The 57671-nt window shown below is 35.6% G+C and carries 58 protein-coding genes (2 of these 58 only partly in view); 9 read left to right on the top strand and 49 right to left on the bottom strand.

The window, feature by feature from the left end; translation table 11 throughout:
* The 6 genes from NST63_RS05315 to NST63_RS05290 all read right to left on the bottom strand — a co-directional run.
* Nucleotides 1–1051: the 5' portion of an SIS domain-containing protein gene (locus NST63_RS05315; RefSeq protein ID WP_341041492.1), read on the bottom strand. Its footprint begins 110 nt before the window's first position; 1051 of the gene's 1161 nt are visible here — the first part of the coding sequence; its start codon is at nucleotides 1049–1051; the stop codon falls past the left edge of the window.
* 58 nt (nucleotides 1052–1109) lie between these two features.
* Nucleotides 1110–1499: a PTS galactosamine/N-acetylgalactosamine transporter subunit IIA gene (gene agaF, locus NST63_RS05310; RefSeq protein ID WP_341041491.1), complete on the bottom strand. Its 390-nt coding sequence runs from the start codon at nucleotides 1497–1499 to the stop codon at nucleotides 1110–1112.
* Between the two features lie 21 nt (nucleotides 1500–1520).
* Nucleotides 1521–2246 carry a GntR family transcriptional regulator gene (locus tag NST63_RS05305; RefSeq protein ID WP_341041490.1) on the bottom strand — a complete coding sequence of 242 codons (726 nt, stop codon included), beginning with the start codon at nucleotides 2244–2246 and terminating at the stop codon, nucleotides 1521–1523.
* Nucleotides 2247–2579: 333 nt separating this feature from the next.
* Nucleotides 2580–3683 (bottom strand): AbrB family transcriptional regulator, encoded by a 1104-nt coding sequence (locus NST63_RS05300; protein ID WP_341041489.1) that lies wholly within the window; start codon nucleotides 3681–3683, stop codon nucleotides 2580–2582.
* A gap of 183 nt (nucleotides 3684–3866) precedes the next feature.
* Nucleotides 3867–5549, bottom strand: a complete 1683-nt coding sequence (locus tag NST63_RS05295; RefSeq protein WP_242598230.1) for a M14 family metallopeptidase — start codon at nucleotides 5547–5549, stop codon at nucleotides 3867–3869.
* A 286-nt stretch (nucleotides 5550–5835) separates the two neighbouring features.
* The gene (locus NST63_RS05290; protein WP_212944757.1) at nucleotides 5836–6330 is read right to left on the bottom strand and encodes a PTS sugar transporter subunit IIA; all 495 of its coding nucleotides are present in this window, start codon (nucleotides 6328–6330) and stop codon (nucleotides 5836–5838) included.
* Nucleotides 6331–6447: 117 nt separating this feature from the next.
* Between NST63_RS05290 and ptsG the strand changes: the two genes are divergently transcribed.
* From ptsG to NST63_RS05275, 3 genes are read left to right on the top strand one after another with little or no spacing between them, the layout of a single operon-like run.
* Entirely contained in the window at nucleotides 6448–7983 is a 1536-nt protein-coding gene (ptsG, locus tag NST63_RS05285; protein WP_212944758.1) for a glucose-specific PTS transporter subunit IIBC, read from the top strand.
* A 2-nt stretch (nucleotides 7984–7985) separates the two neighbouring features.
* On the top strand, nucleotides 7986–8669 hold the full coding sequence (locus NST63_RS05280) for an N-acetylmannosamine-6-phosphate 2-epimerase (RefSeq protein WP_212944759.1): 684 nt from the start codon (nucleotides 7986–7988) through the stop codon (nucleotides 8667–8669).
* 31 nt (nucleotides 8670–8700) lie between these two features.
* Nucleotides 8701–9513 carry a MurR/RpiR family transcriptional regulator gene (locus NST63_RS05275; protein ID WP_071975178.1) on the top strand — a complete coding sequence of 271 codons (813 nt, stop codon included), beginning with the start codon at nucleotides 8701–8703 and terminating at the stop codon, nucleotides 9511–9513.
* 102 nt (nucleotides 9514–9615) lie between these two features.
* Here NST63_RS05275 and NST63_RS05270 read toward each other — a convergent pair whose 3' ends face one another.
* The 15 genes from NST63_RS05270 to NST63_RS05200 form a co-directional block, all read right to left on the bottom strand.
* Nucleotides 9616–10374 (bottom strand): Cof-type HAD-IIB family hydrolase, encoded by a 759-nt coding sequence (locus NST63_RS05270; RefSeq protein ID WP_276513993.1) that lies wholly within the window; start codon nucleotides 10372–10374, stop codon nucleotides 9616–9618.
* Nucleotides 10375–10630: 256 nt separating this feature from the next.
* Nucleotides 10631–11695: a Gfo/Idh/MocA family protein gene (locus tag NST63_RS05265; protein WP_341041487.1), complete on the bottom strand. Its 1065-nt coding sequence runs from the start codon at nucleotides 11693–11695 to the stop codon at nucleotides 10631–10633.
* A gap of 13 nt (nucleotides 11696–11708) precedes the next feature.
* Nucleotides 11709–12698 carry a Gfo/Idh/MocA family protein gene (locus NST63_RS05260; RefSeq protein ID WP_341041486.1) on the bottom strand — a complete coding sequence of 330 codons (990 nt, stop codon included), beginning with the start codon at nucleotides 12696–12698 and terminating at the stop codon, nucleotides 11709–11711.
* A complete protein-coding gene (locus NST63_RS05255; RefSeq protein ID WP_341041484.1) occupies nucleotides 12695–13663 on the bottom strand; it encodes a Gfo/Idh/MocA family protein in 969 nt (322 codons plus the stop codon). Before NST63_RS05255 ends, NST63_RS05260 begins: the two co-directional genes overlap by 4 nt.
* A 213-nt stretch (nucleotides 13664–13876) precedes the next feature.
* Complete coding sequence (locus NST63_RS05250) at nucleotides 13877–15457, bottom strand: FAD-dependent oxidoreductase (RefSeq protein ID WP_341041482.1); 1581 nt, start codon at nucleotides 15455–15457, stop codon at nucleotides 13877–13879.
* Between the two features lie 39 nt (nucleotides 15458–15496).
* Nucleotides 15497–17053, bottom strand: a complete 1557-nt coding sequence (locus tag NST63_RS05245; protein WP_341041480.1) for a DUF4127 family protein — start codon at nucleotides 17051–17053, stop codon at nucleotides 15497–15499.
* 2 nt (nucleotides 17054–17055) lie between these two features.
* Entirely contained in the window at nucleotides 17056–17676 is a 621-nt protein-coding gene (locus tag NST63_RS05240; RefSeq protein ID WP_341041479.1) for a YesL family protein, read from the bottom strand.
* Between the two features lie 74 nt (nucleotides 17677–17750).
* Entirely contained in the window at nucleotides 17751–18593 is an 843-nt protein-coding gene (locus NST63_RS05235) for a sugar phosphate isomerase/epimerase family protein (RefSeq protein WP_212944766.1), read from the bottom strand.
* 96 nt (nucleotides 18594–18689) lie between these two features.
* Nucleotides 18690–19547, bottom strand: a complete 858-nt coding sequence (locus tag NST63_RS05230) for a MurR/RpiR family transcriptional regulator (RefSeq protein WP_058003459.1) — start codon at nucleotides 19545–19547, stop codon at nucleotides 18690–18692.
* A 29-nt stretch (nucleotides 19548–19576) separates the two neighbouring features.
* A complete protein-coding gene (locus NST63_RS05225; protein ID WP_212944767.1) occupies nucleotides 19577–20674 on the bottom strand; it encodes a DUF4855 domain-containing protein in 1098 nt (365 codons plus the stop codon).
* A gap of 47 nt (nucleotides 20675–20721) precedes the next feature.
* The gene (locus NST63_RS05220) at nucleotides 20722–21429 is read right to left on the bottom strand and encodes an N-acetylmannosamine-6-phosphate 2-epimerase (RefSeq protein WP_071975188.1); all 708 of its coding nucleotides are present in this window, start codon (nucleotides 21427–21429) and stop codon (nucleotides 20722–20724) included.
* 31 nt (nucleotides 21430–21460) lie between these two features.
* Entirely contained in the window at nucleotides 21461–22360 is a 900-nt protein-coding gene (locus NST63_RS05215) for a carbohydrate ABC transporter permease (RefSeq protein WP_341041478.1), read from the bottom strand.
* A 12-nt stretch (nucleotides 22361–22372) separates the two neighbouring features.
* Entirely contained in the window at nucleotides 22373–23224 is an 852-nt protein-coding gene (locus NST63_RS05210) for a carbohydrate ABC transporter permease (protein ID WP_058003455.1), read from the bottom strand.
* Nucleotides 23225–23446: 222 nt separating this feature from the next.
* Nucleotides 23447–24715, bottom strand: coding sequence for an ABC transporter substrate-binding protein (locus NST63_RS05205; protein WP_341041476.1), 1269 nt, complete (start codon nucleotides 24713–24715; stop codon nucleotides 23447–23449).
* Nucleotides 24716–24888: 173 nt separating this feature from the next.
* Nucleotides 24889–25698 (bottom strand): MBL fold metallo-hydrolase, encoded by an 810-nt coding sequence (locus tag NST63_RS05200; protein ID WP_212944769.1) that lies wholly within the window; start codon nucleotides 25696–25698, stop codon nucleotides 24889–24891.
* A gap of 490 nt (nucleotides 25699–26188) precedes the next feature.
* Here NST63_RS05200 and NST63_RS05195 point away from each other — a divergent pair, with 490 nt between their 5' ends.
* Entirely contained in the window at nucleotides 26189–26959 is a 771-nt protein-coding gene (locus NST63_RS05195; protein WP_212944884.1) for an alpha/beta hydrolase, read from the top strand.
* Between the two features lie 74 nt (nucleotides 26960–27033).
* Nucleotides 27034–27600, top strand: coding sequence for a glycerol-3-phosphate responsive antiterminator (locus NST63_RS05190; protein ID WP_212944770.1), 567 nt, complete (start codon nucleotides 27034–27036; stop codon nucleotides 27598–27600).
* Between the two features lie 72 nt (nucleotides 27601–27672).
* Here the strand turns inward: NST63_RS05190 and NST63_RS05185 are convergent, their stop codons facing one another.
* From NST63_RS05185 to NST63_RS27760, 4 genes are read right to left on the bottom strand one after another with little or no spacing between them, the layout of a single operon-like run.
* Nucleotides 27673–28374 (bottom strand): MgtC/SapB family protein, encoded by a 702-nt coding sequence (locus NST63_RS05185; protein ID WP_341041475.1) that lies wholly within the window; start codon nucleotides 28372–28374, stop codon nucleotides 27673–27675.
* 25 nt (nucleotides 28375–28399) lie between these two features.
* Nucleotides 28400–29200 carry an HAD-IIA family hydrolase gene (locus tag NST63_RS05180; RefSeq protein ID WP_341041474.1) on the bottom strand — a complete coding sequence of 267 codons (801 nt, stop codon included), beginning with the start codon at nucleotides 29198–29200 and terminating at the stop codon, nucleotides 28400–28402.
* A 42-nt stretch (nucleotides 29201–29242) separates the two neighbouring features.
* Entirely contained in the window at nucleotides 29243–29839 is a 597-nt protein-coding gene (locus tag NST63_RS05175; RefSeq protein ID WP_341041473.1) for an HAD hydrolase family protein, read from the bottom strand.
* On the bottom strand, nucleotides 29806–29949 hold the full coding sequence (locus tag NST63_RS27760; protein WP_445663893.1) for an HAD hydrolase family protein: 144 nt from the start codon (nucleotides 29947–29949) through the stop codon (nucleotides 29806–29808). The genes NST63_RS05175 and NST63_RS27760 overlap by 34 nt, the downstream gene beginning before the upstream one ends.
* A 189-nt stretch (nucleotides 29950–30138) precedes the next feature.
* Between NST63_RS27760 and NST63_RS05170 the strand changes: the two genes are divergently transcribed.
* Entirely contained in the window at nucleotides 30139–30345 is a 207-nt protein-coding gene (locus NST63_RS05170; RefSeq protein ID WP_078109377.1) for a hypothetical protein, read from the top strand.
* A gap of 316 nt (nucleotides 30346–30661) precedes the next feature.
* On the opposite strand, the gene NST63_RS05165 is transcribed toward NST63_RS05170, so the two are convergent.
* The 10 genes from NST63_RS05165 to NST63_RS05120 form a co-directional block, all read right to left on the bottom strand.
* Nucleotides 30662–31441 (bottom strand): endonuclease/exonuclease/phosphatase family protein, encoded by a 780-nt coding sequence (locus tag NST63_RS05165; protein ID WP_212944776.1) that lies wholly within the window; start codon nucleotides 31439–31441, stop codon nucleotides 30662–30664.
* 204 nt (nucleotides 31442–31645) lie between these two features.
* Complete coding sequence (locus NST63_RS05160) at nucleotides 31646–32362, bottom strand: KDGP aldolase (RefSeq protein ID WP_341041472.1); 717 nt, start codon at nucleotides 32360–32362, stop codon at nucleotides 31646–31648.
* Nucleotides 32362–33480: a DgaE family pyridoxal phosphate-dependent ammonia lyase gene (locus NST63_RS05155; protein ID WP_341041471.1), complete on the bottom strand. Its 1119-nt coding sequence runs from the start codon at nucleotides 33478–33480 to the stop codon at nucleotides 32362–32364. The genes NST63_RS05160 and NST63_RS05155 overlap by 1 nt, the downstream gene beginning before the upstream one ends.
* 6 nt (nucleotides 33481–33486) lie before the next feature.
* Nucleotides 33487–34137, bottom strand: a complete 651-nt coding sequence (locus tag NST63_RS05150) for a DUF4310 family protein (protein ID WP_373312660.1) — start codon at nucleotides 34135–34137, stop codon at nucleotides 33487–33489.
* 2 nt (nucleotides 34138–34139) lie between these two features.
* Entirely contained in the window at nucleotides 34140–34925 is a 786-nt protein-coding gene (locus NST63_RS05145; RefSeq protein WP_341041470.1) for a DUF4311 domain-containing protein, read from the bottom strand.
* A gap of 4 nt (nucleotides 34926–34929) precedes the next feature.
* A complete protein-coding gene (locus NST63_RS05140) occupies nucleotides 34930–35247 on the bottom strand; it encodes a DUF4312 family protein (RefSeq protein ID WP_341041468.1) in 318 nt (105 codons plus the stop codon).
* A complete protein-coding gene (locus NST63_RS05135; protein WP_180212021.1) occupies nucleotides 35240–35602 on the bottom strand; it encodes an SFCGS family glycine-rich protein in 363 nt (120 codons plus the stop codon). The genes NST63_RS05140 and NST63_RS05135 overlap by 8 nt, the downstream gene beginning before the upstream one ends.
* Nucleotides 35603–35620: 18 nt before the next feature.
* Entirely contained in the window at nucleotides 35621–35932 is a 312-nt protein-coding gene (locus tag NST63_RS05130; protein ID WP_341041466.1) for a PRD domain-containing protein, read from the bottom strand.
* Between the two features lie 29 nt (nucleotides 35933–35961).
* Entirely contained in the window at nucleotides 35962–37083 is a 1122-nt protein-coding gene (locus tag NST63_RS05125; protein WP_341041464.1) for an amidohydrolase/deacetylase family metallohydrolase, read from the bottom strand.
* On the bottom strand, nucleotides 37080–38972 hold the full coding sequence (locus tag NST63_RS05120) for a BglG family transcription antiterminator (protein ID WP_341041463.1): 1893 nt from the start codon (nucleotides 38970–38972) through the stop codon (nucleotides 37080–37082). The genes NST63_RS05125 and NST63_RS05120 overlap by 4 nt, the downstream gene beginning before the upstream one ends.
* A 585-nt stretch (nucleotides 38973–39557) precedes the next feature.
* On the opposite strand from NST63_RS05120, the gene NST63_RS05115 reads away from it, so the two are divergent.
* Nucleotides 39558–39923 carry a hypothetical protein gene (locus tag NST63_RS05115; RefSeq protein WP_212944785.1) on the top strand — a complete coding sequence of 122 codons (366 nt, stop codon included), beginning with the start codon at nucleotides 39558–39560 and terminating at the stop codon, nucleotides 39921–39923.
* Between the two features lie 330 nt (nucleotides 39924–40253).
* Here NST63_RS05115 and NST63_RS05110 read toward each other — a convergent pair whose 3' ends face one another.
* From NST63_RS05110 to NST63_RS05050, 13 genes are all read right to left on the bottom strand, one after another.
* On the bottom strand, nucleotides 40254–40622 hold the full coding sequence (locus tag NST63_RS05110) for a hypothetical protein (RefSeq protein ID WP_341041462.1): 369 nt from the start codon (nucleotides 40620–40622) through the stop codon (nucleotides 40254–40256).
* An 18-nt stretch (nucleotides 40623–40640) separates the two neighbouring features.
* Nucleotides 40641–40976, bottom strand: a complete 336-nt coding sequence (locus NST63_RS05105) for a rhodanese-like domain-containing protein (protein ID WP_341041461.1) — start codon at nucleotides 40974–40976, stop codon at nucleotides 40641–40643.
* Between the two features lie 55 nt (nucleotides 40977–41031).
* Complete coding sequence (locus NST63_RS05100) at nucleotides 41032–41775, bottom strand: ABC transporter ATP-binding protein (protein ID WP_242598232.1); 744 nt, start codon at nucleotides 41773–41775, stop codon at nucleotides 41032–41034.
* Nucleotides 41751–42899 (bottom strand): ABC transporter permease, encoded by a 1149-nt coding sequence (locus tag NST63_RS05095; protein ID WP_341041460.1) that lies wholly within the window; start codon nucleotides 42897–42899, stop codon nucleotides 41751–41753. The genes NST63_RS05100 and NST63_RS05095 overlap by 25 nt, the downstream gene beginning before the upstream one ends.
* Before the next feature lie 2 nt (nucleotides 42900–42901).
* Nucleotides 42902–44110, bottom strand: a complete 1209-nt coding sequence (locus tag NST63_RS05090) for an ABC transporter permease (RefSeq protein ID WP_341041458.1) — start codon at nucleotides 44108–44110, stop codon at nucleotides 42902–42904.
* Between the two features lie 83 nt (nucleotides 44111–44193).
* Nucleotides 44194–46050: a zinc-ribbon domain-containing protein gene (locus tag NST63_RS05085; RefSeq protein ID WP_341041456.1), complete on the bottom strand. Its 1857-nt coding sequence runs from the start codon at nucleotides 46048–46050 to the stop codon at nucleotides 44194–44196.
* 673 nt (nucleotides 46051–46723) lie between these two features.
* Nucleotides 46724–47914: a helix-turn-helix transcriptional regulator gene (locus NST63_RS05080; RefSeq protein WP_212944791.1), complete on the bottom strand. Its 1191-nt coding sequence runs from the start codon at nucleotides 47912–47914 to the stop codon at nucleotides 46724–46726.
* 130 nt (nucleotides 47915–48044) lie between these two features.
* A complete protein-coding gene (locus NST63_RS05075) occupies nucleotides 48045–49358 on the bottom strand; it encodes a F390 synthetase-related protein (protein ID WP_445663892.1) in 1314 nt (437 codons plus the stop codon).
* An 18-nt stretch (nucleotides 49359–49376) separates the two neighbouring features.
* Complete coding sequence (locus NST63_RS05070; RefSeq protein WP_341041454.1) at nucleotides 49377–50204, bottom strand: SDR family oxidoreductase; 828 nt, start codon at nucleotides 50202–50204, stop codon at nucleotides 49377–49379.
* Nucleotides 50183–51037: an MBL fold metallo-hydrolase gene (locus tag NST63_RS05065; protein ID WP_341041453.1), complete on the bottom strand. Its 855-nt coding sequence runs from the start codon at nucleotides 51035–51037 to the stop codon at nucleotides 50183–50185. The genes NST63_RS05070 and NST63_RS05065 overlap by 22 nt, the downstream gene beginning before the upstream one ends.
* Nucleotides 51030–52022, bottom strand: a complete 993-nt coding sequence (locus NST63_RS05060; protein WP_212944795.1) for an NAD-dependent epimerase/dehydratase family protein — start codon at nucleotides 52020–52022, stop codon at nucleotides 51030–51032. Before NST63_RS05060 ends, NST63_RS05065 begins: the two co-directional genes overlap by 8 nt.
* Nucleotides 52019–53173, bottom strand: coding sequence for an ATP-grasp domain-containing protein (locus tag NST63_RS05055; protein WP_341041452.1), 1155 nt, complete (start codon nucleotides 53171–53173; stop codon nucleotides 52019–52021). Before NST63_RS05055 ends, NST63_RS05060 begins: the two co-directional genes overlap by 4 nt.
* Nucleotides 53163–54146: a beta-ketoacyl-ACP synthase III gene (locus tag NST63_RS05050; protein ID WP_341041450.1), complete on the bottom strand. Its 984-nt coding sequence runs from the start codon at nucleotides 54144–54146 to the stop codon at nucleotides 53163–53165. Before NST63_RS05050 ends, NST63_RS05055 begins: the two co-directional genes overlap by 11 nt.
* A 528-nt stretch (nucleotides 54147–54674) precedes the next feature.
* Here NST63_RS05050 and nagZ point away from each other — a divergent pair.
* On the top strand, nucleotides 54675–55760 hold the full coding sequence (gene nagZ, locus NST63_RS05045) for a beta-N-acetylhexosaminidase (RefSeq protein WP_341041449.1): 1086 nt from the start codon (nucleotides 54675–54677) through the stop codon (nucleotides 55758–55760).
* Nucleotides 55761–55775: 15 nt separating this feature from the next.
* A complete protein-coding gene (locus tag NST63_RS05040; protein WP_341041448.1) occupies nucleotides 55776–57080 on the top strand; it encodes a serine hydrolase domain-containing protein in 1305 nt (434 codons plus the stop codon).
* 208 nt (nucleotides 57081–57288) lie between these two features.
* Here NST63_RS05040 and NST63_RS05035 read toward each other — a convergent pair whose 3' ends face one another.
* On the bottom strand, nucleotides 57289–57671 hold the 3' portion of the coding sequence (locus NST63_RS05035; protein WP_341041447.1) for a TerC family protein. It continues 322 nt past the right edge of the window; only the last 383 of its 705 coding nucleotides appear in the window; its start codon lies beyond the right edge, outside the window; it ends in the stop codon at nucleotides 57289–57291.

Below are 57671 nucleotides of genomic sequence, written 5' to 3'. Positions count from 1 at the left end.
TGGTTTGAGCGAACATTATATAAGGAAATGCTAAATAGATATCTTCCAAGTCCTTTCCATCAGAAAAAGCGAAGCATTCACCTGAGTAATTTGTTTCTTGATCAACTGAAATACTGACAATGACATCTGTAATCCCATCTCTCTTAATTTCTTCTAAAATATCTAAATCATATTTCCTTGTATATTCATTATTCGATGTGAAAACAAAAACTGCAGTATGTTCATTCACAAATGATTTAGGACCATGACGGAATCCTAGAGATGAATCAAAGTTGGTCACATATTGTCCAGCTGTTAATTCTAAAACCTTTAATTGCGCTTCTCTAGTTAATCCAGCTAAGCTGCCAGAACCTAAATAAACAATACGATTAAAGTCCCTATTTATAATGTTTTGAATTTTATCTTCATTTTTTATGACATGGTTGCCCATCTCAATCATTTGTTCAACAAAGGCTTGCTTTTGTTCTACACTGTGTCGATCAAAAATTAATAATGTGCTTAACATCATACATGTAAAGCTTCCGGTCATCGCAAAGCCTTGATCATTTGATTTAGGAGGCATTAATAATAAGAGTGAATGGTTTCCTTTTGTTTGCTGTGCTAATTTTCCTGTTTCTGCACATGTGATATTTAGTTGATAAAATTGATCAACCAATTGTTTCCCTAACTCTACTGCTGCAATACTCTCTGGACTATTTCCACTTCTCGCGAATGAGACAAGTAAGGTTGGAACATCCTTTTTATATGAATCATAAGGATTAGAGACGATATCTGTTGTTGGAATACTTTCTAGTGAAAAGTGATTTTCATCCACTTTATTTTTTAAATAGGTTAATAGAGTATCGCCTACATAAGCGGATGTGCCCGCACCAGTGAAGATCACTCTTACTCTTCCAAGTGCACGAAGCTGATCTAAAAATTGATCAATATTTTCCTTTTCCTTCAAATAAATTTCTAATGTTTCTTTCCATAACATAGGTTGCTGCTTAATTTCATTACTTGTGATTTTTGCCCCTAATCGTTCTAGTTCCTGTTCAGATAAATGAAACATATTAATCCCCTTTCTTATCGCTGGATATGACGTTACTACCAGTTAATATTAAAAAAAATTATTTTACTTTAAAAACCTTCATACCTTCTTTTCCAGATTGCATAATTTCTTCCATAAATTCATCGATTGATACATTTCTTTTGAAACAGCTATCCAGAAGAAGTGGAGCATTCGTTCCTGATAAAACCCTTACATTTCCATGTGCAACTGATAGTTTAGCAGATTCATTGAAAGGTGTTCCCCCTGCAATATCAGTAAAAACAACAATATCCTTTAAGGATGATAAGTTTTGGATCGCTCCCTCAATCTTAGTTGCTAAAGTATCTGCGGACATGCCTTCCACATAATCAATGATTTCAAAATTCTCTTGTTCACCCGCAATTAATTTGATGGATGAATATAAACCCGATGCAAAATGACCATGCCCACTTAATATGATTCCAATCATGCTGTTCAACTCCTTAATTTCTTATCTAATATGTCTAATTTTGTAAATAAATTGATCACTTCTTGCAATACTTAGTGTAAATTCAATCACTTGATTTGCAGTATTATATGTGGTGCGCACTAAACGCAAGCAAGCAGAATCTGTTGGTACTTGTAGAATCTGTGCCTCTTTAAGTGGGACAATACTTGCCGAGAATTCCTCATCAGCTGCTTTCACGACTTCTCCAAAATCCTCTTTAAAAATTTCATATAAAGGTTTTATCTTTACTAATTCTTCTGTTAAACTCGAAAACTTTTTAAAAGGAATATAACTAGTTTCAACCATCATCGGAATCTCATCTGCAAGTCTTAAACGAATGATCTTGAAAACATCCTCCCCAATCGTTAAACCGATATGCTTGGCAAGGTATTCATTGGCTTCAATTACATCATAGGAAAGTACGTCAGTCTTTGGAACCCTCCCAATTTTCCTCATATGATCGGTAAAACTATAGCTTTCCATTAGATTTTGCTTATTTTCACCAAGGGTAGCAACAAAGGTTCCTTTACCATGCTTTTTATAGATATAACCCATCTTTTCCAGCTCAGCCATTGCCAATCTAACCGTCGTTCGACTCACATTAAATTTTGTCGAAATTTCCCTCTCCGACAACATTTGATCATGTGGTTTCATACTTTCCTTAATCTGTTTCCCTAATAAATCAACTAATTGATAATATAACGGGACTTTACTTTCACTACTAAGCACTCATTTCGACTCCTTATAAGCTTTTGAACTGGTTACTACCTCTTGACTAAAATATAACTCTGATTGTTTTCAATTGTCAATGATTTTTTTGTAACCCTTTTCAAGATATTGACTATTATTAATTTTATAAACTATCAACACAGCCTTTCAATAATTAATAAATTATGACAAAATACTACAAAAAAAGATTCAGAGTCTGCTCTGAATCCTTTAATCGCTACAATAGACGATAATTACATATTTATACTTCAAATTTGATTTAGTGAATTCCTTCTTAATCTAGTAAAGGATTGATAGATTCTCATATGCAAACCGATAAGTAGTCTTAACCTATCAATCACTATTCATCTTCTTCCGATAATAATAGGTTAATAGCCATTTTAACAATGGAGGGACAGCAAAGAAAATAAATAAGATCCGGAATAATTGATAACCAGTTACAATTGACAAATCTGCATGAACTTCATGAGCAATGATCCCCATTTGATCCATTCCACCTGGTGCTGAACTTAGGAATGCAGTAATTGGAGAAATCGGATGTAGGTTTGCTAAAAAGAAGCTTAGACCGATTGAAGCTAGTATAAGAACAGATCCACTGATCAAGGAGAAAATGATGATTTTCACTTTATTTGTTAATTGTTCTGGCTTCATCAATGTCCCAATATATCCTCCCATAAAAAATTGCGATATGTCTACTATCGTTGATGGAAGACTTGGTCCATGTAACCCTCCAATATTTAGTATGGCTGTACCAATAATTGGTCCAAGCATGTAAGCGGTTGGCAATTTAATTTTCTTTCCTATAATAGCGAAAATCACGCAAACAATGGTGAAAATAATGATATTCGGAAAAAGTTCAGCCCATTGTGGTTTTATTTTCGTTATAGATCCTGTTAGATGAAAAACCTCTCCTCCAGAAAACATGGGGCTGATTACTAGAAGCGGGACAACAAAAATAATCATCATTAACCGAGTTACTTGGAGAAACGTTACTATCGTTAAATCAATTCCTTTCATTTCCTCGCCTAACGTAATCATCTGGGATAATCCACCTGGGATACTACCTGCTAAAATAGTTGGATAATCAATCTTAGTTAACTTTGAAATAAGTAAAGCAAATAACGCACTAAATGATATGAGTAAAACGGTCATTAGAAGCATGGATGGCGATTGATGAATAATTTGGATTAATGCATCCTTTGTAAATGAAAGTCCAATCGTATATCCAACAATAATTAAGCCTATATTCCGGATATGCACTGGCCAATAAGGAGTGAATTTCCCTATCCTTGATAGAAGGAAAATCACCACCATGGGACCTAGAAGCCAGGGTATCGGCATATGAATATAGTTAAATACTAACCCACCTAATGCCGCTACAACAAATGAATATAAGAGTTGAATCGATTTATTCCTATTATTTAATTGTTTTTCCATGTTAAAACCTTCTCTGGGTTGAAATTTTCTTTTTTCCATTTCACTATAACATAAAGAATGATTGAGTCCCTTATATTTGTTTATTACTAATCATACCTTTAAGCTATTTGTTTGGTACCTATAATACAAGTAAAAACACCATTCATGCATATCACTTAAAAATGCATAAATGGTGTTTGGCAACTATTTCGTTGGTAGATTTTCTTCCTTCATATAACGATATATTGGAATTTCGTCCCCCTTCTCAACAGGGATGAAGTTGAAGGTGACGTAGCTGTCGATGGATTCTGGCTCAAGGGCGATGGCAATGAGGTTTGCATTTGCTTGAGACATGTTGAAAACATAGCTTCCTTTAGGGAAGGTTTGTTCTTTTGTTATAACTTCTGTTGTTACTTGATTCGTATAGTGACCATTTTCTAGAGTTGTTGAAACTTTATTATCAGTCACTTTGAAGCCTTCAATTTGAAGTTTCGTTGGTTTTTTTAATTTTTCTACTTTCACTCCTAAAATTTCTAGCTTACGCGCGATATCATGGTAGGCTGGCGGCATGATGTAGGCTGTAGGACGCTCCCTTTCAAGGGTAGCATAAGCTTCATTGGAATCCTTCCAATCGATCGGTATAGATGTCCTTTCACCTTTCGCAAGATCGATTACTTCAAGTAATTGATCAGGTATCAATTTGTTTTCGCTTGTAATGACAATCTTGTCATTATCATCGATTCGTTTTCCTTTTGCAATGACTTCTTGTCTTGCATTACTTACCAATTTTTTAATTTGATCAGCATGTTTTGCCGTAGATTTAATAAAATTGGTTTGAGCAATAGTTTGTGCATAGACGCGCCGTTCAAAGTTCTCACGTCCAATATTGATGCCACGTGTCTCAATTAAATATGTGAGTGTGTTCTTTAATCCTAGAGCATTTCTACCAATTCTTGCTTCTGTACTTCCTTCAGTTGCAACTAATTTTCCGGAATCATTGGTACCTAATGTGTAATAGTCATGATGGGTTAGTTTTTCTTTATCAAGTACCTTTTGCACCTCAGGAAGGAGCAAGCCCTCAGATGCTTTACGTAGCTGCTCTGGAATATTAAGGTTCTTAGCAGGAGAAATGAGCAGATCATAGGAAGCAATCGAACCCTTTTCCCCATATTTCTTTAATAAAGATGAGTTCACTGTATATTCGTGGGTATCTAGTACGACTTCTGGCTGATACTCATTCACAGCTTGATTAATTAATTGAACCTCTGGATATTCCACTTTTATATAATCACGATTGGCATCAAGGTTCGTAGCAATATATCGTTTAAAATTATAAGACCCATCTGGATTTACACGCGGAACGATGGCAATATTCACCTGATCAAGCACATCTCCTAGTTTTCCTTCTGCTAACATTTGAGCCATTACAAGTGTCGATTCTCCAGCAGCAGGCTCATTACCATGAATTTGTCCTTGTATCCAGATCAATGGTTTCTTTTTATTATTCTTTATTTTTTCCGGGTTATCTTTTGTAAATAAAAGAAGCGGGATATCTCTTCCTTCTAAAGATTGACCAAGAATCTTTAAATGAACATTTTTATTTTTATTAGATAATTTTTTAATGAATGACATCATTTCTTCCTGACTTGTAAAAGCAATCTTTCCCTTTGTAAAGCCAGGAGTTGTGAATTGTGCATGGGGTGATGGAAAAAGATGGGCAATGTTTTCGGGCTGAATATAGCTTGGACCAGTTCCATAATATGGGGTGAATTCGCTTTTGTCCTGAGCGGCAAATGCGCTTTCCTGAAACAGTCCTCCAGAAAAGGGCATCACGGCTGTTATTGACAATGCAGCTACAAGGGATGTGACTCGGATGATTTTTTTCATTATATTCCTCCTCTTTTTGTTTGACTATTCAAAATTTAACATTAATATTCGATAAATGAAATGAATAGAATGACACTTTTTTGAAAACAGGAGATTCCTCCTAACATTCTTGCGATTCAAAGAATCACAAGCCAAACATAAATAAAAAGGGGAAATTATCCCCCCATTGCTATATGGAGGAAATGCTTGATATCAATATTCCATGTATATTGGCCTAGTATCTTATAGTTATTACCACGTTCCCCGTTTTAGATTACGATACTTAAAATTGCTGCTCTCATTCCGTTTATCCTTTTTTACGAAGCTCCATAATTAGATCAGAATGATTCACTGCTTCACCTTGTTGAATTCGGTGACTGATTTCATAGTGATCGCCATTAAGCAAAATGATTGGTGTAATTACTTCATAGCCTAGTTTTTTTATTTTTTCTATATCAAATATACCTAGCTGAGTTCCCTTACTTATTTTATCCCCATTTTTTACGTTTATTTCAAAACCTTCACCTTTTAGATTTACGGTCTCTAAGCCCATATGGATTAATAGCTCTGCACCTTCATTGGAGCGAAGAGAGATCGCATGCTTTGTCGGAAAAACGTCAACCACTTCACCGTCTATCGGTGATACCAATCGATTATTTTGAGGTAAAATTGCTACACCATCGCCCATCATTTTTTCAGAAAATACTTGATCTGGAACTTCCTCTAATAAAACAAAGGTTCCTTCTAGTGGCGCATTTAATATAATAGATTGATTCACTTTTTTAAATAAAGATTTAAACATCATTATCCCTCCTACGAATTCTTATAATTATGAAAGCGTTTATTATTTTGTTGATTTTTTATATTGTAATACTTTATACTGTGTATGTAAATAATTTTCATACAAGGAGGTAACATGATGAATAGTTTCTTTGAAAAGGCGCAACAATTTGGTAAATCATTTATGTTACCGATTGCTGTATTACCAGCAGCCGGCCTTTTACTAGGAATTGGAGGAGCACTATCCAATCCTAATACAATTAAAGCCTATCCATTTTTAGATATATCATGGCTTCAAGGTGTATTTACGATTATGTCTAGTGCTGGAAACATTGTATTTGCAAATCTTGCTTTACTTTTTGCTGTTGGACTTGCGGTAGGATTAGCAAAATCTGATAAAGGTACAGCAGGTTTAGCAGGAGTCCTTGCCTTTTTAGTAATGAATGCGACAATGTCTGCACTTCTTACAATTACAGGAAAAATAAATATTGAGAATCCTGCAGCAGCTGGACAAGGAATGGTCCTTGGCATCCAGTCATTAGAAACAGGTGTGTTTGGTGGAGTTGTAGTCGGTATTGTAGCTGCATGGCTTCATAATCGCTTTAATAAAACCCAGCTACCACCATTCTTAGGCTTCTTTAGTGGTTCACGATTTGTACCAATTATTTCGTCGTTTGCTGCAATTATTCTAGGTGTTGTTCTATTTATTGTATGGCCTTTTATTCAAAGCGGAATTTTTAAAATGGGTGGTTTAGTCGAAGCAACTGGCTATATAGGAACATTTATTTATGGCTTTGTCCTTCGTTTATTAGGGCCTTTTGGCTTACATCACATTTTTTATATGCCATTTTGGACAACAAGTCTTGGGGGATCCCTCGTAGTAGATGGTCACCTCATTGAAGGAACACAACGAATTTTCTTTGCTCAATTAGCAGATCCAGATACAAAAGAATTTTACATTGGAACATCCCGTTTTATGTCTGGACGTTTTATTACAATGATGTTTGGATTAGTGGGTGCAGCTTATGCGATTTATCGCACAGCAAAACCCGAAAAGAAAAAGATTGTGGCAGGTTTAATGGGTTCAGCGGCCTTGACCTCTTTCCTTACAGGAATTACCGAACCACTTGAATTTTCTTTCCTATTTATCGCACCATTTCTTTATGTATTACATGCATTTTTTGATGGATTGGCATTTATGATTGCACATATTCTTCATATTACGATTGGTCAAACTTTCTCTGGAGGCTTCATTGATTTTATTTTATTCGGAATATTACAAGGAAATGCGAAAACTAATTGGGTACTCGTACCTGTAGTTGGTGTCATTTGGTTCTTCCTTTACTTCTTTACTTTTACTTTCTTTATTAAAAAATTCAACTTTAAAACACCTGGTCGTGAAGAAGAAGGTGAAGCAGTAGTATCTATCAATAATAAAAGTGAACGTGCACAAGTGATTGTAGAAGCATTAGGCGGGAAAGAGAATTTAGAAAATGTTGATTGCTGCGCTACTCGCTTACGTGTAACGGTAAAAAATGAAACAGCTGTTGATGAAAACATGCTGAAGAAAACAGGGGCAAAAGGAGTTCTTTCAAAGGGAAAAGGAATTCAAGTTATTTATGGACCTGATGTAACTATAATTAAAAATGAAATAGAAGAAATGGTAGGCGAATAATGATGTTAGAAACCATAAAAAAAGGGCTTGTTGCTTCTTGCCAAGCACTTCCAGACGAACCACTTCATAGCTCATTTATTATGGCAAAAATGGCGTTAGCAGCACAGCAAGGCGGTGCAGTTGGGATACGTGCTAACTCGAAAGAAGATATTATTGCGATAAAACAAGAAGTAAAATTACCTGTCATCGGCATTATTAAACAGGATTATTCCGATAGCGATGTGTTTATTACTGCGACAAAACGCGAGGCAAATCTTTTACTAGAAACTGGTTGTGAGATGATTGCACTTGATGCAACTCTCCGGAAACGACCGCAGGGAGAAACATTAGAAGAATTGGTTTCATATATAAGAGAAAAGGGGCCACATGTTCAATTAATGGCTGATATTTCTACGATTGAAGATGCTGTGAATGCTGAAAAACTTGGATTCGACTGTGTCTCAACTACTCTATATGGATACACAAATGAAACAAAAGGTTGTAAACTATATGATAATGAGTTTCACTTTATAAAAAAAGTCCTTCAATCCGTTTCCATTCCTGTCATTGCAGAAGGTAATATCATCACACCAGAAATGGCTAAGCAGGTATTGGATTTAGGAGCATATTCAGTTGTTGTCGGTGGTGCCATTTCAAGACCACAGCAAATAACCGCTCGATTTATTGAAGTCATAAAAAAGGGATAACGCTGTTTTTCGAAGGAGAAAGGAGCTATAAGTGTCTTCACTATTAGAGGATATTCAATCTAGATACTCTTCCTTTTCAGATAAAGAAAGGCAAATTGCAGATTACCTCTTAGCATCACCAGATGAAGCGTCCCATAGCCATATTAAAGATATTGCTAGTAAAACAGGAGTCTCAGTTGCGTCTATTACAAGGTTTGCTAAAAAAGTATCTTGTCGTAATTTTGTAGAGCTCAAATTAAAGCTTGCTAGGCAAAATCATGCAGCAAAAAGCGATGACATTGACGAAACATTACAGAATCAATATAAAGAAATGTTTCAAGATATCCAGTCTTTATCTGGAAAAGAATCCTTTTCACGTGTTCTATCATTAATCGAAGAAGCTAATCGGATTTTCATTTATGGATTAGGTAGTTCTGGTTTAGCCTCTCAGGAATTAAACTACCGTTTAAGTCGGATGGGGTTTGCTTCCGAAGCGGTTACGGACCCTCATTTGATGGTAATTAGAAGTGGATTATTAAAGGAAGGGGATCTATTACTTACATTTTCTCGTTCTGGACAAACAAGAGACCTTTTAGTATCACTTGAAAAAGCAAGAGAAAATGGAGTAAAAATTGTCTCTTTCACCGCCTACGGCGATACACCACTCACTGCGCTTTCACACGAGGTACTATGGACAATACACCCTATAAGAAATGGTTACTTCTCTCCGGGTCTGGACTTAAGTGCATTATTTTTAATTGATCGAATTACTGCACATTTCCTTCAAGATCCTGAGCGGAATAAAACATATAGACAAACCATATCAATCATTTCTAATTTATCACACTTAAATCAATCGAAATAATAAAAACATGCTGAACAATAGATAATAGCGTCCTCATTAAAGGACGCTATTTCCTTGTTCAAACTAGCATTTATTAGTAAAGATGGATTTTATAACGTGCACTCACTTATTGAACACCCAATGCTGAATTGCTTTTGCTACACCGTGGTCCTCATTTGTAGCTGTTACCCAATTAGCCATCTCCTTCACCTTTTCTTGGGCATTTCCCATTGCCACACCTACTCCGGCTTTTGTGATCATTGAGCTATCATTCAGACTATCTCCCATAGCCATCACATTTTCCATTGTAATCCCGATCCTAGAACAAACCTTTTCTAAGCCTCTCGCTTTACTCACTCCATAAGGATTTACCTCTAGATTCGTCGGACTAGAATTGGTTACTTGAAGCTTTCGGTTTGTTAGTTCTTCTAATAGAGTGTGTCGAATGACATCATCTTCAACGTCAAAACCAAATTTTAACCATTTATGCTCTGAAATAACCAGTTCATTAGGGAATCCTTCTCGATAAATATGCTCAGGAGTTATTGCCCAAAAATAGGTTTTGTATTGTTTAGCTAATTCCCACATTCTTTGTACATCGTCTATTTGGAGAAAATTTCTTTCTATTAATTCACATGAAGGATCCCATATTTCTCCTCCATTCACTGTTACCATATAAGAATCTAGTTTCAACTCCTCTGCATATGGATGAGCGGTCGTAAAGTTTCTTCCAGTCGTTAAGACAATATGTATTCCCATTGCCTTTGCTCTTGAAATGGCTTCTTTATTTTCTTTTGATACTTCTTGTTGATTAGTAAGTAAGGTTCCGTCCATGTCGAGTGCGATTAAGCGAATATCTGGATGAATGGCTTGATTGTCCAATAATATCTTCCTTTCTATTCTTATCCTTTCTTTAATTGTAGTATAACTTTACCTATTTTGCAGGTATTTTGGTCGGCAAAAAAAGAGCCATCACCTCAAATAGACGCTAGCGTTGGACATTGCTGGACAGACTACACCTTTAGAAGTGAATGAAAACTAAAATAAAGAAGACTGTAGAAAGTTGAATCTCTTTCGTACAGCCTTGTTCTTTTTGTGGCTTTTTCTATATCACCTACTTAATTAAATGGGGTAAAAATTAATTAAAATAGATTTCTTTCCCTTTTTCACTTGATTCATATATTCCACATAATATTTTCATCATTTCTACTCCATGCTGGACTGGACTTAATGTTTCTTTTTCCCCTAAACAGACATTGACAAAATGATCAATTTCGTTTTGAAAGCCTTTGACAAAATCAAAGGATAGATTGTCAACCTGTGGAGTGATATTCAAAATTGTATTATGTTTTTCTGAAATAATGGAGAGCTCTGGTTCAATCTCAGCTCCGCCCTTTGTTCCAAAAAGCTTGACCGCGATTTCATCCTTTTTTGCATGGAGAGTGAAACTTACATCGACTAACATCGACGCTCCATTTTCAAAGCGAATCATCGCGTTTGCCATATCCTCTACATTATTTTTACTAGGATCATAGTCTGCTGCTTTGTAGAATGATAGATTTTCTATATTCGACCGGTTCCCTAACTTCGAATACGTATTTCCACTAATTGATTTAACCTTTGGACAGCCCATCAAATACCAAAGAATATCAATCACATGAACACCTATATCGATTAATGGACCGCCACCTGATCTTTCTTTATCAGCAAACCAGCCACCCGGGTTTCCTAATCTTCTAATACAAGTCGCTTTTGCAAAGTAAATTTCACCTAATTCACCATGATCAATAAAATTTTTTATGATTTTCGTATTCGATGCATATCTTCTTACAAAACCAACCTGCAGGTTTTTCCCACTCCGTTTCACTGCTTCTTCAACCTTTAATGCTTTTTCAACACTTGTCGTTAATGGTTTTTCCACTAATACATGTTTACCAGCATTCAAAGCATCAATGGCAATTTCAGCATGTGTATTATTCCATGTACAAATACTCACCGCGTCTAGTTCAGCATCTTTTAAAAGATCTAAATGATTCGTATACGTTTTTTCTGCCTGAAAAGCTGCCGCCTTTGCCTTTACTCTTTCTTCATTAAAGTCACATATAGCATAAATATCAGCATTTTCATTATTTTGATAAGAGCGAAGATGTGAATCTGAAATTGAACCTGTGCCGATCACACCTATTTTTAGTTTTTTTGACATATCCCTTCCCCTTTCAACTACATGTTGTTTCTAAACGTACGACCTGTTTTTTGCGGTTGGATTCATAAGCAGCTTTTACTACTTCTAATGTACGAAGTCCATCCAATCCAGTGATGGATGGCTCTCTTTGTTCTTGGACACAGGATATAAAATCATTGATCAGTTTTTCATCCATATCCTCTGCTAACGGTAAATGCTGTATTTTCCCATCATGATCATTAAAATAGGTAGCATGCTGCTTGAAAGCATCCACATATAGATTTCCTTTTGTTCCCATAAATCGGATTGTAACATCTCCCCAAGTCGGAAATGTTTTTGGTCTCGACCAGCTCGGATCAATGGAAACAATGACACCTGATTTAAGCTCAAGTGTGACTATGCCACAATCCTCTACGTCAATATCATAAAATCTTGTATCAAACTCAGCATATACATTCTTTACCTCGTCCTTTAAAATCCAACGAATGACATCCATTATATGAACGATATGGTCTGTTGCTGCACCACCTCCAGAAAGAGCTTTTTCGATAAACCATCCATCGGGCATTTGTCCGTGATTGGTCCCGCTGATTGCAATTACTTCCCCAATATCGCCTTGATCAATTATTTCCTTCGCCTTTACTACAGCAGGAGCAAAGCGAACTGGATAGGCCACTTGAAGGATGACACCCGCCTGTTCACAGGCTTGAATCATCTCTTCTGCATCACTAATTTCAGTTGCGAGCGGTTTCTCACATAAAATATGCTTGTTTGCCTCAGCCGCATAAACGACATGCTCTTTATGTTTGGCATTTTCCGAGCAAATAATGACCGCTTCAATATCCGTTTTTAAAAAAGAATGAATATCGCTTATGTAAACACAATGAAACATTGTAGCCATTTCTTTCCCACGTTTTTCATCCTCATCCCAAATATAAGATAATTCAGCATTTGGATGTTCCTGGACATAATTGGCATAGGTTATGGCGTGCATATGTGCAAAACTAATGATTCCTATTTTCATAGACATTCCACTCCTTTTGAAAGAAAAACAGGCTGGCCTTGTGTAACTGATTGATTCGCCGCATCTGCTAGTTGCAATGCCTTCATTACATCCTCTGCTGACATAGCTGGCTTTTCATTCCCAAGTAGACATTGCAAGTAATGACGAAATATACGGGTATCCAAGCCTTCCTTCTTATACTCTATTGAAGCGCTTGAATGATTTTGTAAAAGCAGTGGATTATTGTCCTGACTATCATATGTAATCATTCCTTTGTTTCCTGTCAATTCAAAGGAAGTATGCTGTGCATAATCAGACCAAGAACATTCCAAATAAGCGATTGTTCCATCCGTCATACGCAATGTTACAAAACCATATTCGATGGGAGTACCCTCGATATCTGAATGATTTACACGTCTTGACATCACCATTTCTGCCTCTCCAAATGTCCAACGTAGCCAATCGAAATGAGGTAAGCCCACCTCATTAAATAAATTACGATCTATATTTATTTGATCATCATTGTTTGGATACGGGATTCCACTCCTTATTCGAATAACACCTGTTTTTCCAATCAATCCCTTGTTAATTTGATGTCTTGCCTGAATAAATTCAGGTGTGTGACGGTATGTATTTCCCATTAAAAGCTGTACTTTATGTTTCTTGCAAACAGAAATCATCTTACTTACTTCATTACTACTAATTGCAGCTAATGTTCCATAAATCACATGAATATTAGCTTCCGCTGCCATTGTCACTAACTCCAAGGGGCTGCTAACCGGTGTGGCTATATCAATAACATCCACATCTGTATATTGAATGAGTGATTCTAAGCGATTATAAATCGTAATCCCATTCTCCTCTGCCTCCTGCTGTAAGGTCGAATCCTGCGTAATAATCCCTACAACTGTGACTTCTCTAAATGTTAACCATGCTCTCAAATGTTGCTGACATTGACTTCCTGTCCCGATGATTGCAAGCTTCATTTCTTATGCCTCCTATCTTTTTCGCCGCGAAATGTTCATTATCATATAACCCACGATTTTTCTTCATTTCCCTTTTCACACATTTTCAGCTGAGTAGGAATAATTTCGCTTTCAATACCAAATTCATCTTTATTCTATTCCTCTGTTGTCGAGTATTTTTTTAATGAATCACTTATTAGATTATTAAGAAAACTTATTATATACTACACCACACTATTTCACATGTGCTCCATCAATTCTTGGCCAATCTAATTCAATTCCCTGACGAACTAATAATTGTTGAAACGCAGTAAGTAATTCTTCATTGTTTCGAACGTCCCTGGGCATGATTCCTTTTTCAATCGAATAAGCTGCTAAATAGCCTGCTGATTCTCCAATATTCCACTCAACAGGATGAAGTCGGAAGCATCCATTTGTTAAATGTGTAGCTCCAATGTTTTTACAAGCCGGCAATAAATTATTCATCCGTATAGGTATAAGACTGCCTAGTGGAATTTGAAAAGGATAGCTCGGTACATAGCAGGTAGTATTCGTAACAACTGTTGGATGTAAATCAATATAATACCAGCCTACTCCAATTGAATCAGGGAATATCGTGATACCTTTATCACCACGGCTCTCCACACTAATATGTTGTTCCAATACAGTAAATTCCGCCTTAATTCTTCTTGATTCCCGAATATAGGGATGCATAGCTAAACCATCTTCCGTACCTACCATATCTTTTCTTAGTCTTAAACCAGGGTAAGCAATGCCACCATCATCCCTAGGTGCCTCCGTTTGTAACCAATACAAAAGGGAGAGGCTTAACTGTTTCGCTCCTTCTAAATGTTTGATCTTTTCCTCATGACTGACATCAATGATCGGACCTAACCAATAATCATTTTGTGGCCAATTAATAATGGAAATATCCCCTTCGTATGTATTTGGCTGAAAGTGGTTGCGATCAATGATCCTCCGATAATCCCATAATGAAATATGCTTGCCAGGAAACATGCCGAATTTTTTAGATTGACCTGTTACTCCATCGACCCCATACCAACTTAGTAATTTATGGCTCATAAAATCAGCATGATAATGTTTCCAAAAATCATATTGCTTTGGTTTTTCAATCGTAAAATTTCCACCTTCGATATAATCAACGATAAAACAATGGGTGATGGATTGCATATCTAATGGAATAGGCGCCCCATCAAGAGCATGTGGCTCACCCGTTTCTGATTTTGCTTCAGCCCCTGTTACATACTCCGTTCCAGTCATAGGAAGCATGTCACCACATTCTGTTGCATCTAAAAAGTATTTACCACTTAATATAAATATTTCCTTATTTTTCTGATGTTGTACGTGAACCGATTTAACAGTATCCCCCTCAACCTCCGCACAAGTCAAACAATAATTTAGCATAATAGTAATTTGTGCGTTGCTTATATACGGGGCCAACATATCATAAAGAACTGCAAGAGCTACTCTTGGTTCATGTGCGATCCTACTGACCCAAGCATTCCCTGGATTAAAAACTTCATCTTTTCTTGCGGTCTCTGTTAGTGGGTAATGACGATGATAATACTCCCTCACCCGATTTCGAAACTTTCTATAGGTTGTTGTACAGCCAAAGTATTCGATCCATTTATGTTCATCCGGAGGAACAGCTTGACTTGTAAGCTGTCCACCAATCCAATCTGTTTCTTCCGTCATAATAATCTTTTTCCCCATTTGTGCTGCGGCAAGTGCTGCAGCACAACCACCTATTCCACTGCCAATTATAATAATATCTGCTTCCTTTTCCTGTTCCATATATCCTCACCTCTCAGAAATACCAATTTTTCAAACTGCTTAAACAATCTTTTCCATGACAAACGATAAATGAAAGTCCACTTCAAACATTCGCTTCCAAGGAGAAGTAACATTCTCTAGTTCTATTCTACCTTCAGCCGGAGTGGACAGATTCTCCTTTATAAACTGCTCCAGCTTTTGCTTTATTATGGATTGGATCACCTCTAATTGGCTGGATATATCAAAATATGTACAGCCTAAACGCGGAATATCATTCGTTGCAACCTGCTTTCTCACAATCGTTTGATATCCCCAATCCTCGACAAGCCTTGAATAATAAAATTCTCGACTCTTTGCAATCCTCTCATAATCAATCATTTTATGATAATAGGATTCTACAATTGTATGTGCAATAACCGTACCGAGGGAATTTCCAGAGGTATTCCAACCTGCATAGGCGCTAATTTTTTCAAGTAATCCTTGTTTCTTAAGCATATACATGAGCGTTTGATCACTGCCATTACAGGTAGCCACATCCGCAATTCCTACAACCATATTCTTAGAAAGATAGAATTGCATAGCTTGAATAAATTCTCTGTAATTGATTTCGGAAAAATAGGACCGATGTCTTTCACTGAAAAGCTGATTCGGTTCTGCCATTCCTGATTGACCAACAGCTGGCGAATGGGTGAACAAAACTGCATCAGCATCTAATGAATGATCCACCATCACCGCACCACTTGCAGTTAAATGAGATTTTATGCTTTCCTGTAGACTTCGATCCTCATATTTCGGAATAATAAAGGGACCATTTGTAGATGAATATCTTACATAGATGGCCGGAGTGTACTGATGAATCTCACAAAATACTTTTGAAAATAACGTACAGCCAATTTCATCAGCACCAGGATAGATAGCGATTCGATCCATTAATTGAAGCTGTTCCACTTTAAACAATAAATTACTTTGCTCCATCGCACTAAATCCATACTCCGCATTATCATCAAGAGGAAAGATTAAAAAATCAATTAGCCCTGTTTGGACTAAATCAATGGCCACTAAATTCGTAGCAGAATTAATCCTTCGTCTATTAGTAAAATCCTTAAGAATTTCAACAGGTATCTCTCGCTTTAGAAGAGTAAAGTCCTCGCTTTCCTGTTCTAGTAGCTCCCCTCTTCCCTTCTTATCTAATAATTTTCCATAGTGAGAGATTCGTTCACCATACATCGCATAATAATCTGGTTCCTCATCACTGCTGTTATAACTTGGAACCCTCATAATTAGATTAAATGCATAAATAATGATCCTTTGGTTTAACTGCTTTATTTCCTTTATTACATCTAAGCGTGCTACACATTCCTCATCCGTTAACTGATGCAATCTCGATGGTACAATTCCACCATAAACGAGCATGTCTAAAGAGAGGATAAGATGTGTTGCTTCTTTCGTTTCATGTAATAGCCAGCTTCGAATATCCTCAAACTTGGCAGGATTCTTCTTTCTACCCAATATTTGTTTTGAAGGGGTAAAAAGTTGAATATCCGTAGCTGCCGCTAATTGCTGTGGATATTTTAGATTACATGGCCTCTCATCAAGTGGTAAATAAACTACCTTCATCATCAAACTCCTTTCCAAACTCTTATACTCGTATTATTCCTCTTCCCTATCGCTCGCTGAATAATTTGGTAATGTATGAGGCCCGTAATACTAAAGGCAAATAATATTGGTAGAACATGAATATATGTACAAATAAGAACAGCGATACTAGCAAATAACAGTACCATTGTTGGATATGCGGGTCGAGTAACCGCTAAATAAACGGATTGTTTGATCAGCTGTTTAAGTGATCGATCATCATCAACAACTAAAGGATAAAGATAGGATGAAATAAATAGAAAAAAGAGACCGATTATAATAAACAGCGGGAATAAGATGTACTTAAGAGTTCCATCCAAATTCCAAACGAACAAGAAATCACTAACTAGAATAATCATAATCAGACTTTGTAAAATACCAATGATCAAACTTTTCATAAAATACTTTTTAAAGTTTAAAAAAAATGTTTTTATTATGGCGGGATCATCATTTTTCGACCAATCCCTAATCACTCCATACATGGCTGTGGTTGATGCAAAAATTGTAATTAATGGGAGTGAGCAGATGATCCATAAAATATTTAGTAAACAAAAGTTTCCGATGAACTCCATGATTCTATATAATTTACTGTCTGGTTTAAACAATTGGGCCCCTCCCATTTCTAAAAAGATAATATGGGAAGTACCTATTATGGGAACTCCCCTTCACATTAAGTGTCTTATGTTCTAGCTGGTAGTAATTTCTTCAAATTACTTACCGATTTCTCTGTTCCCACTTTAGGATCTTCTGTCCCTTCAAACTCAACAGATAACCAACCAGTATACCCAACATTTTTTAATTCAGAAATCACATGGTTGAGATCAACATTTCCCTCACCAGCTACAGTTCCTAAAAACTTGTTACCCGATAACGATTTAAAGGCAGGGCCATCATAATCACTGCTCATTTTTATGAAATCTTTAAAATGAACATGGGCTACATATTGTTTAACTTTTGTAACAGCATCATTAGGATTCTCATCAACTAATAGAAAGTTACCTGTATCAAGAGTGCTAAGAATATTCGGTGAATTGACAGTATGAATTAATTCTATAATTTGCTCACTACGTCCTGCAAAATATCCATGGTTTTCAATACCTAAAATCACACCTTGCTGTTCAGCATATGTTGCACATTCTTTTAAACATTCAATGATCCACTCTTTCCCTTGTTCAAAAGGAACCCCCTCTAAAATATCCCCACTAAATATTCGAACAACATTTGTATTTAATTCCTTTGCAATATCAATCGCCTGATGAACTCTATTAATTTCATGTTGTCTCTCCTTTTCATCCGGCTTAACAAAATTATTTGTTATATCATAAGCACTTACTTGGAGATTATTCTCAGCTAATAAGGAAAGAACTTGCGGGATTTCTTCTTGTTCGTTTTTCCAATATATATCTAATAATTCAACTCCATCTACACCAATGGCAGCAGCATATTGAATAAACCCAAACACATCAAGATTTTCTTGTTTCACATACCGGTGTAAACTATACATACTAACACTTGTTTTCATACATATCCCCTTTTCTAAAAAATAGTTCTTTATTGCTAATTGGATAAAGAATACACGAATAACTATCGATTGAAGACCTTACTCCATTCCAAATTATCAGTACATCTTATCCAATACCGCCTTTGCTGTCTTCTCAATTGATTGGAAGGTTTTTTCCTTTTGCTTTAATACGATAATGGTTGTTAAAACATCTAGTAAATGTAACTGGGCAATTTTTGATGCAAAAGCTCCACCTTGTAGTGGCGTTTCCTTCGAGGCGGCTAGTAAGATAACATCCGCATATTGAGTAATCGGTGATTTGGCATGGTTTGTAATACAAATGATAAATGCGTTATTCTCCTTTGCTATGGCTATTGCATCCACAACATCCTTCGTGCTCCCTGAGGTTGAAATACCAAAGACAACATCGTTTTTTGAGACAAGAGCTGCATTCATCGCCATAATATGGGAGTCTGATGATTGTTCTACATGATACCCCAACCTCATAAATCGATATTTTCCATCAAAAGCTGTAAGCCCAGAGGAGCCGACTCCAAAAAAGTATAGCTTATTCGCCGACATAATGGCTTCTACAGCTTTATCAAGTTTTTGGGATTCTAATAATTGGAGGGTACTCTCCAATGTTTGAACATTTTGCGAGGTAATTTTTTTCAAGATCGTTTCAATATTATCATTTTCCTCAATTTTTCCATGTACTTGTTCATCTGGGTCTGCAAGATTTTGGGCAATTGCCAGTTTAAATTCTTGGTATCCGCGATACCCTAGTTTCCTGCAAAAGCGAATGACGGTTGTTTCTCCTACTCCTGACTTTTCCGCAAGATCAGTTACCGATGAATAGACGGTTTCTTGCGTATCCGCAATCACAAAGTCAGCCACCTTTTGTTCTGCTTTAGTTAGTGACTTATAAATGGTTGAAATGAGTATGATTGGATTAGAGATTGTTTTTGTATTCATTTTTTTCCTTTCCTTTTCGTAGTTGTAGACTACGATAACGTGTAGCTTCCATTTACAAATTGATAAATTTTGTCATAATATTCTCTTTCTTTTTCATCTGAGCCATGATAGATTCTGTATAATGCCTTTCCGCCATCAAACCAAGCAATAGCTGATTCCTTCATATATTTATGAAGAATCCCTCCCTCTAAATAACAATCAAATCGTTTTAATCGTTCCGCTTTCTCTGCCATTGATTCATTATTCGCAGTATAGAATTCCATTTCAACCCCTGCATTCCTTTCTGCTGCTGCCTTTGCAGCATCCTTTACACCAGTAAAGTCTTTATAAAACATATAATTAGGCTGGAGAAAGGCAGAATGGAAATAATAGTCCTGATAGTTATCCAGCTGATGAATATTATATGTGCTGTAAAAAGGAATCCAAAAGAACTTTTTACCTTGTTGTTCGATGTATTGATATAGTTCCTTCAACAGCCAATGATCATCAATATCCCAGCTTCTATGTATCGTCTCAAATGTCCAATAAAATCCTAATAAATGAAGATGTTCATAGTTCTGCTGTGAAAATCTTTCTATCACTCTATCTATAAACCATTTACAAGCGACTAAACGAGCTTCTGTTGCATGCTGTAAATTCTGTCCTTGAACACTAAAATTTAATGGAGCTCCATCAATGGTTCCAAATTTTGATTGTAATGGACCGGGATAAGGAATCGTAATAATTAAATTGCGCTTATGTTTAGGTGATCCAAGCGTCTCAATTCCCGCTTCAATTGCTTGATTAAGAGCATCTGCGAAAACATCAGGCATAAAATACCAATCAATAATCGCCTCCCAGTCTGTTAAATTTCCAGGGTTAGGGGCAGGGACTGCATAAAAATTCCCTTCTCCATTCTTAGTTGTACCAATATTCACATCTGAATATAGATATCCTCCCTTCGGGGACTTAAAATGCCAAAAGGCAAAACTATCAAACATCCAATCATCTGACTTCCCCTGCTTATCCAAATGAGTAACATAATGCAAAAAATCATCTTTTCCCCAAGGATTATCGACATTTCCACCTACAAGAATCATATGTTTGAGAAAATTAAATGCTTCTTGGTTCGGTTGAAAATATGGCAAAAGAAACACTCCTCATTAATAAGATTTGTTTGAAACTATTTTCTGATTCAAGACATTATGTTAAGACTATTTTTTTCCAAGCTCTCTACAAACCTTTTTGTTAAAACCTGTGGCCTTGTAATCGCCGTTCCTACTACGACCGAATGAGCCCCCTGCTTAAATGCCATCACTGCCTCTTCTGGTGTTGAAATTCTCCCCTCGGCAACAACTGGAACATCAAAGGATGAAGTGAGTTCTTTTATTAAAGAAAAATCTGGACCATCTAATTTTGGACTATAGGAGGTATAGCCTGATAGAGTTGTAGAAATTAGATCACACCCCTCCTCGACAGCTATTACTCCTTCTTCAACCGTCGAAACATCAGCCATCACAAGGCTATTGCTATTTTCCCTAATAAAAGTAATCATTTCATGTAAAGTAATCCCATTCGGTCTCATTCTTGCTGTTGCATCAAGGGTAATGACATCCGCTCCTGATTCAATGAGTTCTTCTACTTCTTTTAGAGTAGGAGTAATAAAAATTTCACTACCTGAATAATTCCGCTTTATGATTCCGATAGTTGGTAGACCTGTTAATTTCTTGATTGCAATAATATCTTCTTTCCCATTTGCACGTATGGCAACGGCACCGCCTATTTTAGCCGCAAGACCCATTTTCGCCATATATTCAGAACCATGTAATGGTTCATCCTCTAATGCCTGACAAGATACGATTAATTTTCCTTTGATTAAATCTAGGAATGTTTGTTTTTCCATCATTTCACCTCTTATTCATTCACTAAGATTGTTATCCCTTTACTGCACTGCTGTATGCACCTTTAATAAAGTAGTTTTGAAATGCGATAAATACAATTAAAATAGGAATAAGAGCGATGATAGCTCCTGCAGATACTAATCTCGTATCTGATACAAATGCTCCCTTCAAATCATATAGTCCTATTGTTAAAGGATACGTATTTGGATCCTGCAATACGAGAAGTGGCCATAAGAAACTATTCCATGATCCGATAAAGCTTAGTATCGCAAGTGTTGCTAACATTGGTTTGACCATTGGCATCATAATATGCCACCAAATTTGCAGAGTTGATGCCCCATCCATAATGGCAGATTCATCTATTTCCTTTGGAATCCCCATAAATGCTTGCCTCATCAGAAAGATTCCAAATGCCGAAACAGCTCCTGGTAAAATAACCCCTGTATATGATCCAATCAGGTGAAGTTTTTGCAAGATGATATAGATTGGTATCATTGTTACCTCTCCAGGAATCATCATCGTTCCTAGTATTGTGAGAAATACGATATTTTTTCCTTTGAAATTCATTCGTGCCAATGGAAAAGCTGCCAAAGAGCAAAATAATAAAGGCAAAACAACACCCCAAAAAGCTAAAACTGTACTATTCCATAGATAACGACCAATGGGAATTGTGTTCCATACCTTCACAAAGTTTTCAAGAGTAATATGTTCAGGAATAAACTGTGGAGGAAAGGAAAATATTGTTTCATTTTGACCTTTTAATGCAGTTGAAACAGACCACAGAAAAGGAACGATCATTATTACTGCTACAATAATTAGAAAGAAATAGGATACAACATACCGGATGATTTTGCGTTTATTAAGGGGTTTTCGTGCTTTGTTATATGGCTTAATATCGGTACCTGAATGAATGTTCGATTGAGTAGGCTGCATTGGACTACCTCCTTATGACGCCTTATCTAAGGATCGCTTATTTAATAGAGTTAAGATTAAGATAATAATAAATAGAATAAAGGAGATGGCACTGGCATATCCCATATCTAATTGCTTAAACGCTTTTTCAAATACGAGATATACTACCGTTGTAGAAGCGCCAATTGGCCCTCCATTTGTCATGGTCAACATTAGAGTAAACTCTTTAAAAGCAGACATGGTCGATATCACAGCGGTGAAGAAAATAATTGGTTTTAGCATGGGGAATGTAATATAAAAATGTTTTTGCCAAAAATTCGCTCCATCTAATTCTGCCGCTTCATATAAGTCTGTTGGGACAGACTGCAAACCAGCCAAGTAAAATAACATATAATAACCAAGTCCTTGCCAAATGGTGACAATGGCTAAGCTGATCATTACGAATCCTTTACTTGTAAGCCAGTCAATTGGGTGGATACCAACTAAGCTTAATAAATAATTAAAGATACCGTCACTTGCAAATAACCAGTTCCATAAAATGGCGGTTATCACAACAGAAACAAGTACAGGGAAATAATAAGTTAATCTAAAAAGCTTAATCCACCGCAATTTCTGATTAACTAATATGGCAAGAAAGATAGGTAACACAACTAATGCTGGTGTTACTAATATCCAAAAATAAAACGTATTTTTTAAGGCTCTCCAAAATTCTTCATCCTTAAAGGCTCGAATAAAATTATCTAATCCTACCCATTCAATTGGTTGAAATACATTATAATTCGTAAAACTCAATCCGAGGGCTGCAAGAGCTGGAAGGAAACTAAACGTTATGAGTAAAATTCCTGTCGGTATAAGAAACATCCATGCATGTCTTGCTTTATACATTTGATCACTCCTACCATTTTCGCTTACAGTATCCAATGTGGTGTAGATATTCTTATATTGAGTAGTCTCTTATTTATCACTTTTGAGAAGCTATTTCGTATTAAACAGAAGAGATTTTTACATATTATTTACTCATGATATACATATATAGAGCCTTTGGAAAAGAAGGCATTCATTAGAAGGATGAATGCCTTCCTATTTCCCTTTGATTTGTAGCTAGCATTATTTTAGTAGACTATTAATTTTGGCCTCCGCATCATCAAGTGCTTTTTGAGGATCTTTATTTTCTAGCAGAACTTTTTGAAATTCTTCATTAATTGCTTTATTTATCTCAGAGATATTTTCTACTGGAGCAAACATATCTCTTGAAGTTTCTAATTGTTTCGCTGCAAAATAACGTCCTTTTTCTGATGGGTCTTCCGAATCCTTTCCTTGAGTAAAAAATTCGTCCTGAGCTGCTGCTTTAACTGAAGGAAGGACAGCAACAATTTTACTAAATGCTAATTGACTTTCTGCATTTGTCATGAACTTGGCGAATGCAACTGCCTCATCTGGTGCTTTGGATTTTGCTGCGACAGCAATGTTCATAATTGCAACATGGGCAACTCCTTCAGAGCCTAGAATAGCAGGTGCTGCATCCGATTTATCGTATACATCTGGAGCAAGATCCTTTACTTGACGATAAAGCTGCGGTCCAGTTCCCCACCAAGCAATTTTTTCTTGAGCATACCATTCATTAGGTTGAGCTTGTTTTAATAGGAGCTCTTTAGGAATAAGACCATCATCAAATCGCTTCTTAAATGTCTTAAAAATTTCTAATGCTTTTGGCGTATTAACAGCTGCACTCTTTAAATCCTCGGAAACGAGGGGTACGCCATTTTGTGGTAAGTATAGATGGATATCTCCAATTGTACTACCATAAACACCAAGCTTTTTATAAAGAACCTCTGACATCTTCCATGCCTCATCTTCTGTTGCAGGTGGCTTATCAAATCCAGCCTTTGCCAATAGGTCTTTGTTGTATAATAGGCCAGAGTTAGAAAGATACCATGGAAGCGCATACAATTTATCATTCAGCATCCCTGACTGTAATACACCTTCAAAATAATCATCCTTTACATCTGCCGCTTTTTCAGAAAGATCGAGAATGGCTCCAACAGCAGACAGCTTTTTCAAAAAGTCAGTATTTAAGTTCATTACATCTGCAAGTTGCCCTGAAGCAGCTGCTGTTAATGTTTTCTGTTCAACATTCTCGAATGGAATGTCTTCCCATTTGACCTTTACTCCAGGATTTTCTGCTTCAAACTTATCAATGATGCCATTAATATAATCATCAAATGTAGGGCTTAATGAAATCGTCCAGAATTTAATTTCAACATTTTTCTTCTTCCCCTTCCCATCTCCTCCTGCACTCTCCTGATTCGAGCAGGCTGTAACTAGAATTAGGACAAACACCAGAAGTAGCATCGAAAGCCATCTTACTTTTTTCAATTTCCTTCCCCCTTATGTTTTAGTTGAAGCATTCACCCACAAAGATCCCGGAGTAATTTTTCACTATTTTGTAAATAATTGGTGAATTTATTCTTCATTCACCATTTTATTTAAGAAGATAATTTATGTCAATCACCTATTTTGAATTTTAAAAAATTTCAAATTATTTAAGATTATATATGGATAATCATTCCGTCAAATGCCACTTTAATCCCACTTGGAGAAAATAATTCTTCTAATTCCTCATGCATGAGTCCAATATTATGGGAATAATGGGTGGCAATCATTTGACTACCTTTATGGATCATATTATTTTTTTGAAATATTTTTTGGATATCCTTAACGGCTTCGATATTAAGATGATTTCTTCGTTCTGGAATTAATCCATTTGTACAGTCAAGAATCGCTACATCAATTTTTTTATCCATTAGCCAATCCCATGTAACATCAGGAAACCATCCAGTGTCATGACCATAGAATAATGTTTTCCCGTCCTTCTCAATAAAAAATAATAAGCATGTCTCGAATGGATTATGATCTGCTAGCAACGGTGTCACCCTGGCTGAATCAATTTGATACGTGTTAAATGGCTGGATTAGTTTGTAATGATAATGTTCTTCTATACTTGGTAGCACTGCTTTACAATTTGCGATTGCTACATCGTGACCATAGATATGAATGGGATATGGAATATTGTGAGCAAAGCCTGGTGATCTCATCCCAATATCTCTAGGATGAAAGTGATCGGAGTGTGTGTGGGTAAATAGTAAATGTTTAACTTTAAATAAGTCTAATTGATGGGTTAATACATGATGATAAGTATCAGGGGGAAAATCAATTTTCAATATATCATCGATAATGGCAGAAGAGCGAGTTCGGATATTTTTCCCGCCAAGTTTTCGCGCCTTTTGACAATGCTGGCAATTACAAAATATACCTGGAAATCCTTCAGCTGCAGCTGTCCCGAGAATTTGTATTTTCATTTGGTCCTTCCTTCCTTAAAAATTAAGGTTCTTTTCTCAAACATTGTTACTATTTAAGTAAAGTCTTAACAAATAACTATCGGCTGAAGACCGCTACACCTTTCATTTCACTGAGAAAGGAGCAACAAACTATAAGAAAACAGCCAAAACCAATGATAAAAAATGTAATGAATAATATACATTGTTTAATCTAGCTGTATAAGGAAACTGAAAAATTACTTCATCATTTAAACAATATGTACTTCACAATAGGTCCATTTTGAAACAATATCACTTTACCCTCCTCTCTTTCATTTGTGGAGAATTCTTTCACAATTAATCTAAAAAGTGGATATATTCCCCTATAAACATTATATAGTTATTATTTAAGAAAATTCAATTAATTTAAAAAATATTTTAAAATTCCTTTTTTTCTATTACATTAGCAGGGTAAATCCAATCTTCTGTCGTATTTAGGTTTAAAAAGAGTAGCACCGAAAGGATGATTGAAATGGCCCTCATTCAATGTCAGTTTTATTCACAAGTATTAAATTTGTGCACATCAATGACAGTTATTTTGCCTGAACCATCAATCATAGGGAATGAGTCAAATCAATTTCCTGAAAAAAAGTACCAAACATTATATTTACTTCATGGTTTATCTGACGACGATACGATTTGGACAAGACGGACCTCCATTGAAAGATATGTCTCTTCTTTAAGGTTAGCAGTTGTGATGCCACAGGTACACCATAGCTTTTATACGGATATGAAATATGGAAATAAGTATTGGACTTTTTTAACTAAAGAGCTTCCCCTTCTTGCACAGTCATTCTTTCCATTATCAACAGCTAGGAAGGATAACTTTGTGGCCGGGCTTTCAATGGGTGGATACGGAGCATTAAAATGGGCTTTAAATCATCCAGAAACATTTAGTGCAGCTGCCAGCTTATCTGGGGTGACTGATATTGTAAAAAGAAAAGCCGATCAGCCGGATGGAATTTTCAACCTAATATTCGGTGATGAGGAACTAACTGGTACGGAACATGATTTATTTGCCTTAATTAAAAAAACGCATGAATGCGAGGAAAAGCCCATTATCTACCAATGCTGCGGAACCGAGGACTTTCTATACGAGGATAATCTTCGTTTTAAGAAGTTTTGCGAGGAGGCAAATTATCCTCTAACAACTAAATTTGAACAAGGAAACCATGAATGGGGATATTGGGACAAAGCGATTCAAGAGGTGCTTGACTGGTTGCCTTTAAATAAAGGACAATGAATAAATTTTTTAGTAATACTATTACATTACTAAAATTTTAAGATAGAAAATATTCAATTCAAGGAGATCCAAAGATGCCCAATATTGTTGACCTAGTACAATCTCAAGTAATTGCTTCTATTAAAGATGAAGCTGATATCGAAAAGGCGATTACTAGTAAAGCCAATATTATCTTTCTATTAACTGGAAACTTGATTAATATGGAAGATCATTTAAAACGCCTCAAAAAGGCACATAAGCATATTTTTATCCATATTGATTTTATTGAAGGCCTATCTAATACGAAAAGCGCCATTAAATATATTGCTTATACTTGGAAGCCTACTGGAATCATCACCACAAAAAGTATGCTGATTAAATATGCAAAAGAAGAAAATCTCATGACCATACAAAGAATATTTTTAATTGATAGATCGGCTATGTCTAAAGGAATTGAAATGAGCCAATCCATTAAACCTGATGCAATCGAAATTTTACCTGGTCTTATGCCTGAAATCATTGATGAATTAACCCAAAAAGTCGACTTGCCGATTATTGCAGGTGGATTAATCAGTTCAAAAAAACATATTTTGCAAGGGCTAGAAGCAGGAGCATTAGCAATTTCATCTGGCAACCCCAATCTGTGGAATTTCGATTTATAAACGGATTATGTAAAAATAGTCCCCATTAATAGAAACGGCTCTATTATTGAGGACTACTTTCATCGTTTAATTCTAGCCACTAATTTCTGTACTATAAATTTTATCAATCTTTGCAAGACCATAGTAGATATCAGGGGTTGTTTGTTTATAACTAACCATAACTTTTAAATCCACTAAATAACTTTGGTCCTGTAAATCCTTAATTCTTATATGCTCTATTTTAATATTTTTTTCTTGGATATTTTTTAATACACTAGTAATATCTTCTTGCTTTTTCAACGTTAGTCTAACTCTGAGTTCCTTCGATCTCAGCCTCTTAACTCCCAGTATTCGAATCAATCCTGGTATTAGCTCCACACTTATAATAAGTAAGATGACACCTGCTATAGCCTCAAAATAAAATCCTGCACCAGTAGCGATTCCAATACCTGCTGCTCCCCAAACCATTGCAGCTGTCGTCAAACCTGAAATGGTATCGTCCCCTTTCCTCATAATCACACCAGCACCTAAAAAGCCAATTCCTGAAACGATTTGAGCAGCTAATCGTAGAGGATCCATTTGAATATTAATATATTTCGATCCAGGAAATAAATAAGCAGATTGGATGGATACAATGGTTAGTAAACAACTAACAATTGAAATAACCAAGCTTGTTTTTAATCCTAAAGGCTTCCTTTTCAGTTCACGTTCTAAACCAATCGTTAATCCTAAAATTGCTGAAATAGACAGCTTTATTATCGTATCAATATCCACATCTGCAAATAATTCCATCATGTATAGTCATCTCTTTTCTATCAAACTATTTAATCGATGTCATATCCTGCATCGATACAATTTCCTTTATACTATTCAATATATAAGTAGGTTGAATTCTGGACTCTTCTAATAGCTCTCTCGTTGTAATTCCAGTTAATACAAGAATGGTATTTAGTCCATTTTCATTGCCCATTAATATGTCCGTTTCTAAACGATCACCGATCATATAACATTGCTCCGGCTTTAATTGGAGAATATCATTGACTACAAACTCTGCAGTTAATTTCGATGGTTTTCCAATAATTACATCAATTGACTTCCCTGTCACTCCCTCCATGGCACCGATCATCCCTGCACAATCAGGAATTTGTCCGCCATCCACAGGACAAGTTCTGTCTGGATTCGTAGCCAAAATGGTTGCATTATTTTTTACCCATGCCTGATATGCAATATTTAACTTGTCATAATGAAATTGACGATCCCAGCCTAAAACAACATAGGTAGCTATATCTGCGTTATTTGTCATTCGAATATTCTCAGCCATTAATTCTTGGATCAGTGCTTCTTCCCCAATGACATAGGCTGCATCTGTTTGAGTCATATGTTCTTTTAAATACTTGCCCGTAATGTAATTAGAATTAATAATTTCCTCTAATGACACCTGAATTCCTAATCGATTTAGTTTTTCAACATACTCCTCCCTTGTTGCTATCGATTTATTTGTCAGAAAGACAAGCTTATCCCCTCTAGCTCTTAAAGTTTGAATTACTTCTGCTGCCCCATCAATAAGTCGATTATCTAAATAAACGGTTCCATCTAAATCAAAAATATATCCCTTTTGCATGATCTATCCTCCAGGTCTAATCTGTTCGAATATTGATTCTTATTAAACTAGTAAATATCGCGTAATAGCTTTAGCAACACCATCCTGCTCATTCGTATCGGTTATCCAGTCAGTAGCTTTTTTTATATCCTCATTTCCATTACCCATTGCTACACCAAGACCAACAGCTTGAATGAGCTGTAAATCATTCCAACTATCACCAATTGCCATTACCTCTTCCATACTAATATCCAGTAAATCACATACTTTTTTTATGCCATTTTTCTTAGTTGTTCCTCTAACGGAAATTTCGAGATTATTTCTAGAAGATTTAGTGATTTCTAGATCACCCCAATTACATATTTCTTCATATATCCCATGAATAACTGATTGGTTATCATGTCTAACTCCGAGTTTCATCCAATGATGTTCAATAAAATTAGCTGGGCAATCCCTTTTTCTAAACAATCCTTTTTCACTGTATCCCCAAAACCATGAATGGGTATCAATCGCTATTTTATGTAACTTTTGAAATGTATCAATGTTGATAAAATGTCTCTCCAATAGTTTTCCGGGCTCCATCCATATCTCTGCCCCATTTAGCAATACTAGTGGAATTGATATTCCTAGCTTTTCCCAATATTTTTTCGTATTCGGCACCCCTCGCCAGTGGAAAAAACAACAATAATCCCTGCTTTAACAACATTTTGGATAGCTAAACTTGTATTACGTGAAATCTCATGATTATTTAAAAGCGTTGTACCATCCAAATCTAAGGCAAGCAATCGATATTTAGGTAAATATTCCCACTCCTTTCAAAAAAGATTTGAAGGTATCCTTGCTAAAGCTAAAAAAACCAAGCTATAAAAACCTTATAAATAAGGTTAAATAGCTTGGGTTTTCTCTTTTTCTCTTCCCATGCATATATTAGATGAATTTATGACTGGTTAGTCGAAATTATGCTTGATCTCTTAAAATTCTTTGGACCGATCGTTTATACATTATTAATTAATCTCATCATGGACTCCAAGCAGGTTTTTATGGGAGCAATTATCCCTACTTCTGCTACGCTTAAAATTATGTGGATGCCTTTACTACTACTCCTTTACAAAAAAAGCTTAAATACAAGGTACGAAACATTGGATAAAATAGGATTTAAAGAATAAGAGCGGGCAGTAAATATAGAATCCCAGTAGGAAATTACCGCTTTCTTTTAATAGAATCAGCCGTTTCTATTTCTAACACCCCTTTTGATTATTTTTAAAATAAATACATTCAGTAGGAAGCTTTAAAAAAAAATCCCCAAAAAGAATAATCGACAACAACCTAAATTACTGTTGCTGTCATCATTCTCTTTGGGGTTCTCTTATTCTCCACCCTAAATGATGAATTAAATAGTCATATAATGAATCCGTTTTTATAGTACTTAAAAAAAGTATAGTTAAATTAAATACATATGTCAATTCAATAAATTATAAATTTTTAAAATATTGTACAGCTAATAATGACAGGGAAGTGATCACTTGGAAAAGAACCATTAATACAATCATCCACAATCTTAATCCATTGTATATCTATTTCTGCTCGGGCTAAAATCCAATCTATCCTCTGATCCCCACCATCTGAATACATAAAATCATTCTTAGTACCTAGATTCTTATTCACGTGCTTCTTTGCAAGATCCCAGGTATCTCTAAATAACCCAGGCTGGGTCAATATATTGTAAGGCTCTGTATGAACATCTGTATTGAAATCACCCGTTAAAAAGACAGGAAGTTTAGGGTCTAATTCATTTAGTTTTTCACTAATTTGCTGTGCTCCTAATATTCGTGCTTTCTCACATATATAATCTAGATGTGTGTTCATATGATAAAATACTTGGCCATTTCTTTTATCAAGGAATTTAGCCAAAGTAACCATACGAGGTATTTCATTTCCATAGGTCATCGATCCAATAATATTAGGCGTATTGGAGAGCCAAAAATGATCATATTCTATGATAGAAAACTGATCTTTTTTATAAAATATAGCCATAAAATCATCTTTACTTCCCCCTTGTCTTCCTAAACCGATCCAATCATAATCTGGCAAAAATTGAAGTAGATCCTGAATTTGTATGTATAAACATTCTTGTGTACCAATAATGTCTGGAGATTCTCTATCAATGATATTTCTAATTAACTCCCTTCTTTTTTGCCAGTTATTTTCCGGATTGTCATCAATATGAAGCATATTGTAAGTCATGATTTTAATCTGATCCATCTCATATCTACCTCTTTCAAAAATTAATAAAAGCCCATTAAGACAACTAAGAAACTAATGGACCAACTTACTGTTTCTTATTTGTTTTAATGGGCTCTCTTCATCTCTTCCCTTTTTAATAGTTTAAAATTTCATAGAATATTTTGTCAATAGAGATTTTCTCATTTAGGTAAAAACAGCCATCTATTAATGACTGCTTTTACCTTACCATTCCATTGAAATCAATCGCTCAATATCGCTGATCCTCGTTTCGCCACTATCCTTATCCACTAAGGATGTATATAAATGCGGAATAACTATTTGTGCTCCATTTTCTAAGCATGTCTGAACAATACGTTCAACATTTTCAAGTGTTATTCCGCCTGTAGGTTCAAATACTTTGATTCCCGCACCTGCTGCCGCTTTTACCATTTCAGCCACTTCATCTAACCGTTGATCACCATCAATTGGGTAAAACTTAACAGAATCCACACCTATTTCAGCAAGCATAGAAGCTGCAAGTCCTACTGAGACTGTTTCCCTCCATTTTGAACTATTTGGACCTGTTGATATCAACACTTTTCCTGGAATCCCTGATGGCTCAATCAATGCATTAATAATGGTCTCGGTTGATCCTGCCTCTTCCATTCTCCCCAGTGTATAGGCTGAGGCAGGAAATACTTGATTTATATGGTCAGGGATTGTTTTCACAGATACATCGGCCACCTTTTTCCATTGTGTCGGGTCGCCTGCACCCAGACCTACTGATACCGGAATATGATGATCCTTATAAAGCTTCACTTCATTAATGATGCTTTGTTCATCCGGGAAGGATTTTACCATTAGGCCAACAAGAATACGGTCACCTGCAACTTTTACTATTTCTATGGCATTAGTAATATCTTTAGCTAATACATTAAAAATTACTTTTTGTTGGGTCATTATTTTTCTTCTACCTCCTTTATGATAGCGATAATTCGTTCGGCGATAATATTTTCCTGACCTGGTAAAAGTGGACGTGGATCAACAGAAATAATTCCAATATTTACATAGTGATGTCTTAAATAAATTGCTGGATTCCCCGATTCAAGTTGATGAAGTAATGTTTCTGCTGTAATACCTGCAGCATTTTTTCCCACTTCAATCTGTGCTCTGTAAATGGGGCGACCAGCTTCATCTTGTTGAATCGAGCAGGATAATCCGTTTACCTCATTTAGCTTTTCACACAATGCGGTCATTCGTGTTATTTGTTCATCCACACAAATGTTCTTTAATGGATATTGATTTAAAGCAACAATGAGTCCAGAGATTGCTTCCTTTCCTACTTTCATTGCTCTTCCAATTCCTTTATATTGTTTACGACAAGCCTCCATAAAGTTTTTCTTTCCACAAATGAACCCAGAGGTCGGTCCTTCCAATGCTTTACCACCACTATAAATGACGATATCTGCTCCCATATCTATATATTTTCTAAAATCACTTTCTGCTGCACCATCAATAATCAATGGTAAATTGTGTTTATGAGAAATCTCAAGCATCGTTTCAATCGATTGCATTCCTTTTTGCACAGCATGGTGTGATTTTACATAAAAAAGCGCAGCGGTTTTTTCCGTAATCGCTTGTTCAATATGCTCACTTTCAACCTTGTTTGCACTACCTACTTCAACTATATGACCACCACCAAGGCGAATCATTTGATCTATACTTCCTCCAAAATGAATATTTTGCCCCTTTTGAATGATAATTTCATTTTTTAATCCATCAGAATTCGGCATTCTTTCAATTAGGCTTAAAATATTTCCAGTTATGACTGCTGCCGTCGAAATAGCAATTCCTGCAGCAGCACCAACGGTCGGACAACCATCCTCTGCCCCTGTATGCTGGGCGATCACCTTTCCCGCATACTCAATTAATTCATCAATATCTACATAGTCCTGTGCTGCTGTTTTTAATGCATTGGCAACTTCATCTGTAACAGCTGATGCACCTAATGCTGTCATTTTTCCACTTGCATTAATAATTTTTTTTAATCCAAACTCTTCAAATAAACTTACTGTCATGTTTTATCACTCCAATGTTATCGGGAATATGGCTCCTAAGATCATTGCTCCTAAGATTGCCCCACCTGCTACTGGTTTTTTCCATACATAGAATATTGCTGCTCCAATAATCGAACCGATCCCAATTGGAATAGACGCCCCACAGGCTGAGAGTACAATCAATGGTCCTAAAAAACGTCCGGATTGGTTCCCCGCTCCCATCATTACATCTGACCCGAAGGTTGAATTTGCTTTTCCAACGGTAAACTTTTTCAACCCAATTACTGCGTAACCAACTACTAATCCTAGAACAATCCCTGTGATTAAAGATAAAATAAAATTACTAATCGGTGCGACAAATCCTGCACCAAGCATCAACGCTGGAACTCCGATTCCAATTCCGGTTTGAAGAGATCCACCAATATCCAAAATTCCTACTAAGGACCCTTCCAGCACACGTGCAAACAAAAAGCTTGCACCAAATGCTGCAGCCGCACCATAGCCGCCACCTTTCATGCCTGCCTCAAGCATAGCGACAATCGCTACATCATTAAAGGCTCCTATATGATACACATAATACATATGTGTACCAGCAAAAATCCCAGCTGATAAAAAGGCGACAAAAATTGGGAAAGACCAATCTGCATACCAGAAGCTTCTTGTATTTATTGTTTCCACTATTATTTTCCTCCCCCACTAATAAGGTTGTGTAAATCTGTTAACCATACTGGAACGTCTAAATGCAAGCTTTGGATGAAATTCATATCGAAGCCACGGAAAAACCCACTTAATACGAATAAAATAATAACCGATATAAGAAGTGTCTTCGTTACTCTATTCCAGCCACCATCATCTACACCTTTTCCAATTAATATTCCTAATACAACACCTGGTACTGCATTTCCCATTATGAGGTGAGCAAGCCCACCAAAAATCGTTCCCCACATCCCCGAACGCTTTCCTGCATCTAATGCTGCTAGCCAGAAAATAACAGGCATGACAGGATTAATTAATAGATTGGCAGCAGGAACTAATACTTTCACAGCAATAGCCTGCATTGATTCTGGAATTGCCGAAGCAGTTGAGTTTAAGAAGGTAACCACGACCATTCCTACTAAAGCACCGACAAACGCCATTTTCTTTGGATTATGTAGCGTATCTTCTACCTTTTTTCCCCTACCGATTAGTATCGCAGCAGCCCAGTTTGGGATAATTCGATGATCTACATCCTGTGTAAATGCTCCTGCACCAACTGATGACGCCCAAGCATTAAAGAAGAAGCCTAATCCAAATGAAAAATGGGATACAGCATCACCTGCACAGGCATTTAGTTCTCCTAATGTTCTAAAAGCCCCCATCCCTTGAACTTTTGGTGCATGAAACATACGTGCAGCACCCGCTCCAACACCAAAGCCCACTAAGCTCCCTATAATTAGAGATTTTAATAGAATCACGAAAAACTCCATGAATTCATCCCCTTTGTTTCTTTTTAAAATCAATATTTTCTATATTTACGAGAAACAGATCTACTGTTACATCCATGACTACCTGGAATTGACTCCTACTTCTCGGGAAGAAAAAGAGTAAAAAGCGTTCTGCATAGATTTCTTCTATTGCAGATACAATATCGATGTTCATTGGTTCAATTCGAATGATCATTCCATTCAATTCGGCATTTACTTTTTTTTGAATTTTACTTAATGCATTTGCCATTGCATGTTCCTTAGATTGCCCTTTTCCTTCAACACGAACCGTTTGCTGAAGTCTTTTATAGTTGTTATTATCCATTTAGTTTGATGTACTCCTCCGTAATTCGTTTTCCCAATTCTTCAACATCCATGAAGCCAAAACCTAAAACTTTTATTCCATCACGAATCGCTGTAATCCCCTCATCGATGGAGCGCATGCCATATCGTGCTTGATAGCCATATTTGGATTGCGCCGTAATGGCACCAGCCCCACCACTTCCGCAAAATGATATACCTAGGTTCGCATTGTGAGCATTCATTTCATCTCCAAGCCGCATATCCGCACCGAATCCTGCAACAACAATCGCCTTTCCACCTGCTGCCTCCACACCTTTTGCTACATTTTGTCCTTTTCCTAAACGATCACCAATCACGACAATAACTTGTTCACTCATGTTCCATTCCTCCTATAGTTATGAATTGTGTTTAGCTATCTCAAAATGAATGGATAATAAATAAATTTCATCTTCATCCAAGTGTTCTAGTGCTTCTTTTACTTTTTTCGCAATCCAAAACGATTCCTGAGATATCTCTGAAAATAATGATCGATCAATAGCAGCAAGCTTTTCCTTTGTTAAAGAACGGTGAACCATTGCTGAAAGATGTGATATAAGAGCTACCTGTTGGATAGGCGTCATTGTGATTTGTCTTATTTCACATTCTTTTCGTGAAAGTTCAAATACGTGCTCACACAGCTTCTCATCTCCACTTTTTATAAATAACAATTTTTCCTCTTCGGTGAAATTCGTTTTATTCATTTCGCTTTATAAACAACCCTTCCCTGTCGTATCGTAATATGTGGAACTAACATTTTGCTTACTTCCATCCCCTCGCCTTGAGAATCAATTAATATTTCCCTCTTGTCAATTAACTTAAAAATGGTTACATCTGCCCTTGTTCCAGGAGTAAAGCATCCCTGTTCAGATAAACGTAGTGCTTTTTTTGGTCTCGCAGTAACCGAGGCAACCAATTCCTCTAGGCTATAGCCGAGGGCAAGAAGCTTTGACATTGTGGTCATTAAGCTTCCAACTGGTTTATCGTAGTTTCCTAGATAAATATCAGTACTTGTCGTAAAAGGGTAAGGATAGTTTTTTTTATACGTTTTCATCGTTTGAAAAGAGAAACTGGATGTCCCATGGCCCACATCGAACAAAACTCCTCTTTTAATTGCATCATGTGCTGCATCTATAAGTTTCCCCTCATTGCTCAAGATTCCCCCTTTTTTCCCATGAAAAGCATGGGTAACAATATCCTCTTTTTGTAATAAGGGGAGAATTTCTATTAATTCAGGAGGAGCATTGCCGATATGAACCATGATTGGTAATTGACTTAAATCAGCTAATCTTCTCGCATATTCTAGCGGTTTAACTCCATTATCCTTCACTACTGAATGACTCATTCTTGCCTTTAATCCAACGATATCGGTTTGCATTTTTAAAAGTTCTTGAAGTTCATCAACTGTCATCAGATCATTCATATTTGCTAATTCCGATAATCCTGAGCACAGCCCATTACGAGAGATATTCAAAAAGGCAAGAACTTCGGTTTGGTTTTGGTCAATAATTTTTGTTTTAAAGGTAGGAAAATCATTCACACCAGAACTTCCTGCATCCACAATAGTTGTTACTCCCTGATTTATCCCCACTAGGTCAGGATTAATACCAAGTGTCGTTTCTGCTTCAAAAACATGAACATGCATGTCAATAAATCCCGGAGCAACATAGCATCCTGTTACATCTAGTTCCATTACAGTGGCCGTCTTATCGCTTTCGAGTTGAATGAATTTTCCATCAATTATAAGCACATCTTTTTTTATCGTTTTTTCAGTTTCCGGGTCAATTACCCAACCATTTTTTAACAATAGCCCTTCTGTCATGTTTGATCACATCCAGTCAGCTGAAAATATTGTAGTAACGCTCGTTGCTCTGCTTCATTAATATAAATTCGATTTTGATGTAAAATATCCATTATTTTCACTAATATCTCATCATTTTGCTGAAGCGAAGATTGATGAATAAATTGATCATATTGCTTGTGAAAATAATATCGATGGATCATGAGAAAAAGATGGACCTGCAATCCCTTTTTTCGTTCTTCAGAAATTTGATTAGATAGTAGATTAAGTATCCTATAGGATATTTCAAAACCTTTGATTATGACTTCCTGACTCATCATTTCGTAATCAATAGGTTCGTTTTCTTCTTCATATATTTTCGTTTCATAGGTCTCTGTGTTTCTTTCCTTCAAAAGTCCATTTACCTTTTCACGAATGGCCTGTATATTTTCTTCCGTTGGAACAGGTTCAACGAGAACAACAGGAATGGTCGATTTGAGAGGAAACACACTTACGATTAAATCAATCTCTTCATTTTTACTTATCTCTTCAACTTCCAACACTGAACAATAGGTGGTAATATGAATATTCCCTATTTCGCGCTCTACTCTATTTTTAATAAGTCGAGCTACTCCCCTCCCAGTTGAACAAACATAAAGAGCTTTAATTGTTGGCTTCTTCGTAAATTCATTTTCATAGGATACGAGAAAATGCAAAGCGATAAAGGAGACAAATGAATCCTGAACGATGCTCGTATGCTTTTTAAACAGTTTTACGCATACCTCTTTTATACTTGTAAATAATGAAGTATTTTTTCTTTTGATTTCATGAATAAATGGATTTACTTCGCTCACGTATGTCGTATTTTTCTCGAAGCGCAAAGATAGATGTGATAAGAGATTATTAAATAATTTCGTATCTTTGTGAAATGGTATTTTTTCTTTTTTGCTGACATACCGAATCAATTCCTCTATTATCGTCAGCAAATTCATTTCTTTATCTCCAAGGAGAAAATTACGTTGGATGTAGAGAAATTCGTCTTCAAGTAAAGGAAGATCGAATTCATTGCATATGCTTATCATCACTTGAAGAATAAATTTCGATGATGCGGAGTTCTGTTGATGAGACTTTAATAAGCGATAACTGCCAATCGTGTATTCACATTCCATTCTGACAAGAAAGATAATTAAGCGTATAAAGATAGAAAGAATTTCTGCATGAAAAATAAAATTCGTATTTTCCTTTTTTAAAACGCACCGAATATATTGAAGAATGACATCAAACTTTGGTTGAATTCCCTCAATAAATCTGAATTTAAATAAATCGATTCTCTCTGATTCATTATTCAAAATCATTGAATACATATCATAATTCGTTAGGCTTTCCTGAATAACATGTTCAAATAGTAGACGAATATGAATTTCTTCTCCAACTAGCCGATACCCCACCCGTGGTTTTCTCTCTAATTTGACCATCCAAGATTGGATAAATTCTTCTGCATGCTTTAAATCACTTAATACAGTATTTCTACTTACTTGTAGATAGTTCGAAATTTGTGATGCGGTAATATAGCCTTTCTGTGAGAAAAAGAGATAGAGAATCTTCTCAATCCGAAGTTTTTGATCCGGATAGAAAGACCTATTGGTATATTCCATCACGGATTTATATAGCTGTATTCTTTCATTTTCATCACATTCGATCCAATACCCTTTGTTCGGCTGGGAAAAAAAGGAGACATTTTGATGCTGGAACCACTGACGAACTTGCTCTAAATCGGATTTGATTGTTCTCGTACTTACATTCAAGTCTGTCGATAAATCCTTCGTTCTAAGTGATTTTTCCGCTTCCAATAGCTTCATTACTATTTGAGCTGATCTAGTTGTTAACATATTTATCACCACACTACTAGTAGTCATAGCTCGGATATCCATAATTAAATTATAGCCTCCACATGCAAGCGTTTACAGACCAATTTCATTCACTAATAATAGTGAAATAGTTTGATTATTCAAATGACTTAATCCGATTTTTTGAAAAGCTCTTTTCTCAGTAAAATGAAACGTGTAGCGGTCCTCAGTTGATATTTATTAGTTATAACCTTACTTAAATAGCAACAATGTTTGAGAAAAGAGCCTATAAAATAGGGACAATAGTTGAATTGCTGTTTAGTTGGAAGATTACTTCTGGGGAAAAAGTAGGGATGTTACACTCTGGAAAAATAAAAACTCTCGTTATTTCATATCAACTGTTAAGCAAGGAAATAAAACATCGAGAGTGCCTGTTACCCTTTATTTGGAAGAAAAATAGGAAAATCCTTGGTTATATGGATGAATCAGTTAAGTTATAATTATAAATAATTGAAAATTGCTTCTTAAAGAAAAAGGATCTTTTCTATTACTTTGTTGTTATTTCTCATGAAGTTATAAAAAAGATCTACATCTTATGGGAATCTCCTTAATAAATTCCAAGATTTTGAGTTTACACGCTTAAAAATAAGTTGAAAAAGGTGAAATTATTTGGACATCCAGGAATTAGGACAAAAAATCAATCAATGTACGGAAGATCTCGACTTCCTTTCTGCCCGAAGATACATTGAAGAAAATTTAATTATTTTAGAGGACCATAAATATTTATTGAAAAGTAATGCACGAGAAATATTTAACTTTGTTAAAGAAAGACTTGAATCTGGCTACCCACCTCTTACAAAGCAGGAAAAGGCAGTTATAAACTCCATCAATACATATGCTTATAATTTTGACTTAAGAGGAATTAAACTAGTATTAAAAAGTAAGGCCAAACTATTCCTAAGAGAAGATATTATTAGCTACCTCAATGAAGATGCAAGGAATCTTTTAAAAAGTATGGGTGCAATAAACGAGTAACAAACAGGAACACGTCTATAATTATATCAATACATGCGTGATCTAATTGCTTCTAATCATTTAGATCTTGCAAATACCGGGCAACTCTTTTCTTTCCACTTGGTTCTGCCCGGAAATGCAGATTTTTTCTTTCTTGATTTTCCAGGTATTATTTCAAGTTTCAAACGACCTTTAAGGTATACCTGACTGCCTTTAGCAGTTGTCCAATAGGCAGATGGTTTTAAGTCACCTACCTATTGGACAATATCTCTTTAATAATATGCTCATAAATAATGAATCATAAGAAATATGGTAAATAATATAATGTATATATTCCTATATAAAAAGGACTTAACTTAACTTTACTTTAAATACTTTCACATTGTACTGTACTCCACCATAATATTTATCTAAAACTTCTTGTTGATTAAGTGAGTAATTTCTAAAATAATTATATATCCACGTTATACCGATTAGTAAAAAACTTACAACAAAAAGTGTTTCGATAAAATCATATTTATATAAAAAGGAAATAGCCAAAACAATTATTAACTGGACTATGATAGTTGTTCCCACTATTAAACTTTTACCTTTTTTAGTACTAATCATTTTTATATAATTTTTTTCTAATTTACTAAATAAAAATCCCCAAATAAAGGCAAAACATATCACGATTGAAATTAGAATTATTGTAACTATCACTCGTTTATAAAACTCCATTTCAATACCTCTTCTATTTTAGATATTTTTCCCCTCCAGATACTCCTTCCATGCTGTCAAACCGCCTTCTAACACCTGTACATTATAATCGTGCTCTGCTAATATTTTTGCACATTTCATTGCGGAGTTACCGGTAGTACAAGTAACGATGATTTTTTCACTTTTAGAAAGAACTTCTTTAATATTATCCTCCGATTCTTCGAAATTAAAGATGCTTGTTTTTGGAATATTATAAGAGTCTTCTATATGATCATTCATAAACTTTTCCTGGGCTCTCACATCTAAAACAAACAAATTATCATTTCTTTTCCTTATTTCATCTAATTGTTTCGGTGTAATCTTTTTTATTTCCAATAATATACCCCTTTCTATTAATGTCTCTATCAAAATTATAACATGCGGTTATTTTCTATTCATTTAATAATCGATACATTACTTGTTCATCTGTCTGTAATGGAGTTTGTTCTTTCATCATGTCTTTGGCATCATTAATGGTTCCGAGAAAATGGATCTTACCTTGTTTTAATACACCAATCCGATCACAAAGAAAAAGAATTTCACTCATATCGTGTGTCGTATAAACAATCGTTTTTCCTTGTTCCGAAAGCTTCTTTATATATTGATTGATTTCCAATTTCGATTGAAGATCAATACCAACCGTTGGCTCATCCATTAATAAAACATCAGGATCATGGATAAGTGCAACGGCAATATTTAGTTTACGCTTCATCCCTCCCGATAGCTTTGATACCTTTTCTGTCCATTTTTCCTCTAAGTGAACGGTTTGACAAATCTCAAATAATTTCTTAATTGATACCTTACCTTTTGTAAATTTACTCCAAAAAACTAAGTTCTCTTTGACAGTCATATCTTCCCAAAGTGAAATATCTTGTGGAACATACCCGATTAGTTGTCTCGCTTGTTTTTTTTGCTTAACTAAATCTAATTGTTTCACCGTCACAGAGCCAGTGGAAGGCTGAGAAATAGTTGCTAAAATGGAAAGCAAGGTTGATTTTCCTGCCCCATTCGGACCTAATAATCCAAATACCTCTCCCTTTTTAATTTCCAATGATACATCCTGTAAAATCGCTTTTTTTCCAAATTGCTTTGATATCCTTGAAATAGTTATCATTTGACCTTCTTTAACCTCCAAATGGCCATCCCCCATAGGATGACACTCACTAATATTAAGAAAAAGGAATAGTTAACCGCGGATGCGGAATCTAAAATAAAGAAGCTTTGCGGCATCCAATAAGATAAAGCTGCAAGCGATGGAGTAATGTCTCCAATCGGAAAAAAACTCCCCCCGATAATCCCTATCAAAAAGGTTATGAAAAATCCAGCAATATAGTATGTCCCTGGATGAGAGATAAAACTAGCTACACCTGAACATAAAGCTATACAAAAGATGATAAAAAGGACCATCATTATAAACATTCTTAGGCTAGACTCAATCATATGAAAGTGAACCAATATGAAATAGCTGATTGTTAATTGAATGATATGAAAAAATAGATTGGCACCTGAGCTTTGCAGCAAATACCCCATCAATCCTCTATTCATCGTTTGAATCCGCGGAAAGATCTTTTTCCTCTCCTTTACGATCCAATCTGAAGTAAAGAAACAAGCAAGCATAGTAAAAAAACTCCAAAGTCCTAAAAATGAGGTAAAATCAATGTTTTCTTTGCTTTCTTTAGCCCTCTTATCTCCATTATCACGATAGTCGATTGTCATTAAAGGCTCTGGTTCCCATTGTTTATCAGTATATTCATAAGCTTTATTCCATAATTGGTTCGATTCGCTAAGCTTTCCAAACCTTCTCTCCATTAAATTTACTACACGATTTGATGCTTTAATGGTGGTCGTCAACCGGGTTATCTTGCTTGCTACAAGCTCCCTTACTACTCCTGTAGCTAAAGAAGTTGGGGAGGTCCATAACTCGATTGTTTCTTCCCAGTCTTCATCCATTAACCGTTCTTGAAAATCTCTCTTTATGTAAAAAACACTGTCAACAGCATTCCGTACAAGTAGTTTTTCTGCGTTACTGGCTGTTGTCTCACTTACAACTAATCTTGGTTCATTCTTCAATTGTTTAACCACTGTCTTTGAAAAATGATGTTGGTCTTCATTCACAACTGCAATTGGGATAACTAATTCTTGCTGCTGTTTCTCAAAAAGAAAGCCGAAGAAAAATGTAGCAGCGATAGGAAAAAGAAAAAAGAACATCATCCATGGCTTATAAAATATATATTTTAATTTTTGAATTAGAATCCCCATTCTTAAAGGAACCTCCTTTTCCTGGCATTAAGCAAAATGGAAATGAATAGAAATCCACAGGATGATAGGAGTAGAAGCTTAAATGAATGACTCAAAGAGGACGTCCATTCCCCATGGAAAATTTCAAGCATAAAGGTAAGTGCCCATGCATTCACCGAGTAACTACTCATTTGCTCCAACCAAGATGGATAATATACGGTCGGAATAAGATGTCCACCAACAATGGCTCCAACTAATATGAAAATAACTCCCATAAGTAGAAACACTTTTTCCCTTTGAAAAAGGGATTCCAGCATGAGGAAGAACAAGGAAAAGACAAATGAGATCAGTATCGATCCAAAAACAAATGACCAAGGTGCTAATTCCATCCAAATGATCATTGGAATTCCTATTATTAAAGAACAACCCATTACCAATAGAAATAGAGCAACAAATTTAGCTGCAATAATCTGAAGTGGTGTAATACCGTATGACAATAATCGCAAACTCACCGATTGGTTAATTCGTGATGAAAGTAATAATTGACCACAAAATCCCCAAATCATTAATAATAGAATAAAAAAGGAAATAGCGTAGTATTGTAGAATGTCTTCCTGAAACAATGATGCTTTTTTCACCTCTTCAAACACCTGGCCACGTCCTAACACATGTAGTGCATAGGTTACTATATTTTTTCGGAGTTCTTTTTTTCTTACATCTTTAGGAAAATCATTTTCTACCATAAAATCATTGACCGTATTGATTCCACTTTGCGCTGCAGATGTAAGGTCGGCAGCACTTTTCAGTAAGTAGTGGATTAATTGTGATTGCAATGGACGCCTTTGATTCCCAACTACTTGAACGGGGGTATTCTCGCCTTGAGCAACATTTCCACTAAACCCCTTAGGTATATAAATAACTCCCGCTATTTCATTCTGATTTAGCAGCTCATCAGCATGGGTTTGGTTCGTTTGAATCGTTTCCATTAGTTGATTTAAATGATCGTTGTCTGTGAGCTGCTTAATAACCATTTTTGTTTCAAAGGTAGGATCCTCGTTAACAATTGCGACCTGAAATGGTTGTACACGGGATTCTTGTTGAAACAATTGACTACCAATTAAACCAATACCTGAAATAAATAAAATAGGAATAAAAATAATAGCAAAGATGACTTTTTTACTACTAAATAAAGCTTTTACATAGAAAGATAGGAATATAGTAAAATTCCCCAAGCTCACACCCCCTATTGAGATTATTTAGGTTCAAAAATACTTCAGGCACCACCCAATAATTGGATGGTGCCCTAAAAGCTTACTTAAATCCCGGAGTACTCTTCATCTTCTAGATAATACTCATCATCCATTGGTCCAGTGAACATGTCTTGAAGTCCCAAACTTTCCACTAAACCTTGAATATTAACCATAACTTTTTCCTGAATATCCATCATTTGTTCCGGAGTGATTTTAGTGATATTAATTCCATTCTGATCGGCTTTTGGAATCGTTAGACTATCTTTTAATTTTGTTTCAGAATCAACCTTTAATGAGACGGATCCTCCCATTCCTTCTGCCTTTACATTTAATTTAATATCCATTACATCTTTTTGGTAGTTTTTCTTTACATTCACGTCATTTGTTTGATTTATTGTCCCACTCAAATCAAAATCTGATGGAATTTCAACAAAATTTGGTCCCGAAAACCCGATGTTGAAATCTCTTTTTACTTGATGCTTTTCATTCATCTTTCCATCATAATTCGAATTCATCGTAAATTTGATTGACCCTGACTCTTCTCCAGGATCTGAAACAGAAAGTTCAGCAGTCAATTTTTCTTTACGCTGCTCTTTTTTCTTTTCATCAATATCATTATTTACTTTAATTGAAACTTCTTCTTTTGAATTATAATCATTCATAAGGAAATGAAACTCTTTAAATTGTTTCTTGTCGCCATAAGGGACATTTTTCGTGGAGATTGTTAATTTAACTGGCTCTTCTCCCTTTTCTGTTCCCATTGTCATTTTACGATCAACCACTTGCTCTTTATCATTGATTAGTAGAACCGACTTAATTCCACCTTTAACCTCTTTATCTTTTAAATCATCCTTAATATCTTCAATTGCACGATTCATTTCCTTTTTGAACCATGCTTCATCCATCTTTACTCCATTTACTTCACTAGCCATCGCTTGGGTTTTTGTTAATTCGACAAAGCGCTTAGCAAGCATATCTTGGAATTTTTTATCTGCCTTTAAATGATCTAATAAATTGGTCAGAACAGTAGTAGCTTCTTTTGGTGACATATCTAATGTTACTTGACGTAACTTTAATGTCTCCCCTTTAAACTTATATTCTACTCCTTTTTTTAAAGTAAAATATTCATCTTTTAATTGGTCATTAAGGAATTTTCCATATCTTGTTGCTAAATATTTCTTTTCACTATCCGTAAATTCAATATCCTTTAAACTAGTATTGGATAGATCAAGTGTATCTGGACCATTGTAATAAGGATCACTCATACGCATAAAGTCGCCAAATTCATTCGTATTTAAATACAATGCTTTATCATATAGTGTAGGTACTTTTAGCCCTAACTGTTCTTTTGATTGGAAAACTTCAACATCAAGTGCCTTTTCCTTATCTAGATTTAAAGAAAGCGTATGGTGTCCTGCTTCCTTTTTTGGATCTTGGTCACTTTTTACTGCAATAGATACGCCATTTAAAATTTCTTGTACCATTTCAATTTCAGGAGTCATTAGCGCATCATCAAGTTTAAAGTTTCCACTTATATTTACCGTTGAACTTGATGGTTTTTCTAGCATATCCTTTTGAAAGGCAATACTGTCCCCATAATTTTCATCAATTTCTTTCGTCATATTTTTGAAAGAATTATATTCTGATAGTAAATAAAGTTCCTTAGGTGATTTTTTGAATACAAAGGCGGAAACAGTCCCCGCACCAATCAATAAGATGGCTGCCAAAATAGCGATGACTTTTCCTTTAAATGGTTTTCTAGCAGGTTGCTTTTCCGGTTCATCAAGAGGTATATGTGCCTCAAGAGCCGCAGATGCTTCTTGCATAGAATCCTGGTTTCCTCCCCCTACAGAAGAACCACATGATGGACAAAATTTGGAATCCTCTTTTAATTGCCCACCACATTTTGAGCATAAATTCATACTTTTTTCCCCTTTTCATTTTTTATTACACATGCTTTATACATAATAATCATAAATAACCTACAGTTCTATATATTCGACAAAAGTAGACAATAACTCATCCTTTCACCCTATGTTAAAATAAGGAAAATAGTGTAAAATACCTATTACACCTCCATTTTTCAAATAGGTAAAATTACCTAAAATACTTTTCTTACAACAAAAATAAGGTTAAACATTAAGCAAACTATCCGGCATTACCTTTATATGTATAGAACAATTAAGTTAATTATGATTATTTATATATATATTTTGGAATCTTTTTGAATGACTATAGAGTAGAATTCATCTTTAAATGAGATTAGCCGATGCGTTATTTTACCCTTGATTGTGAGGAAATGTTATAGGGGGATGCTTATTACATGTTTAACCAAGCAGATAGATGGAGTACATTTTTATCGGACAGGGGGCTTTCAAACCCACATGTCCGTTTTGTTTTCGTATAGTTGTTGCATCAGTAAAGCCCTACTGCTAGCTATAAAAGGGGGCTTAGAACCTGTAACTTTTTTCAGTTCAATGAAGAGAATTGTCCTGCTTCAGTCTATTTTTCTTAGGTAAAAAAATAGCTAAAAAAGTAACCATGTTTATGAAAAGGGAATTTTATAAAGTTATACGTCCAAAAAAACCGTAAATATCATGCACCTTCATTGTATACATTGAGCATATTCTGTAAGTGAGTCTTCATTTGATTTCTAAAATCTTCAGGACCAATAATCTCCACTACTTCTTTTTGGGATAATATCCACACTAGAATGTTGTCTGTGTCTTTTACTTCTATTTCATACGTTGCCCACGCATTTTCCAATTTTATTTGTTTCGAGTTTGGAAATTCTCTTAGTATGCTCTCCATTAGAACAGATGGAATTTTTAAGGTGACCATTTCTTTGTGTTTAGAAGATGGAATGAACGATTCTTTTGATTGAGGGTTTTCTATTTCATCTATCATGATGCTCTTTCTACTAATTCGAAGATTTTGTATATGCTCTAGTTTGAAATTTCGTTTTCCTTTATTAACACCTTCGTGCATTTCCCCAATAAGATAATAGCTGCCCTCATGAAAATGAATCGAATGAGGTTTTAGAAGACGAATCTTCAACGAAGCATTATCGCTCTCATATATAAAAGATAATCCTTTTCTTTCATCAATTGCCCGCAAAATTACTTCAACATTCGGTAAAAGATCTTTTACATTCGTTTCTTTGCAATAGCTATCAAAATCTTGAAATAATTTTTTTAATTGAAGTTGAGCATCATCTGATAATTGTTGGACTAATTTTTTTTCTAATGACTTTATCTCTTTATAACTAAAACTATTACTTTGGTAAATGTTTAATAGTAGGAGAATCGTTTCAGAATAGGATAATAGCTCAGATTTTCTTATTTTATACATTCCATTTTTTAAATAAATATCAAATTCTTCCAAAAAATTTCTGATTAAATAGATGGATTTTTTAATCGTTGCTTCATGTACACCATATGTAATTGCTTCCTTTTCTATTGATATTTCTTCTCCTTTTAAAAGCCTATTACATAAATCTAAAAGACGCTCTTGTGAATTATAATGTGTATGGTCTCCAAGCTGAGCATCCATAATTTCCTTTACTAGTTTTTGATCGCCATCTATAATTTCCAATTTATGAAAAGTAGGAATTTTATTTTTCAGCTGCTTAATAATGTTTGAGAATCTATCAACGATTTTTCCTTGTTCTATGATTTCATCCTTCTCTTGAATTTCATACCAAAAACGGGAATTATATTGATTTTCCTCCTTATGGATGGTAATACTTTTTGTATTACTTACTTTTAGAAGTAAGGCTGTCCCCAAAATAACCCCTCCTTTTTCTAGGTAATTAGAACCATTCACTTATTATATCGGGAATTTAAAAGAAATTTTTAGTTTTTAATGTGTTTAATTATTTATTAATAAAAAATGGAGCCTTCTGATACATTGCGTTTCAGAAGGCCCCATGTCTTTCTACTCTTTTTAATTTTCTACCCTTTTCATTTGGTTGATACTTACTAAATCTTATAGTAGGGATTACGCTATTTTTTTCTTTTAAGAAGGACTGAATCCTATTTTTCACCTGCTCTTTCATAAGCTCAGTAAGAGGTTCCATTTGAATTTCTAATTTACTATTTTGATATTGGATAACTCTATATTCCCTTACTTCAGGTGCTGATGTAATAATCCATCTCCGGACAAAGTCAGGGAAAATCGGTAAAGACCCACCGTCATTTGTATTGAAATAAAAAATATCATCGCATCTTCCTTCAATTTGTTCAATGGCTAGATGTGGAGAGCCACATAAACATGGATCTTCTTTAATGGTTAAAATATCATTTAATCGATATCGAATAATAGGCTGTGCTTTGCGTTCAAAATCAGTAATGATCGGAGAAAATTTTTTCTTTTTCTCATCGATCCATTCTTTCTCAATGACAACAATGTCTTCATTTAAGTGCAGGGTTCCGTATTTACAGGTTGCAGCAAGAAAACCCTCCGTACATTGATAGACCTGATGTATGATTTGTTTAAATACCTTTTCAATATAGTGCTTGTCAATTGGATCTAAAACTTCAGCAACAGTAATTATTTTTTTCGGTTGTAAAACTATCTCTCCTTGATCGACATATTCAGCAATCATACGCATCATCGAAGGAGGAGCGACTAGAATAGTAGGATTAAGCTGCTTTAGTCTTTGAATATGGGTCTTAATTTCCTCTAATAAATCAAAAAAGTGAAATTGAATTCTCCCCTCACTTACTGATTGATAAAGATTACTGTTTGCTCTTAAGAAAAAGGCAATGACTTCCGGAGATCGAATGGATTGAGGAAGTAATTTAGCTAATACCGTTCCTGCCCATGCATTTCTTTCCTTCTCAGAAACAATAAACAATCCTCTATTTCCAGAGGTCCCAGAAGAAAGACCAATGGTTACATCATTAATCATCGGTTCAAAATCTCGAGACTCTTCTGCCTCCAAAGCAACACGGAATGCTTCTTCTCTACCAATCCCCATTGTATTTAGATCATCAAAATGGTCCATCATTATCTCTTTGTCAATGGTGGGAAATGTAGTTAATACATCCATTGTTATGGTTGGGGGAATTTTTTTTAACCTCTCTTGATAAAAGGTAGAATATTTACAAACATAATGTAAATGCTTCGCTAACCTTTTCATCTGATATTTCTCAAGCTGTTCTCTCGTCCTATACTTCAAGAAATACTTTGTTTTTACATATGCCAATAATATTGATAAAGTTCTCAACCAAAGCATCTCCTCTACTCAAACATTTAAACGGTTATGAACTACTTTTTCGATCCATTTCCAAGGAAATACTTTTTTCGACACTTCTAATGTTTTTGCGCCTTTCCCAATCGGGTACCGAAGTTTAGGATGGTGACTATTACAGATTTGTACAATTAACCTTGCGACCTTTAATGGATCGTCTCCATTTTGATAGGATTGATTAGCATATTTGTAGATACTCCCAATCAAGGATGATTCCCTATCTATTTGAAAATTCTCCAGCCCCTTTTCCCATATTTTAGTTTTAAATGAAGCAGGTTGCACAATCGAGACATCTATCTGATCCTGTCGTAATTCTAAACGGAGGCTCTCACTAAATCCCTCTAGAGCAAATTTAGAAGAACAGTAAGCAGACATACCTGGCATTCCAATCATTCCGCTAACACTACTAATATTAATGATTTTAGCTCCTATACTTTTTTTCAATAAAGGCAAGAATGTTTGGGTGACACGAATGGCTCCAAAGACATTCGTCTCAAATTGACGAATATAATCCTCCACATGTAAATCCTCTATTAATCCACCTTCACAATACCCTGCATTATTTATTAAAATATCTAGATGAATATTTTGTTTTTTGAAAAATTCCAAAGCTTGTTGCACTGATTTTTCGTCAGTAATATCCATTTGTAGTATATGGATTCGTTCCTGTACTTGATAACGTTCCGCTTCTTCCATCATCTGTGTTTGTTTTTCAACATTTCGCATCGATGCAAAAATGGTATATCCACATTTCGCTAGTTCAAGTGCACTATACATCCCAAACCCACTACTGCTTCCTGTTATGAGAACATTTTTTTCCATTGATCCTCTACCTCTCGACAATGTGATGGAACGATCCATACATCCTGATTTTTCTCTGCAAAGTGATGTATATGAAGAAGGGATCGTTTAAACTCATTATAGTTATTGAGAACTAATCTCCCCAACCTTGTAGGCATCGAATTCTTTCTATAACCATCGGAATCCCATGCGGCGTCCGCAATCAACCAAATATTTCGATACCTGTATGACAAATACACTCCCATTTGTCCTATTGCATGTCCCGAGAGATCTACTGATAGAAGGGAACCATCTCCGAACACATCAAAAACAGGTTCTCCAGGTTTCGCTAATCTCAGGGAGCTCTTTACCTTCTCTTGATAGGTAGGTCCTTCCTCTAAAAATTTCACTCTATCTATGAAATCCTTAGGTAAGAAACCTGGAATAAAACCATTCCGAACCGCTTTCAATCCGACTAAATTTTTGACCGATTCATACGCTTTTTTCGAGCAAATAAATATGGCATTAGGAAAATCCTTTAATCCTGCAATATGATCTCCGTGGAAATGCGTGATGAAAATATACTGAACATCAGAGGCCTTCACCCCAAGGCGTTCTAATTGATGTTTTGCACTCTCATGGTTAGAAAATGATAAAGGGGTTATCTTTCGATAAAGTGAATACGGAAACGTCTTTGTCTCCTTAAAAAAATAATCACTATATCCCGTATCAATAAGAATATGACCTTTTTTGGAATGCTTTATATAAAAAAAATGGGCAGGAAACTGAATGATTTTGAAGGACTTCTCCCGATTTGTCCATTTCTCTACCTGCTTGCAAGCCCCCCCTATTAACACATCAAATTGCTCAATCATGTTCTTCTTCCTTCCACCACTGACTAAAATATTCTATACCTTCTTGAATACTTACCTTTGGTACATAGCCAATCTCTCTTTTTGCTTTTTCTATATTAATTGTTTGACTTTTAGATAAAACAGTTATGGAATAATTTGTAATTTTTGGTTCTTGTCCTTTTTTAAATAAGTGCGAGTGCCATTTTAAAAGCTTTGCTGCAATATTTGCAGTTGCCACATTGATCTTCTTCACTCGCAAGCGTTCGCCAATTTCATCAAATAACACATGAAGAACTTGATGTAAGTTCACCTTCTCGCCATTTGATATATTGTATTTCTGCCCCAATGTCTTTTCTGGTGAATCCATGCATAGCAACAATGCATCCACGACATTTTCCACATAGGTTAAATCAATCGCAACATTTTCATTAAAGACAGGGACAAATCCTTCTCTATTCACTTTGATCAATCGTGGAATAATAGACGTATCACCAGGGCCAAATATAGCTCTAGGTCGAATCGTTATGACAGGCAAGCCTCTTTTAAATGCTTCATCCACCTCTCTCTCTGCTAAAAATTTTGTTTCTGCATAATGATTAATAAATTTTTTAGGAAGTGCATCCTCTTCCTTTACATCTAAACGCTCTTTATTTTTAAAATAAATGCTTGGTGTGGAAACATGAATCATCCTTTTCACGCGGGCACTCATTGCACCTTCAATAATATTCTTCGTGCCAATCACATTCGATGCATAAAAATCCTCATATTTTCCCCATGGCGCGGAAAGGGCTGCACAGTGAAAAATATAATCCATTCCTTGACAATGCTCGATCGTGGATTCCTTAATCGATAAATCATTATAAATGAATCGAATCCCTTTTCCCGCTAATTCCTTTCCTTTCACTTGATTTCTCCCCATCGCTGTTACATGATGCCCCATCTTTCCCAAACGAATGGCAAGCTTTTCACCGAGAAATCCTGTTCCACCTGTCACTAATATATTCATCCATTATCACCATCCCACGATATATCAAATGTTGTTGCATCAACTAGACTGATTCCTCTTTTTCTACGAATCTTGTTTAATTCTAGCAGGAAGCGGAATTGATAAAAAAAGGGGCCGATATCCCTTATATCAAACAATACATCTTTTGAAGTGACTAACATTCGAAAATACTCTCGTACTCCTGCTATTTTCATAAAACGTATCACCGATAGTACCCAGGTTGGGTAAATGATCATCGTCCTATTTTTTACTGGTAAAACTAATTCCTGTCTCCTTCCTAAAAAACATTCAACAATATCAGTGCCACGAAACAAATGGATACCGCTTGTTAAACGAGGATTACATTCGATTGGATACACTTCTCCATCCTTCGTTTGAATAAAATCAAAAGCAATTTGACCCGAAAAATTTAGTTTCTTTACAAAAGCAGACACCCATGTTTCAATCGACTTGACCTGTTCACATTGGAATACAGTCGTTGCTCCCATACCCACCTTATAAATGGATGGATATGTGCAATGTGCCATGATATTTCCTTGCTGAACAAATGAATAGGTACAATACTGCTTCCCTTCAATCAGCTTTTGAATAACCCAAGGATAATTCGAGCTTACAGAAACTGAGGCACCTTTATTATCAGGAAAAAACAATAGCTTTGAAGAGAATCTAGAATAAACCGGTTTTGCAATATAGCTTTCATTTCCAAGCTTATTCAATTGATCATTCCACTGTCCCTGCGACTCTATTAAAAAGGTTTGTGGAACGTTTAAACCAAATTCCCTTGCTGTTTCTATAAACGTAAATTTATTATGTAACGCTAATAAAGTATTAAACGAGTCGGTCAACACCTGACATGACAATGGAAAGCGCTCCTTTTCCTTGGCAATAAAAAAGATCTCTTCACATGTAGGAATAAGCAGCTCAATCCTTTCTTTTTCGATAATCAAGATTAACTGTTCGATATAAAGAGCCAAATGAGTTTTTGGGCTAGCTACCAAGTGATATCCAGAAACAGCTTTACTTTTTTTAATCATGCAATGCTCTAGGCTTTCAGCTATATGAACCTCTATTCCATCGCGTTCAAATAATCTTGCTAATTCAATCGTACTATAAGCACGGCCACCGGTAATAAGCACTTTTTTAATACTCAATGATCAATCCCCCGAGTGACAATCCTGCAGATGTTCCTAGTAATAATACTTTTTGTCCCCTACGAATCTGATTATTTTGGATAGCATCATGCAATGCTAAGGGAATTGAAGCCGCAATTGTATTTCCATAATTCTTAATTACATTTACCATTTTCCTAGATTCAAAGCCTATTTTTCCAGCCATTATTCTCATCGCCATACCACTTGCTTGATGTGGTACTAACCAATCAATCTCATCGGTTGAAAGGGATGCTTGCTCAAGTAATTCATCCATGAAACCATTAATCACCTTCGAGCTCAAGCGAAAAATAGCTTTCCCATCCATATCAAATAGAAAATCCTCTTTAACAGAATGATCATTCGGATGAAGATGAGTACCACCACCCCTAATCTCCGTGAATCTTGCACCTTCACTATGCGTATACATAAGGGAAGCTCGAATGGTTGATTCCTCCCCATCATTTGATCGTCGAATAACACAAGCGACCGCCGCATCCCCAAACAGAACGTAACTCTCCTTTTGCATGGGATTGATGCCAATCGAAGCAATATCACTGGATACTAGTAATACATGACGGTATTTTCCTGCGTCCACCAAAAAACTCATTACATCCAATGCAGTAACAAAGCTTAAGCAAGTAGAATTGATATCAAATGCTGGGATCGGTCGCTTTGGCTTCAACTTTTCGTGTATCAATGATGCTGTACAAGGGATTGGCTGCTCCATCGTTCCACTAGCAGACACAATACAATCAATTTCCTCCAATGTCATCCTCGCATCTTCAAGTGCCTTTTGTGCAACCTTTGCTCCCATTTCAGAGGCTGTTTCCCCATTTGCATAATATCTTTTATATACGCCTGACTTTTTCTCGGTCCAACCATCAGAAAGTCCTAATCTTTTATCAATTTCAGATGAAAGAACAGCTTTTCCAGGCAAATATTTCCCCATGCCTATGATTTTGATTTTTCTCATTTGAATCCCCCTGTTGTATGCTCTCTAACCATTATCTATTAATAGAATACGAATAGTATAAAATTTACAAACTATACAAAAATACCTTTTAATTATACCAAATTGATCCTTTTTCATTATTTATTTCGGGAATAATGAAACTTTGTGCCTATGTGATTTTTATTACTATTATTAAAATTCAGAACCCATAATATTTTTCCGATAACATAGATATGTTATATTAGAGCCATTAGGAGATTTTCCCTTTATCATTTGAAAAAGCAAATAAATGAATGAGGTGAATCCATTGAAATTCAATAAGTGTAGTAAAATATATGAGTGGGAAGGAGATTGGAGTTTAGATAAGATTATTATTAACCGTCTAAATTCTAATTTTAAGAAATGAGGACTAAAACTAAAAAAAGTATGAAAGCGTGGTTACTCTCTCTCCTATGTGCATTATTTACTCTTGGAATCATCGGGGGGTACATCATATCACAAAATCAAAAAGAATCACCTAAAGCTTCTGAAACAAAAGATTCCAGTACTGTGAAAAAAAATGAAAAGGCTTCAACACCAACCCAAAAGTCAAAAAACCCTATCGAAGAAAAGGTAGACCATCTATTAAAGCAAATGACACTTGAAGAAAAAGTAGGACAATTAATTATTGTAGGGTTTCAAACGAAACAACCAGATTCCCTTATTACTGCAATGATTCGGGACTATCATGTAGGTGGGGTTATTCTCTATGATCGGAATATGGATTCCCCTAATCAGGTTACTCATTTAACGAGTGATTTACAACGATTGGCACTGGAAAACACCCACCAGATTCCATTAATTGTGAGCATTGATCAGGAAGGTGGTCAAATTGTAAGAATGAGAGATCATGTTTCACCCATTCCTTCCCAACAAGATTTAGCTAGAAATAAAAATCTAGAGACAGTATATAATACTGCTGTTCTAACAGGATCAGAACTAAAAGCAATGGGAATCAATGTGAATTATGCACCGGTTTTAGACTTGTCGAACCTAGATAGCCGCTCATTTGGGGAAGACCCCCAAAAAGCAAAGGAATTTGGTGAGAAAGTAATTGCTGGCTTTACGAAATCAGGAATCACTGCTACTTTAAAGCACTTTCCTGGAAATGGTCGAAGCAATATCGACCCTCATAAAGATACATCTGCCGTTCAAGCGAATCAGCTTGATCTTGAAAATAGTGATATTTATCCATTTAAAAAGATTATTGAAGAAGTGAATCATCAGAATTTCTTTGTCATGGTTACTCATATTAAATATCCCGCTTACGATAAAGAAAATCCAGCTAGTCTTTCACCAATTATCATCCAGCAACTACTAAGAAACAAATTAGGCTATAAGGGAATTGTTGTAACTGATGACCTAGAAATGGGTGCGGTAAGTAAATATTATTCTTATAAAGAATTAGGATATTCTGCTGTAAAGGCAGGTGCTGACCTTTTGCTTGTATGCCATACATTTGATAGTCAAAAAGAAGTCATCAACGGAGTTATCGAAGCCGTTAAAGCAAACAAACTTTCCGAAGATCGAATCAATGAATCTGTAAAAAGAATTTTAACCTATAAATTTTCTTCTAAAATGATGGATACACAATAGACAAGGAGGGACTTTATGAGCTGGACAGTATTTGAAAATAAACTAAAAAAACGGATGGAAACCGATCATATCCCAGGATGTGCAATTGCAGTTAGTAAAAAAGGAAAAATGATTTATCAAAAAGGATTCGGTGTTAAAAATCTAGAATCAGGTGATTCTGTAACTCCGAAAACCATTTTCGGCATCGCCTCCGTAACTAAGTCTTTTACAGCTTTAGCAATTATGAAGTTAGAAGAAGAAGGATTGCTATCGATTCATGATCCTGTCATTGATTACTTACCAGAATTACAAATATCATTTATTCAGCCAATCGATTCAATTAAAATCCATCATCTATTAACCCATTCAACTGGACTTGCCCCTATCAGGCGAAGAGAGGAACTTAACAATTTCCATCAACACTTAAACTACTTGGCAGAATCCAATCATGACATACTTGGAACGCCTGGTGAATTTATTTCCTATTGTAATGATACCTTCCTATTATTAGGCGCTATTATCGAGCGCCTTACAGGACGATTATTTAGAAGGTATATGACAGAGGAAATTTTAGCCCCTCTCCATCTTCATCGTTCTACCTTTAGTATCGAAGAGCTGCAAAAACTAGAGGATGTTTCAACACCATATGTTTTTAATGAAGAAAAGAGAGATTACGAGGTTCAACCTTGGCCACTTCTAGGAAACTATGAAGTAGGAGGGGGCATTCGTTCTAACGTAGTTGATTTACTTAAATATGGCGAATTATTCCTCAGCCAAGTTCCTCCAATCATTACGAAAAAACAACTAGATAAGATGTGGAAACCATATATGCCATTAAGTACAACTTCTTATTATGGATATGCATTAGAGGTCACTCCAAATTATCACGGGATGACCCTTGTCGAGCATGGTGGAGGACAGCCAGGAGTCTCTTCGCATTTTGGTTTTATCCCTGAGCAAGATTTAGTCGTGGCAATATTAACAAATGTTTCCGATGCATCTGTTAAGGATATATGGATAGAGGTAGTCAATACAGCATTAGATTTACCTATAGAAGAAAGAAGAACTACATACCCTTCCATAGAGTTATCTCAAGAGCAACAAAGAAGATTTCTAGGGACTTATCAATCAGAGGAAGGAACCTGTCTCCAAATAAATCTGGATACACAAGGTTTAAAAGCAAACATCGAAAACAAAGAATTCTTATTATATGCAAGTGATGAAAAAACACTCGTCATTGCTGACATACATAGGCCGATTCGATTTCATATGAATTCTGAGGGAATTCCATGGGCAGCTTTTTTCGGTTTAAGAATGTTATTAAAACAATCCGTCAGTTAAACCTATTTTCCTGTCGGCAGACTATAGATCCGCTCTATGTAAGTAATAGCACTTTTTCTGTGATCAAATGACAACGGCCCGCTATTGCATGAAAAAATGGGTATTAGTTTAGGGAAATATCAAACTTATTATCCTCGTTCATCTTACAAACAAGAAATTTAAATTGCCTGGATTTCTTCAATCCAGGCAATTTCAGCTTCGTACTTTATTAATGTGATTCAACTTTTCTTAATCCTTTTTCATCATACATTTCTTTTTCTTTTCGCTGTGTTGTCCGCTTTTGTTTAAGCTTTCCTGCCAAAATAACAGCAGCTATGACTAAAAGCTCAAATCCGTATTTTACCCATCCATTAGAAAAGTAGTCTGCTAGAAATGGCTCAGCTACAATCATTTTCGATGCAGTCCAAGCAAGTATTGCTGAACCAATGGTGACAATGATTGGGAACTTTTCAATCCATTTAATAATAATTGTACTCCCCCACATAACAACTGGAACGGATACTAATAGTCCAATAATTACAAGTAACATATTCCCGTGGGAAGCACCAGCTACTGCTAAAACATTGTCTAATCCCATTAAAGCATCGGCAA

The sequence above is a fragment of the Heyndrickxia sp. FSL W8-0496 genome, assembly GCF_038007825.1.
Classification (GTDB): domain Bacteria; phylum Bacillota; class Bacilli; order Bacillales; family Bacillaceae_C; genus Heyndrickxia; species Heyndrickxia oleronia.
Note: the sequence above shows the minus strand (reverse complement) of the source record. Positions and strands in the feature narration are given on the sequence as shown.

Coding starts and splice junctions, on each gene's coding strand:
- NST63_RS05135 (WP_180212021.1), bottom strand. CDS start 35,602: ATGAGTGAACAAGTTATTGTCGTGATTGGTGATCGTTTAGGAAAAGGA.
- NST63_RS05085 (WP_341041456.1), bottom strand. CDS start 46,050: ATGAATTTATGCTCAAAATGTGGTGGGCAATTAAAAGAGGATTCCAAA.
- NST63_RS05220 (WP_071975188.1), bottom strand. CDS start 21,429: ATGGAAAAACAAACATTCCTAGATTTAATCAAAGGAAAATTAATCGTA.
- NST63_RS05300 (WP_341041489.1), bottom strand. CDS start 3,683: ATGGAAAAACAATTAAATAATAGGAATAAATCGATTCAACTCTTATAT.
- NST63_RS05060 (WP_212944795.1), bottom strand. CDS start 52,022: ATGAATATATTAGTGACAGGTGGAACAGGATTTCTCGGTGAAAAGCTT.
- NST63_RS05250 (WP_341041482.1), bottom strand. CDS start 15,457: ATGGAACAGGAAAAGGAAGCAGATATTATTATAATTGGCAGTGGAATA.
- NST63_RS05265 (WP_341041487.1), bottom strand. CDS start 11,695: ATGTCAAAAAAACTAAAAATAGGTGTGATCGGCACAGGTTCAATTTCA.
- NST63_RS05200 (WP_212944769.1), bottom strand. CDS start 25,698: ATGAAAATACAAATTCTCGGGACAGCTGCAGCTGAAGGATTTCCAGGT.
- agaF (WP_341041491.1), bottom strand. CDS start 1,499: ATGATTGGAATCATATTAAGTGGGCATGGTCATTTTGCATCGGGTTTA.
- NST63_RS05160 (WP_341041472.1), bottom strand. CDS start 32,362: ATGACCCAACAAAAAGTAATTTTTAATGTATTAGCTAAAGATATTACT.
- NST63_RS05165 (WP_212944776.1), bottom strand. CDS start 31,441: ATGGATCAGATTAAAATCATGACTTACAATATGCTTCATATTGATGAC.
- NST63_RS05170 (WP_078109377.1), top strand. CDS start 30,139: ATGCTTGATCTCTTAAAATTCTTTGGACCGATCGTTTATACATTATTA.
- NST63_RS05065 (WP_341041453.1), bottom strand. CDS start 51,037: ATGATTGAGCAATTTGATGTGTTAATAGGGGGGGCTTGCAAGCAGGTA.
- NST63_RS05280 (WP_212944759.1), top strand. CDS start 7,986: ATGTTAGAAACCATAAAAAAAGGGCTTGTTGCTTCTTGCCAAGCACTT.
- NST63_RS05185 (WP_341041475.1), bottom strand. CDS start 28,374: ATGATGGAATTATTTGCAGATGTGGATATTGATACGATAATAAAGCTG.
- NST63_RS05095 (WP_341041460.1), bottom strand. CDS start 42,899: ATGGGGATTCTAATTCAAAAATTAAAATATATATTTTATAAGCCATGG.
- NST63_RS05210 (WP_058003455.1), bottom strand. CDS start 23,224: ATGTATAAAGCAAGACATGCATGGATGTTTCTTATACCGACAGGAATT.
- NST63_RS05195 (WP_212944884.1), top strand. CDS start 26,189: ATGGCCCTCATTCAATGTCAGTTTTATTCACAAGTATTAAATTTGTGC.
- NST63_RS05245 (WP_341041480.1), bottom strand. CDS start 17,053: ATGAAGGTAGTTTATTTACCACTTGATGAGAGGCCATGTAATCTAAAA.
- NST63_RS05050 (WP_341041450.1), bottom strand. CDS start 54,146: ATGAGAAAAATCAAAATCATAGGCATGGGGAAATATTTGCCTGGAAAA.
- NST63_RS05145 (WP_341041470.1), bottom strand. CDS start 34,925: ATGGAGTTTTTCGTGATTCTATTAAAATCTCTAATTATAGGGAGCTTA.
- NST63_RS05190 (WP_212944770.1), top strand. CDS start 27,034: ATGCCCAATATTGTTGACCTAGTACAATCTCAAGTAATTGCTTCTATT.
- NST63_RS05295 (WP_242598230.1), bottom strand. CDS start 5,549: ATGAAAAAAATCATCCGAGTCACATCCCTTGTAGCTGCATTGTCAATA.
- NST63_RS05155 (WP_341041471.1), bottom strand. CDS start 33,480: ATGACAGTAAGTTTATTTGAAGAGTTTGGATTAAAAAAAATTATTAAT.
- NST63_RS05125 (WP_341041464.1), bottom strand. CDS start 37,083: ATGACAGAAGGGCTATTGTTAAAAAATGGTTGGGTAATTGACCCGGAA.
- NST63_RS05040 (WP_341041448.1), top strand. CDS start 55,776: ATGAGCTGGACAGTATTTGAAAATAAACTAAAAAAACGGATGGAAACC.
- NST63_RS05260 (WP_341041486.1), bottom strand. CDS start 12,698: ATGAAAATAGGAATCATTAGTTTTGCACATATGCACGCCATAACCTAT.
- NST63_RS05120 (WP_341041463.1), bottom strand. CDS start 38,972: ATGGATATCCGAGCTATGACTACTAGTAGTGTGGTGATAAATATGTTA.
- NST63_RS05215 (WP_341041478.1), bottom strand. CDS start 22,360: ATGCAGCCTACTCAATCGAACATTCATTCAGGTACCGATATTAAGCCA.
- NST63_RS05110 (WP_341041462.1), bottom strand. CDS start 40,622: ATGGAGTTTTATAAACGAGTGATAGTTACAATAATTCTAATTTCAATC.
- NST63_RS05180 (WP_341041474.1), bottom strand. CDS start 29,200: ATGCAAAAGGGATATATTTTTGATTTAGATGGAACCGTTTATTTAGAT.
- NST63_RS05140 (WP_341041468.1), bottom strand. CDS start 35,247: ATGGATAATAACAACTATAAAAGACTTCAGCAAACGGTTCGTGTTGAA.
- NST63_RS05070 (WP_341041454.1), bottom strand. CDS start 50,204: ATGGAAAAAAATGTTCTCATAACAGGAAGCAGTAGTGGGTTTGGGATG.
- NST63_RS05290 (WP_212944757.1), bottom strand. CDS start 6,330: ATGTTTAAATCTTTATTTAAAAAAGTGAATCAATCTATTATATTAAAT.
- NST63_RS05230 (WP_058003459.1), bottom strand. CDS start 19,547: ATGAATACAAAAACAATCTCTAATCCAATCATACTCATTTCAACCATT.
- NST63_RS05255 (WP_341041484.1), bottom strand. CDS start 13,663: ATGAAGCTTGCAATCATCGGGACAGGAAGTCAATGTCAGCAACATTTG.
- ptsG (WP_212944758.1), top strand. CDS start 6,448: ATGAATAGTTTCTTTGAAAAGGCGCAACAATTTGGTAAATCATTTATG.
- NST63_RS05235 (WP_212944766.1), bottom strand. CDS start 18,593: ATGAAAACAAGTGTTAGTATGTATAGTTTACACCGGTATGTGAAACAA.